Raw genomic sequence first — 57671 nt, forward strand, 5'->3', positions numbered from 1 at the left:
GTATAAAATAGATCAAAGAATGAAATGAGTTAATTAATATAATTATCTTTAAACCTATAACGGTATAAATAATAATGATTATCGATACGCATAAATTGTTGGGTTCGCTATTTTATCAAGCGACAAGTAAAGAACAGTTAATCACCATTGTCGAAGCTTTGGTTGAGAGCGAAGTACTCTCTGAAGAATGCTTGCAGGCATTAAGAAGCGAAGACGAAGATGCGCTCGCAGCAGAGTTCAGCCGCCTGTTTGAAGGCGTTGGAGACATGCCAGCTCCGCCTTGGGGTTCTGTGTACCTAGATAAAGACCGCGTTGTGTTTGGTGCTTCTACGGTTGAGTATCGCCAGTTTTTAGAATTGAATCAGATTGAATTAGACACTGGGTTAAGAGAGCCGGAAGATCAATTTGGTTTAATGTTATTCGCTCATGCGTATTTGTTAGAAAATAATAATATTAATTCAGCTGGTGAATTGCTTGAGGGTCACTTATTAACTTGGTCTTCTGTTTATTTAGAAAAACTAAATAAAGCATCAGAGTTATCTTTTTATAAAAAGCTATCGGTTGATGTAATTGATTGGTTTAAGTACTTAATATCTGAATATAATTTAAACGTTGCTACTAAAAAGTTATATATCGACTAATGTCTGAACAAATAAATTCAAATAGACGCGGTTTCTTAACTCGACTTTCTAAACCGGTTAAAGCAGCCGCGAATTATGAAGAGATATCACAGCGCTTGCATGCAAGACCGCCAAGAGCGGTCGATGAGGTGCTGTTTGAGCGTCTTTGCGACGGTTGTGGATTGTGTGAACAATCGTGTCCAAATAGCGTTATTGAGATGCTAGAGGGCAGTGCGCTGCTGAATTTGGATTACAACAGTTGTTCTATGTGTAACAAATGCACTGAAGTGTGTCCGACCGGCGCACTTCATCCAACGGTCACGCCTTATATCGACCTCAAGCCGAGCTTTGCGGATAGCTGCAATAATTACATGCAAATGGACTGTTCAGCATGCCAAACGGCGTGTTCAGCTGGTGCAATACACATCGAAGTAGGAGAGTTGCCTACAGTGGACAAAGATAAGTGTAACGGCTGTGGAGAGTGCCGAAGCGCTTGTTATATTGGCTCTGTGACTCTTAACCTGACTCAGCAATAAACGTTTGGCTTTGTATGACACAAGCCAACAGGAAGATTTGGTTGAGTGATAGACGAGTCGCTTTAGATACCTAAAGACATAAATAGAAAAGGGTCCGCATTCCTAAAGGAAGCGGACCCTTTTTTGATTCTTATTGACGATATTCGAACAAAGTGACCTAAAGCCAGCTGGCTTATGCGCGTTTTTGCTTGTTTCTATGAATAACGTTACTCAGCGATAGCTCGTTCTTTGCTTTACAGATACAAGGCAATATCTCATTACCTTGCGTGTAAGCCATAGCAAAACCAACGTACTCGACCTCACCAGAATCCAACGTGCAGCGGCAAGCGCCACAGTGACCATCTCGGCAGTTGTATTCTGGCTCTAACCCAGCTTGTTCCATTGTTTCCAACAGAGTGTTTGAAGGGTTAGATTCAATTGAAGTCAGTTTGTTGATTTTGATTGTTGGCATTACAGCTCAAATCCTTCAAAGTCGTCAGCTTTTACTTCGTTGTCGATTTGGCCAACTAGGTAAGAACTGATTTCTGCTTCTTGTGGAGCAACTTGAACGTTATCTGAAGACAACCAAGCGTTGATCCATGGAATTGGGTTCGACGTTGCTGCTGGGTAAGCCGTACCTAGGCCAACAGCCTGCATACGGATGTTGGTAATGTACTCAACGTATTGGCAAAGAATGTCTTTGTTCAGACCAATCATAGAGCCATCTTTGAATAGGTATTCTGCCCACTCTTTCTCTTGCTCAGCCGCTTCTTTGAATAGGTCGAAACACTCTTGCTTACACTCTTCAGCGATCTGCATGAATTCAAAATCATCTTGACCATTGCGTAGCAAGTTGATCATGTGCTGTGTACCAGTAAGGTGAAGGGCTTCATCACGAGCGATTAGCTTGATGATCTTCGCGTTACCTTCCATTAGCTCACGCTCAGCGAATGCAAATGAACATGCGAAACTTACGTAGAAACGAATCGCTTCTAGTGCGTTTACAGACATTAGACATAGGTAAAGTTTCTTCTTCAGGTCGTGAAGTGAAATCTTGACGTCTTCGCCGTTGATGCTGTGGTTGCCTTCACCGTAGCGGTGGTAGTCAGCCGTTAGCTTGATTAGGTCGTCGTAGTAGAAAGCGATGTCTTTAGCACGCTTCAGAATCTCTTCATTTTCAACGATGTCGTCGAATACTACGCCTGGATCATTCACGATGTTACGGATGATGTGCGTGTAAGAACGAGAGTGAATCGTTTCAGAGAAAGACCAAGTTTCAATCCAAGTTTCAACTTCTGGTAGAGATACCAATGGAAGTAGGGCAACGTTAGGGCTGCGGCCTTGGATTGAATCTAGAAGCGTTTGGTACTTCAAGTTAGAGATGAAGATGTGCTTTTCATGCTCAGGAAGCTTGTTGTAGTCGATACGGTCGCTAGACACGTCTACTTCTTCTGGACGCCAGAAGAAAGAAAGCTGCTTCTCGATAAGCTTTTCGAAGATTTCGAATTTTTGTTGGTCGTAACGTGCAACGTTTACCGACTGACCCAAGAACATTGGTTCTTTTAGTTGGTCATTTTTTTGCTGAGAAAAAGTACTGTAAGCCATAAATGCCTCAAATCCTTTAAAGACCCGTAATAAAACGGACCCTGTTAATGCTTTAAACCCAGAGAAGATAACTCTTCTCTGGGGTCTTAATGTTTATTGCGGTTTAGATCTTACAACCGCCGCCTTCACAATCTTCTTCCGGCACTTGAACTGCATCGCCTTGGTCGTCTTTAGCACCATCACGAGTGTTATGGTAGTAAAGCGTCTTAACACCGTACTTGTACGCTGTTAGTAGGTCTTGAAGCAGCTTCTTCATTGGTACTTTACCGCTGTCGTAAACACTTGGATCATAGTTAGTGTTTGCAGAGATAGCTTGGTCAACGAATTTTTGCATGATACCCACTAGGTGTAGGTAACCGTCGTTAGAACCAATGTTCCAAAGTAGCTCGTAGTTCTCTTTAAGATTTAGGAAATCTGGAACCACTTGCTTAAGGATGCCGTCTTTCGATGCTTTCACTGATACGTAACCACGTGGTGGCTCGATACCGTTAGTCGCGTTCGAGATTTGAGACGATGTCTCAGAAGGCATAAGCGCTGTTAGCGTAGAGTTACGCAGACCGTGCTCCATGATCTCTTCACGTAGAGAATCCCAATCGTAGTGCAGTGGCTCTTCACATACTAAGTCGATATCTTTTTTGTAAGTATCGATTGGCAGTAGGCCTTTCGCGTAGTTGGTCTCGTGGAAAGATGGGCAACGGCCTTGCTCTTTCGCTAGTTCAACAGATGCTTTTAGCAAGTGGTATTGAATTGCTTCAAAAGTACGGTGAGTCAGGCCATTCGCGCTGCCATCAGAGTACTTAACACCATTCTTCGCTAGGTAGTATGCGTAGTTGATTACACCTACACCTAAAGTACGACGGTTCATTGTCGACTTGTATGCAGCTGGAAGCGGGTAGTCTTGGTAATCAAGCAGTGCATCTAGAGCACGAACAACCAGCTCAGAAAGCTCTGCTAGGTCGTCCAGTTCATTGATTGCGCCAAGGTTGAATGCTGAAAGCGTACATAGTGCAATTTCGCCTTCGTCATCTTCTACGTTAGAAAGTGGCTTAGTAGGAAGCGCGATTTCTAGACATAGGTTCGATTGACGAACAGGTGCTACTTCAGAATCAAACGGGCTGTGTGTATTACAGTGGTCAACGTTCTGAATGTAGATACGACCAGTAGAAGCACGCTCTTGCATTAGCAGAGAGAAAAGCTCAACGGCTTTAACCGTTTCACGCTTCACTGAAGGATCGTTTTCGTACTTAACGTATAGCTCTTCAAAACGGTCTTGGTTTTCGAAGAACGCATCGTAAAGGCCAGGTACGTCTGAAGGTGAGAACAGGCTGATGTTGCCACCCTGAACTAGGCGAGAGTACATAAGCTTGTTCAGCTGTACGCCGTAATCCATGTGACGAACTCGGTTCTCTTCAACGCCGCGGTTGTTTTTCAGTACTAATAGAGACTGAACTTCACCGTGCCATAGTGGGTAGAATACCGTTGCTGCACCGCCACGAACACCACCTTGAGAACAACATTTTACTGCTGTTTGGAAGTATTTGTAGAAAGGGATACAGCCTGTGTGGAACGCTTCACCATTACGGATTTCAGAACCAAGCGCACGGATACGACCTGCGTTGATACCAATACCAGCACGTTGAGATACGTAACGAACAATTGAGCTTGCTGTCGCGTTGATTGAATCAAGGCTGTCACCACACTCGATCAGTACACAAGAACTGAATTGACGAGTAGGCGTACGTACACCAGACATGATCGGTGTAGGTAGAGAAATCTTAAACGTAGACGATGCGTCGTAAAAACGTTTGATGTAGTCAAGACGAGTCGATTTCGGGTATTTAGCGAATAGACACGCAGCAACTAAAATGTAAAGGAACTGAGCACTCTCGTAGATTTCTTTCGTTACACGGTTTTGCACGAAGTATTTACCTTCGAGCTGCTTAACCGCTGCGTAAGAGAAGTCTAAGTCACGTTTGTGGTCGATGTACTCGTCAAGCTCTTCGAATTCAGCTTTCGTGTAGTCTTCCATAAGGTGGCTATCGTATTTACCCATATCAACCAGTTTTGCAACGTGGTCATACAGTGCAGGCGGCTCGTATTCGCCGTACGCTTTTTTACGTAGGTGGAATACAGACAGACGTGCTGCTAGATATTGGTAATCAGGAGTATCTTCAGAGATTAAATCCGCTGCTGACTTGATGATAGTTTCATGAATGTCAGTAGTGGTGATGCCATCGTAAAACTGAATGTGAGCTTTCAATTCTACTTGTGATACAGAAACATTGTGCAAGCCTTCAGCTGCCCATGTAATCACGCGATGGATCTTCTCTAGATCGATCGTTTCTTTGCGCCCGTTACGCTTGGTAACAGTAAGTTGTTGGTTCATTCTGCTTAATTTCCCTAACAAAACTGAACAAGGCCGTGTTTTTGTGTATTTCTGTGTAATTTTTGTAAATTACGTTTCGGCTTTGTGATCTTGGTCTACCCATACATTGTAGTTCAAACACAACATATAGGGGTCATTTGTTTGTTGGGTTACAAGATAGTGCTACAACTGATATTTTTCAAGGTAAAGAAATGGGGTTGCTTGTGGATAAGTGGTGGATTGAAAAAAAACTGTAAGTGACCACTAACTGATGAGGTTATATGTGACTTGATTGTATAAAAGTCGGCTTTTAATGATGCTTTATTTTTGCACGCCCATAAAAAAAAATTCCTTGATCTTTGGCCAAAATGGGCGATTGATTTTAGGCGATTAAATTTAAATCGAGGTGGTCAAAATGGAAGCTAGCGCACGAAATTTAGACTGAAAAAAGTCGCAAAGTTATGGTAATTGCAACTCTTTTCATTCGTCTTTTTTACAAAAGGTTTTACGGTAGGGCTACCGATATTTTTTAGCCAAAGTTTTGCGTGTGGACGATGTAGTTTACGTCTACATTTGTGCCTAAACGATAAGTGTCCGTAAGAGGATTGTAGTGCAGCCCTGTAATCCCTAGTTCTTGCAGCGGAGTGTTATCGACCATCTTGATAAGTTCAGCAGGGCGAATGAACTTCTCGTGTTCATGAGTGCCCTCAGGAACAATCTTAAGTAGCTTTTCTGCACCAACAATAGCGAACAGGTAAGATTTGAAGTTACGGTTCAAGGTAGAGAAGAACACGTGACCACCCGGTTTCACTAATTTTGAACATGCACTAATCACAGATTGTGGATCAGGAACGTGCTCTAGCATTTCCATACATGTCACCACATCGTAAGTTTGTGGATTCTGTTCTGCATGGTCTTCGATGGTGCTCTGGATGTAATCGAGCTTGGTGCCAGTTTCCAATGCGTGAAGACGTGCCACTTCTAGCGGTTCTTTACCCATATCTAGGCCAGTGACTACTGCGCCCTCAACAGCCATGCTTTCAGCCAAAATGCCGCCACCGCAGCCAACATCGAGGACTTTCTTACCAAATAAACCTTCGGTCTTTTCTAGCACGTAATTTAGGCGCAGTGGGTTGATTTGATGTAGAGGCTTAAACTCGCCTTCCAGATCCCACCAGCGCGACGCCATGTCTTCGAATTTTTTGATTTCTGCTGGGTCTACGTTCTGTGATTTAGTCATAATCGGCATTTCCAAGTTAAATAATGCATCCATGAAATTGCAGGCATTATAACTTGCCTTTTCGCTCTGACCAGAAGATCTACAATTTTGCTAGTTTATTGGATGTAAAGTGACCATGTTTCAGCAAGATATGATGCGGAGGTGCAATTTCTCATCAATTGATTGGCTACAAGGGTCACAAGATGGTAAAAGGAGAGGGAAAGTGATGCCTCCGTAGGTAAATTTGTGTTATATTTTTCGGTCTTATACGTATTCAAAAATACGATCTGACTATAGAGGGAAAATGGCTCTATGAGCGATCTAGCGAAAGAGATCACGCCCGTAAATATTGAAGATGAGCTTAGAGGTTCATACCTAGACTACGCGATGTCCGTCATCGTTGGTCGTGCCCTTCCAGATGTGCGTGATGGCCTAAAACCTGTACACCGCCGCGTTTTGTTCGCGATGAATGTACTAGGTAATGATTGGAACAAACCATATAAAAAGTCTGCTCGTGTAGTAGGTGATGTAATCGGTAAATACCACCCACATGGTGATAGTGCTGTATACGATACTATTGTTCGTATGGCGCAACCGTTCTCACTGCGTTACATGCTAGTTGATGGCCAAGGTAACTTTGGTTCTATCGATGGCGACTCCGCGGCTGCAATGCGTTATACCGAAGTTCGTATGGCGAAAATTGCTCACGAGCTCCTGGCTGACCTTGATAAGGAAACTGTGGATTACGTACCGAACTACGATGGTACAGAACAAATTCCAGCAGTACTTCCTACAAAAATTCCTAACCTATTGGTAAACGGTGCTTCTGGTATCGCAGTAGGTATGGCTACCAACATCCCACCACATAACCTTGGTGAAGTTGTTGATGGCTGTTTAGCATTTATCAATAATGAAGATATCACTATTGATGAGCTAATGGACTATATCCCTGGTCCTGACTTCCCAACAGCAGCACTTATCAGTGGTCGTAAAGGCATCGTAGATGCTTACAAGACTGGCCGCGGTAAGGTTTACATGCGTTCAAAAGCGGATATCGAAGTAGAGAAGAATGGTAAAGAAACCATTATCGTTACTGAGATCCCTTACCAAGTAAACAAAGCTCGTTTGATCGAGAAGATTGCTGAACTGGTTAAAGATAAGAAAGTAGAAGGCATCAGTGCACTGCGTGACGAGTCTGATAAAGACGGTATGCGTATTGTTATTGAATGTAAGCGTGATGCAGTAGGCGAAGTGGTTCTTAACAACCTATACGCTCAAACTCAACTGCAAACGACTTTCGGTATCAACATGGTTGCGTTGAATAACGGTCAACCACAGTTGTTCAACATCAAAGACATGCTTAAGTGCTTCGTAGACCACCGTCGCGAAGTTGTGACTCGTCGTACTATCTTCGAATTGAAGAAAGCACGCGACCGTGCACACATCCTTGAAGCATTGTCTCTAGCACTTGCTAACATTGATGAAATCATTGAACTGATCAAGAGCGCGCCAACACCAGCAGAAGCTAAAGTTGGTTTAGTGTCTCGTGGTTGGGATCTTGGTAACGTTGCTTCAATGCTTGAGCGTGCAGGTACTGATGCGGCTCGTCCTGATTGGTTGGAAGACCAATACGGCATCCGCGATGGTCAATACTTCCTAACGGAAACACAAGCACAAGCTATTCTAGAACTTCGTCTTCACCGCCTAACTGGCCTAGAGCACGAGAAGATTCTAGACGAGTACAAAGCCCTTCTAGAAGAAATCGCTGAGCTAATGCACATTCTTGCAAGCACTGAGCGTTTGATGGAAGTTATCCGTGAAGAACTTGAAGCAGTACGTGAAATCTATGGCGACGAGCGTCGTACAGAAATCACAGCGGCAGTTCATGACATCGACATGGAAGAGCTGATTGCTCAAGAAGACGTTGTAGTAACGCTTTCTAACGCAGGTTACGTTAAGTACCAAATCCTAAGCGACTACGAAGCTCAGCGTCGTGGTGGTAAAGGTAAGAGTGCAACTAAGATGAAAGATGAGGATTACATTGAGCGTCTGCTTGTAGCTAATACTCACGATAACATCCTATGTTTCTCTACTCGTGGTAAGACATACCGTCTGAAAGTTTACCAACTGCCATTAGCAAGTCGTACTGCTCGTGGTAAGCCTATCGTTAACATTCTTCCTCTAGAAGAAGGTGAGCGTATCACGGCTATCCTGCCTGTTTCTGAGTTCTCTAACGAGAAATTCATCTTCATGGCAACCGGCGACGGTACTGTTAAGAAGACATCACTGGATCAGTTCGCAAACGTACGTGCTAACGGCCTAATTGCCGTTAACCTACGTGACGATGATTCACTGATTGGCGTTGACATCACTAACGGTGATAGCGACATCATGCTGTTCTCTAAATCGGGCAAAGTTGTTCGCTTTAACGAGGACAAAGTACGTGCAATGGGCCGTACTGCCTCTGGTGTTCGTGGTATGAAGCTTCCAGAAGACGATCAAGTAGTATCGTTGATTGTTCCTTCTAACGAAGGCGATATCCTAACTGTGACTCAAAACGGTTACGGTAAGCGTACTGAACTAGCTGAATACCCAACGAAAGGCCGTGCAACGCAAGGTGTGGTATCTATCAAAGTCTCTGAACGTAATGGCCCAGTTGTTGGCGCTGTTCAAGTTGAAGAAGGCGACGAAATGATGATGATCACCGACGCAGGTACGCTAGTACGTACTCGCGTTGCGGAAGTAAGCCAAGTTGGTCGTAACACTCAAGGTGTAACACTGATTCGTACTTCTGACGACGAGAATGTTGTAGGTCTACAACGTATCGACGAAGTAGAAGAAGCTGAGGTTGTTGAAGGCGAAGCTGAAGTAGCAAACGCTGAAGCAGCAGTCGTTTCTGAATCAAGTGAAGAGCAAGCATCAGACGCTTCTGATAGCGAGCAAGACACTGAGTAATCTTTCACTTCTATAAATAGAAGTTGAGACAAAAAGCCGAGCCATTGTGCTCGGTTTTTTATTACCTAAAATTTGGCTGTGACTTGTGTAAAAGCCAATAGCTAAACCTCGATCAATATTGTTTTAGTGAGAAAAAGGTACAGTAAAGCGTCAATGAAAGGAGAGTGGAATGGATATCTGGTTACTGATTGCTTGGCTGCTAATGAGCCTATTTCTAGTGGCAATCGTGATCGCATCAAACAGAAAGACCAGTCATCTGAAAAGCAACCTCCTTATTTCATGTGTGGCGATATTAGTCAGCATTCTGGTTTGGTCTCAGATGAAACAAGAAGCCCCTCAACTTACTTCAAGTGACGACAGCAGCTATACAACAACAGATTTCCAAAATGAACTTCAGCAGAGCTTGGAGCAAGACCCTAATCAATCAGATCTTTGGTTTAAGCTTGGTGGTGTTTATATGCAGAAAGGGGAGTTTGATGCGGCGTTTACCTGTTACGACTACGCGATTCGCTTAGACCCTCAAGCGCCTTCAGGCTTGTATGCCGCTAAAGCTACCGCACTTTATTATCTCAGTTCACAAGCGATGAGTGATGACGTCAACAAACTGCTAGAGCAATCTATGGATCTTGATCCGAACGATCGAACGGCCTTGATGTTAATCGCGACCGATCACTTCATCAGTATGCGCTATCAACAAGCGATCGATGCTTGGACTCAAATTCTCGATTCTAACCAGAAAGGCATTGATCGTGTCTCTATCATCCATTCGATCAACCAAGCTAAGCAAATGATCCGTTAAACGGGCACTATCTGTAATTTCGAGATTATTTGCTTTCTTGCATCTCAATTAAACCGCCAGCGTTGTGGATCTGTGTAAACCCTTGAGCTTTCAAATACTGGTAAGCTTGTCCTGAGCGGTTACCACTGCGGCAATACAAAACGATAGGTTGAGCTTTGTCTATGCTGGCAAAGTGCGTAGCGACTTCAGAAAGAGGGTAGTTAATCGCATTGTCCAGATGACCTTGCTTGAACTCTCCTGGTGTCCTGACATCAACGACCAGCGCACCTTCCTCAATCATTTCCCACCCTGTTTCTGCTCGTTCTGAGGCGTGAAGTCCTGAACTTGTTAATGCGATGCATAATGCCGAAAGCGAAAGTAAGTGCTTCATTCTTTGTTCCTTGAATTAGCTAAAAGGTAATGTGAAATTGGGACGGTTGAGTGCGCCCAAATCTAAAAAACCAGCCACACCTTTACAGTGTGACTGGTTTTATCTTATTGGTCTATTTGAAGGAACTAGTATTCGTAGTTAGCTTCACGCTTTTCAGCTTGCTCTTCCCACTTAGGAACCACGGTGTCTAAGAAGTGTTGCTTCTCAGCATTCATCTTATCCATGTCCATTCCTAGCGCTTTCTGAGCGGCTTCTTTGGTTGAGATATCTGGAATCTCGATTGGATCGGTAATGCCTTTCTTCGCAAGTAGACGAACAATCTTAGTTCGCGCGTCTGCTGCGCGGTCAACCGCCGTTCCAAGAACCTCTAGGGCTACTTCAGGCGCGTGCATGTGAACACCATGAGATGCGATAGCGTAGTCCCAACGCCATTGCGCATGACGAATATCTTGTAAGATAGGTGCCATCTCTTGTTCTGTTGCGCCTGCTTCCCATGCTGCGCCTGCTTCAAAGTGAGCGGCTACGATTTGTTTCTCAGCGGTCAGCTTCATGTTTAGTACTTGAGCTTTGCGGCTTGAAACGATGTTACGCATGGTCTCTTTAGATTGAGTATGGCAGTTAGCACAAGTGTCTTCGAAGCGGTCAAATGGGTTACCTACTTTATGGTCGGTGTAAACGGTACCGTCTTCTTTCGTCACTTTAGGCATGTGGCAGTCAACACAAGCGACGTTGTTCTTACCGTGAATACCTTCACGCCAAGTTTCGTAACCTGGGTGCTGAGCCTTTAGCATTGGTGCTTTAGAGACTTTATGTGCCCAATCTTTAAAACCAATCTGATCGTAGTACTCTTCCATCTGTTCAACACGCGTCCCTTTATCCCAAGGGAATTTCACACCTTTTGTTGGACCCGTGAAGTAGTATTCCACGTGACACTGAGCACACACAGAGGCTTGCTGATCAAAGCGACCTTGCTCTTCGAAGTTCTTCCCAATCGCATCGAACGCACGTTCAACATAAGGACGTGTCACCTTCAGTGCTGGCTCACCATTTTTAAAGCCTTCGCTTTGGGTATCGTGACAATCTGCACAGCCAATAGGATTCACAATCTCGTTGCCAAGACGTGCCCATTTACCTTCAAAATAACCGTCTTCACCACGCTCTTCGATAACACGTGCTACGTCTGGGCTTTTACAACTCCAACACGCCATTGGCATAGGGCCTGAGCTTTCGTCCGTTGGGCCGCCAGTACGAAGCGTTTGTCGTACATCGTCAATCGCATAAAAGTGACCACGTGCCTTGTTGTAATCTTTTGCGAAGCCGTAGCCAGCCCACATGATAACCATGTTTGGATCTTCTTTTAGTGCGTCTTCAATGGCTTCGCTTTCTGAAGTTTGTCTCCATGAATGATATTGATCTGGGTGGTTTTGCTCGAACTGGTCGTTACGAGGATCACCAATTTCTTTTTGTTCAGACGCAGCAAAACTGGTCGCGCTTACTAGTGATGCGCTAACCATTAATAATGCTGTGACGGAATTACGTATCCAATGCTTTTTCACAGTGATATCTCCAATATACTGATTTTTATACCAAGCGTTGTGAGTTTGCTATTCAAATTAAGAACTGGAGAATTGCTGTTTATATTAATTCATAAATAAACACATTTTGTTACGTGTCGGATGTTTGCTTGTTTTAGATCAATTAATGACAGTGACTTCAATCACGTTGAAGTTTATATAGCCCTAAAGGAGTATGTGGACATCAAGTTAGACTGGTCTTATTGAGAATTATTATCATATATAACAAATAATTACCCGACATGCCCTTACTATAAATAGGGTGATTGTGTTCACATATTACCCTTTGTATATTTCGCTTTACCTAATTAGGGGTATATTCTAAATATAGAAAGCGTTGTGGCTTATCCAAAATAAGAATTGATATCATTTAAGCGGTAATAATATCGTTTAAGGGTACTTTTGTTTAACCGGAATATTATTTAGTTGAGAGTTAAATAATGCCGGTATAAGGAAAGGATAAAATGGGCAATATTAAATTGGCCATAGTCATAATGCTTAAATCCCTTCTAGCATTCTGCCTCTATGGTTATTCCATTCATGCTGTTGCAGAGCCTGCTGTTACGCCAGTAGGAGAGTCAACAAGACATGAAGTCGAATTAATACGTGACAAAGATTACAAGTGTGTCCAATGCCATAAAGATTCTAAAGAAACGGTATTGGGTTCACATGGTGAGAGTGCGCACGCTTTGCTTGGCCGTGAAGTGAATTGCACAGATTGTCATAGTTCTATTGGCCCCGATCACCGTGATGGTGCACCTGAGGTGGTGAAGTATCGCGCGGCTCAATCACAACCCGGAACCGAAAAGGTTTTCCTCGATCCTAGCTTAATCCTAGATGCCAACAGCCAATGTATAGATTGTCATAAGCCTGATGATCTGCGCGAAGCGAGTTGGACTCATGACGTACACGCACAAAACTTAACGTGTTCAAACTGTCACGATGTGCATGCGAGTGAAGCGAAGGTGCTTGGCTTAGATAAAAAGCAAACCATCAAGCTGTGTGTGGATTGCCATTCAGACTTCAACCAGAAGAAAGAAGGGGAGTAATCTATGAGCTGCTCAAGAAGAAACTTTTTAGCTGGCGCGGGTGCCGTTATTTTCACAACTGGTGTTGCAGGTACTGCAGCGGTTACAAGCCGCAAAACGCTGGCTAATGTTCAGGAAGATGGCACCAAGCGTTACGGAATGGTTCATGACGAAACCGCTTGTATTGGCTGTACTGCTTGTACTGAGGCGTGTCGTGAAGTAAACAAAGTGCCTGAAGGCGTATCGCGCTTAGAAATCATAAAGAGCGAACCTCAAGGTGAATATCCAAATGTTGATTACCGTTTCACTCGTAACTCTTGTCAACATTGTGATAATGCACCTTGTGTGATGGTTTGCCCAACAGGCGCCGCCTATAAAGATGAGAAGACAGGAATTGTTGATGTACATAAAGAGAAGTGTGTCGGCTGTGGTTATTGCCTGCTAGCTTGTCCATATCAAGTGCGCTTCTTCCATCCTAAGAATAAGTCGGCCGACAAATGTAACTTCTGCCGCGATACCAATCTTGCGCAAGGTAAATTACCTGCTTGTGTTGAATCTTGCCCTACCAATGCGCTGATATTTGGCGACTTAAATGACCCTAAGAGCGAGATAAACCAGGTACTTAAATCTGAAGTGGTTTACAGAGATAAGGCTTATCTAGGTACTCAGCCAAAACTCTATAAAGTGCCACACCAAAAAGGGGAGATTTGATTATGAGTGCATGGGATACAGCGTTTCAATCAGGTACCGTGGTTTGGGACTGGATCATTGCTATCTATCTGTTTTTGGCGGGTATGTCAGCGGGTGCAGTGATGATCTCGATTTACCTTAAGAGAAAGGTGATTGAGGACGATCCAGCGAATAATGGTGTATTAAAGGCAACGGCTTTTCTAGCACCATTCGGGATCATCTCAGGTTTATTGATCTTGGTTTTCCACCTGACGAAACCACTATCATTTTGGAAGATCATGATCTTTTATAATCCGACGTCAGTGATGTCGATGGGTGTGATCTTATTCCAAGTGTATATGGTGATCCTATTTGTTTGGATCGGCATTATATTCCGAAATCAGATTGCCGTATTCTTGAGTGATCAAGCATGGTTAAAAGGGCGACTCGATTTTGTCAGTAACTGGATTGGCAAATTAGAATCTTTTGAGAATGTTTTTGAAATATTCTTAGCTGTGCTTGCGCTATTACTTGCGGCTTACACTGGCTTCTTACTCTCTGCGCTAAATACCTTCCCAATGCTGAATAACCCAGTGTTGCCGATATTGTTCTTATTCTCGAGTTTATCCTCGGGAGCGGCGGCATGTATTTTATTTGGTGTGTTGGTCTTTAAGGAGTCTCCGCATAGTGCGAGTATTTCTTGGATCCACGGCTTCGAACGTCCTGTTGTTATGTTTGAACTGTTTGTCCTTGTTACTTTCTTCACTGGGTTGATATTTGCTGGTGGTCAAAGTGAGCAGGCAGTATGGAACGCGATTGGCGGTGGTTTCTGGGCAAGTTGGTTCTGGTATGGCGTAATTGGTGTGGGTATGGTTTTACCCTTGTTGCTTAACGCCGTGACACCAGCATCGGTTCGCCATAGTACTGTGTATATTTTCTCTGTTACTTCATTGAGTCTGATGGGCGTATTAATGCTAAGAACGTTTGTCCTTTATGCAGGACAATTAACGTTAGCTTAATTTCGCTCAAGGTTATAAGTGAGTGGATGTTGGATACTAAACATCTGCTCACTAAATTTCTTTTCGCTGAGTAGCAATAGCTAGTTGAGTTACATCAGCTAGTTGAGCAATCAATGCCAATAATGGTTTAACTTGGTTCTGCTTAGGTAGAGCCTGATTGAGGTGATATGGTCGGTTCTTTGGGGCTGTTTAGTTTAATTTTGGTCGCTGTTCTCAGCAGCATTATCGCTGTGTATTCGATGTATCAAATGCTAACTAAACAAGCACAAAATGTGGCTTTAATTCGCAGTTTCTCCCTCTCTAGCGCTTTGTTTTCCATTGGCGCTATCGTTTTACTTGGCTATGCCTTTGTAGGTGACGACTTTTCCATCCTCTATGTTGCAGAACACTCCAATACTCAATTACCCACCTTCTTCAAAATGGCCGCTGTGTGGGCAGGTCATGAAGGTTCCTTGTTATTTTGGGTACTGACGATCAGCGTCTGGTCTGGCGTTATCGCCTTACAAAAACACTATTCAAATGAATACCAAAGCCGTGTGTTGTGGGTAATGAATCTACTGCTCGCGATATTTGCTTGGTTCACCTTATTCGCATCAAACCCATTTGAAATGAACGCGACATTACAGCTAGAAGGGCGCGACCTTAACCCAATGCTGCAAGATGTCGGTCTGATTTTTCACCCCCCACTGCTTTACCTTGGCTATGTCGGCTTTTCTGTGGTGTTGGCATTTGCAGTTGCCGCTTTGCTGGTTGATCCTATTGAGTTTGATTGGGTTGCCCATTGTCGCAGTTGGTGTTTAGTCGCTTGGATCTTTTTAACCGCAGGGATCATTCTTGGTTCTTGGTGGGCATACTACGAGTTAGGGTGGGGTGGTTGGTGGTTCTGGGACCCGGTAGAAAATGCCAGCCTATTACCTTGGCTAACATCAACCGCTTTATTGCACAGTTTGGGTGTTGCTAAAGGCAAGCAACAGTTGCTGAAGTGGTCACTTAGCCTTGCTTTCATTACGTTTTGTTTAAGTATCCTCGGTACTTTTATTGTTCGATCTGGCGTCCTCACTTCCGTTCATGCTTTTGCTGTTGACCCAACCCAAGGTATCGCGCTGTTGCTGATACTGGTTTTGGTGTTAGTGAGTTCGTTTTCTCTTCTTATTGTTCGTGGTGAATCTTTCGAGTCGAATCCAATCACTAGCTTTGCGAGTAAAAGTTTTTTGAGTTTAGTGGCGGTACTTATATTTGTACTGGGTACGGCGGTGGTGGTGTTTGGTACCTTCTACCCAATGGTTTTTGAATTACTTGGCCTTGGAAATATCTCTGTGGGCGCACCTTACTTTAATCTTCTTATTGCGCCATTGGCTCTGCTTGCGATGGGAGTGATAGGGTTCGCGCCATTGCTCAGTATCAAACCTCAAGCGTCGAAAGGTGTGATTGGAATTATTGCCTTATTGTCTCTCTGTCTTGGCTTTGTAACTTATGTTTTGCAAGTTGAAGCGATCCAAGTGATGGTGCTAATGACATGGTCACTTGCGTTTTGGGTAGCCCTGACTCATGTTTACGGCTTAGCGGTAACGCGCAACTCTAAGTTTCAACGCAAAGTATGGGTGATGACGTTGGCGCATGTGGGTGTCGCAGTATTAGCGATAGGTGCCGCGATGAACAGTTACCATTCATTTGAGCGAAGTTACAAATTGAGCCCAGGTGAAGAGGTTGAGTTTATGGGCTGGACGCTCTCTCATCGTGATACCGAGCTCTATGTCGCCTCCAACTTTACTGCAGAAAAAGCGATACTCGAATTAGATGCTAGCGAGCAAAGCTTTTCCATCGCGCCAGAAAGAAGACACTACCAAGTTCGTGTTATGAACATGAGTGAGCCTGCAATGAAGTGGTTCTGGCATGGCGATGTTTATATCACCATGGGCGAGAAAGTCGATTCCACCGCTTACGCATTTCGTGTTCAGTATAAGGCGTATGCGCGCTGGATCTGGTTTGGTGGGCTGTTCTCCATTATCGGCGCTTTGCTCTCATTGACTCATCGTAAAAAGAAAACCGTTAAGGCGTCACAGTATGCATACCAGCGTTCGTAACAAGCTAATTAGTCTAATTGCCTTAGCATTGATTGTGGTGCTGGGGTTTGTCTTTGCGCTTGATAATAAGCAGCAGTCGACCATTGTGTCTGAACAACAAAGGGCATTTCCAGAATTTACATCGAGTGCGTTAGTGAATAGTGAAGGCGTCAGTGGTCAGCAGGACATTACGCTCACTGATGTCACGCAGCACCCTTATCAACTGGTTAATGTATGGGCATCTTGGTGCGGGATATGTAAAACCGAACATTCATTTTTGCTTCAACTTCACGATAAAGGCATTCCCATCGTTGGGCTCAATTATCGAGATAACTCTGGGGCTGCGATTAACGTGTTATCGAACGATGGCAACCCGTACTTAACCGTGATCAGTGACCCTCAAGGCAAGTTAGCGTTAGAGTTGGGCGTAATCGGCACACCTGAAACGTATTTGGTTGATGCCAATGGCCAGATCATTAAAAAGCTATTGGGCGTGATTAATGAAATGGTATGGAAAGATGAGCTTGCGATGTATTTTGATGGTGTGAATGGATGATGAAGTCTCTAATACAAACCTTGTTTATGCTGTCAGCTCTTTTAGTGATTAGCCTTTCAACCATGGCTGAAGATCTGTTTACTGCCAGTAATAAAGAGACGAGTATTCAAGTTGAACTGTTTGAGTTTGAAAACCCAGAACAACAGCAACGTGCTATTAGCTTGGCGAAAACGTTACGCTGCCCACAATGTCAAAACCAAAATCTGATTGAATCCAACTCGCCAATAGCAAAAGACTTACGCCTTGTTGTGTTCAATATGGTGAAAGCAGGGAAGAGTAATAATGAGATTACTCGATATATGACGGAAAGATTTGGTGAATTTGTACTTTATAAGCCGGCGATGAAGGTTTCAAATCTATTACTTTGGTTGCTACCGAGCCTATTATTTCTCTTATTTATATATTTATCAGTAAAAAGTGTTAGGAAGAGCTCATAAAAATTGTGTATTACTGTTTACCAATTGACCTGTATTTTGTAACATTGACCGATTATAAAGGCTAAGCACTGCTATATAAGGATGTATCTGTGGATAACGTAATCTCAAATTTAAAGAAAGAGTTCCATACTCATGTCCGATCTGATAAATGGGCAGAAAAATACAGTGCAAAGTCGAGCATTTCTACGCTTACTCAAGAAGAGTTAACCGAATTAGAGAACGCTTGGGTTCAGCTTGTCATCTGGAAGCAAACTCAAGTAAGTTGATCGTTCTGTAAAAAATCGTAGTCTTAGCCGCAACTGATTAATTTATAACCCCATGTTGGTCATCCCAATGTGGGGTTTTTTCTTATGTGAAAAATAATTGTTATATTATAACAATTTGTACGAGGTCGACCTTGAAAAAAATTGTTAACAGCCTCATAGTGTCTATCATTAGATAGTTAGCTACAAAATATTGCCTAGACATATAATGTAGTGTTGTTAAATACATCGAATTTTCAAGTGAGTATAGCTATGGCGGAAGTGCGTGCCAGAATAGATTTCAAAGTAGGGGTAACAAGCAATATAGATGCTGAACTTCTGTCTTTTCATGGATTGAAAACAGATAAAGAGCATGTTGCTGTGATATTTAAATCAGCAGACAAGACACAAGACATACCTCTTGTTCGTATGCACTCTGAGTGCCTGACTGGTGATGTTTTCCATTCTTCTCGCTGTGACTGTGGCGAGCAGTTAGACGAAACCATTAGAATTATGGGTGAGACGGGTGGGGTGATCCTTTATCTTCGCCAAGAAGGTCGTGGTATTGGCTTGTACAACAAAATCGATGCGTACCGTCTGCAAAGCGAAGGCATGAACACCTATGAAGCCAACAACCACCTAGGTTTTGGCGATGATCTACGCGATTTTACTGAAGCTGCTGAAATGCTACGCGCCTTAGGTACTACAAAAATCCGCTTAGTCACCAACAACCCTAAGAAGATCAATGAGCTAAAATCTTTTGGTATTGAGATTGAAGAAGTGGTGAATACCTCTGCTCATATCAAATCGGGTAATGAAAGCTACCTGAAGGCAAAAGTCTCACACGGTAAGCATAATCTGGATATCTGATTAGCCTCTTTGTTACGCTTAACATAAAAATGTTTAAAGACCTCACATATGTGAGGTTTTTTTGTATTTATCTTGCAATAAAATTGTAAGTTTGTATTATTTCAATCCGTAGTGCAAATGATAATGGTTTGCACTATTACTACGAATAATAATTTAAAGCTCAACAAGGATGCTTCATGACCATTAAATCTTTAGTGACAAAAGCCGTAACTTCGTCACTCATTTTTGCCTCTGCTTCTTCTTTCGCAGCAGTAACTCAAGATCAAGTTGTAGAACATTACGCAGATATTGCGCATGCAGTGTTTGCAGATTCAGTAATTACAGCAAAAGCGTTGAACTCTTCTATTGATACCTTCTTAGCTTCTCCTTCTGCTGGCAACTTCGAACAAGTAAAACAAGCTTGGCTTGAGTCTCGCGTACCATACCAACAGTCAGAAGTTTTCCGCTTCGGCAACGCTGTTGTTGATGATTGGGAAGGCCAACTGAACGCATGGCCACTGGATGAAGGCCTGATTGATTATGTTTCGACTGATTACCAATATGAACTTGGTAACGAAGGCGCTAGCGCAAACATCGTGGCTAACAAGACTTTCCAAATTGGTCAGACTACCGTTGATGCAACCAACATCACCCCTGAGCTAATCGCAGACTTGAACGAGATCGGTGGTTCTGAAGCGAACGTAGCGTCTGGCTACCACGCAATTGAATTCCTACTTTGGGGCCAAGATTTAAACGGTACAAACAGCGGTGCAGGTGAGCGTGCTTACACTGATTTCGTTGTTGGCGCTGAGTGTACTAACGGCAACTGTGACCGTCGTGGCGCATACCTAAAAGCATCTGCTGAGCTACTTATCCAAGACCTAGAATGGATGGAAAAGCAGTGGGCTGAAGGCGAGAAAGGCAACTACCGTCAAGAGCTTCTTTCAGAATCTAGCGAGAATGGTCTTCGTAAAATGCTGTTTGGCATGGGTTCACTGTCTCTAGGTGAGCTAGCGGGTGAGCGTATGAAGGTTGCACTAGAAGCAAACTCTACTGAAGACGAGCACGATTGTTTCTCTGATAACACGCACAACTCTCACTACTACAACGAGCAAGGCATCTACAACGTTTACACGGGTCTATACAAGCGTGAAGACGGTACTCTGCTTTCCGGCCCAAGCCTGTTCGACCTAGTAGAGCAAAAAGATGAGCAAGCTGCGAAAGAGATTCAAAAGCAGTTTGACCTAGCACGTGCACAAGTAGGCGAATTAGTAACGTCTGCAGAGAAAAACAACCAGCACTTCGATCAGCTAATCGCTGCTGACAACGCTGCGGGTAATGCACTAGTTAACAAAACAATTGTTGCGCTAGTGTCTCAAACAGCGGCTATTGAGCGTGCTGCAGGTGTGATTGGCATTGATAGCCTAAACCCAGACACAGCGGATCACGAGTTCTAAGAGCCCGAGCCAAACACCAATATAAGGGCTCTCATTGGGCCCTTAATTGTTTGCTACTCAAAAAAGTCACTCCCAAATAAAAACTAAAATCAAAAACACAGCAAGGCAATGTATGAAGTCGTATCTCTCAGCCTCACTATTAACCGCACTGTTTTTAGTATCTCCATTACACGCCCATGAAACCTACTCTGGTGGCAAAACGACCGTGAAGAAAGAGGGAGCGAACGCTTTTTCTCTTCCTGCGGCCAACCTACCCATGAGCAAACGCTTAGATTTCAGCGTAGGTAACAGCTTCTTTAGAAACCCTTGGGTACCTGCACCCTCATCAACCGATGCTCGTGACGGTCTTGGCCCACTGTTTAACACCAACGGCTGCCAAAACTGCCATATCAAAGATGGTCGTGGTCACGCACCAGAAAAAGGCGATGAGAATGCGGTTTCAATGTTGGTTCGCTTAAGCATTCCAGCGGAAACACCAGAACAGCGACAAGCCTTCATTCGAGATGGTGGTATTCCAGAGCCGACGTACGGCGGTCAGCTACAAGATTTTGCGCTTCAAGGTGTAAAACCAGAGGGCAAAGTGAATATTAGCTATACGGATGTTCCTGTTGAATTCAAAGACGGCACTGTCGTTACTCTGCGTAAGCCCATTTTGAAGATTACCGATCTTGCCTTTGGCGAGATGCATCCTAAGACTGAGTTTTCAGCTCGAGTGGCGCCGCCAATGATTGGTCTTGGTCTGCTTGAAAGTATCCCACAAGAAACGATTCTAGGATTTGCAGAGCAGCAATTTGCTGACAAGCAAGGTGTGTCGGGTAAAGCTAACTATGTTCTTGATGTTCAAACCAATGAAATGGCGCTAGGTCGTTTTGGTTGGAAAGCCGGACAGCCAAACCTAATGCAACAAAATGCTGCAGCATTTAACGGCGATTTGGGCTTAACAAGCAGTTTGTTCCCGAACGAAAACTGCACATCAGCTCAATCAACCTGTGATGATTTTCCAAATGGTGGTGAACCTGAAGTCAGCGATAATATCCTAGATTTTGTTGAGTTCTATTCGCAGCATTTGGCGGTTCCAATTCGTCGCAACGTTGATAAGCCTGCGGTTGTTCAAGGTAAAAAACTGTTTAAAGCTATTGGTTGCCAAAGTTGCCACCAAGCTGAAATTCGCACAGCAGAACGTGAAGGCTTGCCTGCATTGTCTAATCAGTTAATTAGCCCATATACCGACATGTTGCTACACGACATGGGTGAAGGTTTAGCAGATCACCGTCCTGAGTATCTTGCGAATGGCCAAGAATGGCGTACAACACCTTTATGGGGATTAGGCTATACCAAAGAAGTGAATGGTCACACCTTCTTACTTCATGATGGTCGTGCGAGAAATGTTATGGAAGCTGTGCTTTGGCATGGTGGTGAAGCAGAAATGGCGAAACAAAACGTTTTAGCTCTTAGTAGCAGCGAGCGTGAAGCGCTATTGGCGTTCTTAAACTCGTTATAAGCTGAGTTGAATTCAGTTTAGTTAACGGCTAATGGCTTAAGAAAGCCGCTATCAAAAGACTGACTGCCGCTGAACTTGTAGCAATACGAGGTCAGCGGTCGTTTCATATTTATTGAACTCATATAATTAAAAGAAAAACTAGGAAGTAAGGTAACAGCATGGCACATAAATTCTTGTTAATGCCTTTATCGGTATTAGTCATAGCAGGCTGTCAATCATCGGGTGAGCAAACGGCTTCATCTGAGGTTAACGGTGTCTCTTATCAAGCAGATACAACCAATCATATTAGTCGCAGTGTTTATCAGCAGGAGTTTGATTCTGCAGTCCTATTCGCCAAGCAAGCCAACGAGCTGGAAGTCTTGATGCAAGGGTACTGCCAAACTAATGATGTTGAGTTAGATGCTTTGAAAAATCAGTGGCAGCTCACCATGAACAGTTGGATGGCACTGCAAGGACAAGAAAGAGGCCCAACGGCGGCACTTGAAGAGAGCTGGAATGTTCAATTCTGGCCAGACAAAAAAAACACCACCGGCCTAAAAATGCGCCAGCTGACTCAGCAAGATAAAGCTTGGTCTCAAGATGAAATTGCTCAACAGAGTGTGACGGTTCAAGGACTAGGTGCGCTCGAGTGGTCTCTTTACGACGAGCAATCTCCACTACTGCAAGATAAAGCGTCTGGCTGTCTATCTTCACAAGCTATCGCACAAAACTTGGCGATGAAATCGGCTTCTATTGCTGAGGCTTGGCAGGTTAACCCTTGGTTAGCGTTAGACGAGATGCGTTGGGAGTCTGAATACATCGCTTTACTGACTAACCAACTTGATTACAGCATGAAAAAGCTGAGTCGCCCAATGGCTAAAATTGGTCATCCACGCCCATATTTCTCGGAATCTTGGCGCGCTCAAACCTCAATGACTCAGCTGAAAGCGAACGTAGCGGCGCTAGAGAAATTGTACTTAGCAGATGGTAGTGGTCTTGATGGTTTATTGAGAGAGAAGGGCTTAAATGACCTTGCCGATCGTGTTGCAGCCCAGTTCACGTTAACGTTAGATACTTGGCCGACAGATTCTAGCTTGTTTACTCTCCTACAGAGCAAAGAAGGCTACCGAGATGTGCTGACTCAATACAACAAACTAGAACGTTTGAAGTACCTGATTCATGAAGAAGTAGCGATAGAGCTTGGCGTGGTAATAGGATTCAATGCTACCGATGGTGACTGATATTACGCGAAGAACGTTACTCAAGGCTGCACTGGGTTGTGCAACTGTTCCATTACTTCCATTTGGCTGTGCGAGTCGAAAGGATGAGGCGAGTGCGTCGAACGATCCCCAACTGATTGGTTGTGCGCTGAATGGGCGAGGTCAATATTCAGCGGTTGTGGCTGACGAATATGGAATGCCATTGAGTCAACTTCCGATCCCCGATCGTGGTCATGGCGTTGCTATCTGTCCAACCTCATCGCATGCGGTGGTTTTTGCTCGTCGCCCTGGTGACTATTTTATGGTGTTTGACTATAAAAATGGTCAGCAGATCAAAATGGTGGTGAAAGGTAACAACCGCCACTTCTATGGTCATGGCGTTTATTCATTGGATGGTAAGTTTCTGTATACCACCGAAGGGAAAACGGACACCAGCCAAGGCGTGATTGGCGTGTACGATGTCGAACAAGGCTATCGTAAGGTCGAGGAGTTCACTGGTTTCGGTATTGGTCCACATGAAGTGATCATCATGCCTGATGGTAATCTCGCGATTGGCGTTGGTGGCGTTCACACTGATGGCAGAACACCGAAAAACCTCGATTCAATGCAACCGAGTTTGAGTTATGTTTCTCCTGAAGGTGTGTTGCTTGATCAGGTTGAATTGCTAGACAAGAAGCTGAGTATTCGACACTTAGCCCATGATGGTGCTGAAACCGTACTTTGTGGTCAGCAATATCGTGGTGAGCCAGACGAGTATCCTTCGCTTTTGGCGATGCATACCAAAGGCGGGCAGTTTGAATCACTGAACGCAGAGCCTGAGCAATGGGCAATATTTAATCACTACATCGCAAGTATTGCGGCGTCAGATGATTGGATTATTGCGACCTCGCCAAGAGGAAACTGCTACGGTATTTGGTCTAAAGACACTAAAGAACTCGTAGAACTATCTGCTTTATCAGATGCTTCTGGTGCTGTGCTGTTTGATGGTGAGTTTCGATTAAGCTCTGGGGCGGGCAGTGTGGTTAGCCAGCGCAAGCCTTATGAGAAATCAACTCAGCAATCATCGGTCCAGTGGGATAATCACTGGAGTGCAATTTGATTCATAAATCCCTTAAAAAATAACATGCTTACTCCCGTTTCTTTGCCATACTTATGGAATTGTTGGTGACGGAGTTAAGCATGTTAGCAAAATACTTCTGTGGATTATTGGTGTTAGTTTCCGTGCATGCATGGAGCTATGCGAGTTCTGACGAGAGCCGTTTCATTCCGGCGGAATCAGAACTCTCTTTCATGCTTATATATCCAGAGCTCACACAGAGTATCTATCAAGACACTTCTCTGCCTATCCTTTGGGATTCTCCTGAGCTGGTTAAAGCGTTTGAGTTCCAATTGTCGCTTCTTGAACAAGCGCAAATGGCACCACTCTTCGAGCGACAACTCAAGCAAATCCGTCACTATCAATCCCATGCTCAATGGCAAGAGTTGGACATATTACTTACCGATACTTTTATCTACTACCTGAGCTACGTTGAAAATGCGCCGCTTGCCGGTAAAGATTGGTACTTCTCGGGCAAGTTGCATTCCAAATTACCAGCGCCTTCTCCGCATATCCTGATGAGATTAAAAAGCAGCGTCGCCAATGATTACTTATTGGAGATGGTGTTGTCTTACGCGCCGCCTGTTGGGGATTTTGACCAATTCAAAGCAACCTATTCGGTGTTAGAAACCGCCTCTGAACTCAATATTGAACGATATAGACAGAAAGGTTTGAAGCGCTTGGGTGACGAGCTTTCAGACAAGACGGTTCTTGTTGAGCGCATTGCTTTGGTTGGTGTTGATACCTCGATGATCGCGGTCGATTTTCCCAAGTTCGATCGAGATCTGCAAAAGGCGATTAAATCTTTCCAACGCATGCACGGTCTTACGGATGATGGGATCATCGGGCCAGACACGATCAAATGGATCAATATGGGCTTTGATGATCGACTTACTTCCCTAGCATTGAACGCCGAGCGTGCACGCTTATGGCCAAGAAATAGAGACTCACTGATTGTGGTGAATGTACCTAGTTTTGATATGAAGTATTGGGAAGATGGGGAAGAGGTTTTTGAATCTAAAGTTGTGGTTGGGAGAAAATCGAGAAAAACACCACTCTTAGAGATAAAGCTTGATTCGGTTATCTTAAATCCGACTTGGAATGTGCCATGGAAAATCATGGTTAAAGATATCTTGCCTAAAGTAAAAGCCGACGAGAGTTATCTTGAAACACACAATTTTCAAGTGATCGATGGTTGGCGTTCGATGGAAACTGTCGATACTACCGAGATAGATTGGCAAACGATTAACTTTAACTCTTTTCCTTATCGAATGCGCCAGCAAGCAGGCTCTAGTAACGCATTGGGTTTGTATAAGTTCAATACGCCCAACAAGCGAGCCATCTATCTCCATGACACCCCAAGTAAAAGCTTGTTTAACGATGACTTCCGCGCCTATAGCTCTGGTTGTATTCGTGTTGAGCATGCCGAGGAACTCGCGGAGTTGTTATTTGCGACTAAGGTAAAGAAAGTGCCGAATCAGGATGATGAACTTGCGCCCAATACTAAGGTTCGTCTCAAGAAGCGAATTCCAGTGCATATCATTTATCAAACCGTGTTGTTTGAAGAAGGAGGCATACAATACCGCGGTGATATCTACCAATATGATAAAGAGGGCGGTTGATTGAAATATGGTCAAGAAAGGTGATCTTGACTGAAAAATGACAACCAAGCTTCTATTGATAAAATTATAATGAGTATCAATAACTAACCGTGCAAAGGTTACAAATACTAACGTTTTGCACGGTTTTTGTACGTTGACGCAGCAAATTCCATTATGTATCGTGCATTTTTCGTTCGATCTAATTGGTTTTTTTGCTGTATGTCTCAAAGTTTATTTTCACGCCGTCAGTTTCTGACTTACGCTGGTGGTACTGCTGTAGTCGCCTCTCTTACTCCTTCTATCGCTTTCGCTTCATACCCGGATCAACCAAGAACGATTAGAATGAACAATCTTCACACTGGTGAACGATTAGAGACTTGTTATTTCGATGGCACTAACTATGTTGGTGACGAGATGGCACGCCTTAGCAAACTGTGCCGTGACTTCCGCCGCAATGAGATTCATCCAATGGATAAGAACCTGTTTGATCAGATCACTCAGATTCAAAATGTACTGGGTATTCAAAAAGAAGTTCAAATCATCTCTGGCTACCGCTCTCCAGCAACCAACGAAGCGTTGCGCTCTAAGTCGAGTGGTGTCGCTAAAAAGAGCTATCACATGCTTGGTAAAGCGATCGATTTTCGTATCGATGGTGTTGATTTAAAGGAACTGAGAGACGTAGCTAAAAGTCTGCAAGCAGGTGGTGTTGGTTATTACGCTCGTAGTAACTTCATCCACATTGATACTGGTCCAGTTCGCAGCTGGTAGAGCTAAGCTGAGTTATTGAGTGATACGGTAGGCACTTGTCAAAGTAGACATCCAATGTCATAGTTTGCCCAAATTTCAGTTTGTTCTAATAATTCGGTTTATTGCTGCTCAGTTTGTTGCTGTTTAGTTTGTTATTGTTGGGTTTGTTGCCAATAACATAGCGATATTCGAGTTGTTCACCAGATTCGCTCTTTAAGGTTTGTATATGTCTCTTAAGTATCAAGTTGTACCTGTTACCTCTTTTTCTCAGAACTGCTCGATTGTGTGGTGTGATGAAACCATGGAAGGCATCGTTGTCGATCCGGGCGGTGATGTTCAACAACTCGCGGCTATCATTGAAGAACTCGGTGTTAAGGTTGTGAACTTGGTACTGACGCACGGTCACTTAGATCATGTTGGCGGTACGGTACCACTTGCTGAGATCTTGAAGGTTGAAATTGTGGGCCCGCATAAGGCAGACAACTTCTGGCTACAAGGTCTAGAGAATCAAAGTCAGATGTTTGGTTTCCCACTGTGTAAAGCTTTTGAACCAAACACTTGGTTAGAAGAGGGCGACAAAGTCACTTTTGGTAATCAAGTGATTGATGTGATTCACACGCCGGGCCACACGCCAGGTCACGTTGTACTGTTCAGTGAGCAAGCTCGTTTAGCGTTTGTGGGTGATGTGTTGTTTAACGGCGCAATTGGCCGTACTGACTTCCCACAAGGTGACTTCAATACGCTTATCGCTTCAATCAAGACTAAGCTTTGGCCACTAGGCAGTGACGTAACATTCGTTCCGGGCCATGGTCCTGAATCGACATTCGGTCGCGAGCGTGCATCAAACCCGTTCGTCGCAGATGAAATGCCTCTGTACTAATTAAATCTTTGATTTTACAACCGATTATTTGTGTCGATTGATTGAAAATGAAGCTTAGCTTTTGTCCTGAAAGCTAAGCTTTTTTATTGTGTGTGAACTTACTGGTAAACCTTAATCAGAAAGACGTTCAGCGGCAGCCAAGTAGCGTCGAGCCAGCCCCACAAACTCTTCTCCACTCATATTCAAATCATGGGTTGATATGAAAATGTCATAACCGTGGAAGCCCCTTTGATATTTCATTCTGTTGGCAAGCATCGCCTGCAATCCAGAATAGTTTTTAATCACCGCGTTTGGACTGTTTGTCTCATTCGGTGAATCAAGGTTGTCCTGTGATTGGTTATCGTTGAAATTTACGTTGTCGGTATTCTGCGACTCTTTGTATTGGCTTAGTTCGACACAGCCACTTTCAGTACAACGCGCATGGTAATGCGATGAGTCGAGAACCATATCCTCAAAGTTGGACTCTTTGCCTGCTTGTTTGGCTCCTAAGTACAAAAGTGCTCGTTGGCTGAGCAATAATTCACAAGTTATTTTAGGGCAAATCGAATCGAGGTAGGGCGAGTAATCTTTTACTTTAATTCCGACCCAGGGCAGAGGTTGATGCCAACCATCTTGTTCATAAGTGCAAAGACCAATTTTTTGGATGTTACTCCATTTTAAAACCCAACCCCCTTTGTAAAAGTGCTGCTGAAAATGAGTCGGGGTAAGTGTGAACATCACTCGGCTGCGCAGCATCAAATAGTAGCCAGTTCCCAGAAGCGCAATACTGCAAAAAGCACCCACGATCAGTAACTTTGGATTGTCACTGTAGAGCGAAACGATCAAGCAAATGAAGCCTAAAATAATGGCGAGGATACGGTACGAGCGAGTGAATGAAGGCAAAGAGAAATTACTAAGGTGACGAGTGTCCATAGGTAACACCAAGTTTTCATATTTTTGTCTGGATGGATAACCAGTGTATATGACCCTGAATTGATAAGTCGATGTTTAAATAATAGACGCTAGTAGACAATATCGGTATTTTTCGTCGACTTTCGACGCTTCACTCTACAAATAGCTCCTGTTTTTTGGTATAAATCGCGCTTCAAATTTTCACCACTGCGAAAAGAGCAGTGAACTGGAGAAATATTCAATGAGACTTGCTCATAAGCGTAAGGTGCAGGCTAAACTGCAGAAACGCACTAAAGCGGCTGTAGTTAAAGCAGTGGCAACGCCGAAAAAAGCGAAGCCTGTCGCAGAGAAAGTTGTAGCAGAAAAAACTGTAGCAGCAAAACCAGCGGTAGAGAAAGCAGTAGCAGCAACTAAAGAAGTTGCAGTAGCACTGACTCCTAAGCAACAACAAGTTCTAGACATCGTTGTTAGCAATGCTGAAGGCATTAACCCTAAAGGTATCGGCCTAGAAGCTGGTCAAGAAGACGCGAAAGCAGCTTCATGGGCAACAGGCGCATTGAAAAAACTTCTTGAAGAAAACCTAGTAGCGAAAGAGCAGCTAGCAGGTAACAAGGTTATCTACAAAGCTATCTAATCCTGTGGGATTACATTCGCTTCGTTAAGTTTTTAAGCCTCGATTTTCGAGGCTTTTTTGTATCTGGCACATTATGCCAAGTCCGAGCCCAAATCCAAGCCTAAACCTAGGCTCTATAATCTCAATTCCAATTCGATATACGGCTTAACTGATTAGTGTTGTCTCGTGTCAGAGCTTCGAATCAGCAAGCACTAAATTAGGGCGTTAGCTAGGTAGATCAAGAGAGCAAAGCCTTGATTTTTTTCCCTAAAATACAGCAATGAATAGAGCTTCATCACGAAATGGCAATCAATTGTTAAGAGTATTTAATTATTAATACTTAGGTATTTATCAATACGCATTGCCTTGGTGAATATCCAAACTCCTTTGAAATCGACACTATTCAATCATCTCCTACGTAGTTCTACTTAATCCTTTGGTCTAATACGTAACTTTGTTAACGCCATGCGTGCGTGCTCTCCCTGATATCTTGTTGCCTCATCACGGTGCACTCTTATGTTGAATCATAAAAAATGCTCATAGAAAGAGTGTTAACCCAACAAAGGACGTGAACATGAGTCTCATTTCTAACTCCCTCACACGAGTTTTTAAAAACGTTGCAGTAACTGCTGCGGCTTGTTTAGCTTTGGTCGCTACTGGTGCTACAGCCGCTGATAAGGTTTACCGTTTAAAACTTGCGGAAACTTGGGGACCAAACTTCCCAGTTTTCGGTGATGCAACCAAAAACATGGCGGCGATGGCTGAGAAGATGTCGAATGGTCGACTGCAAATCAGAATCGATTCAGCAAACAAACACAAAGCACCTCTTGGCGTTTTTGACATGGTTAAGTCTGGTCAATACGACATGGGTCACTCAGGCTCTTACTACTGGAAAGGTAAAGTTCCAAACACTCTTTACTTCACTTCTATGCCTTTCGGTATGACGCCAGCAGAACAATACGCGTGGTTCTATCACGGTGGTGGTATGGAGTTAATGGAGCAGGTTTACTCTCCACATAACTTGATGTCTTTCCCTGGTGGTAACACGGATATCCAGATGGGGGGGTGGTTTCAAAAAGAGATCAACAGCGTTGAAGATCTACAAGGTCTGAAAATGCGAATCCCGGGCTTTGCAGGCGAGATTCTTGCTGAGCTAGGTGCTAAACCGACGAACATTGCCCCAGGTGAACTTTACACGTCTCTAGAGCGTCGCACGATTGATGCACTAGAGTGGGTAGGTCCATCGCTGGATTTACGAATGGGCTTCCACAAAATCGCGCCTTACTACTACACAGGTTGGCACGAGCCGGGTTCAGAGCTTCAATTCCTAGTGAACAAGCGTACATGGAACAAGCTGCCTGAAGACCTACAAGAAATCTTACGTGTTGCAATGCGTACTGCGGCTTACGACATGTACACACAAGCAACGCACGAAAGTGGTAAGAACTGGGTTTCAATGAAGACAGAATACCCAGATGTACAAGTGAAAGATTTCCCACCAGAGGTTATGTCTGCTCTGAAAGAAGCGAACGATCGCCTACTGGCTGCACATGCTGAGAAAGATGAGCTAGCAAAAGAGATTCAAGCTTCACAAGCAAGCTACCTAGAGCAAGTACGTTCATGGACGGATATTTCACATAGAGCTTATCTAAATAGCCAAGCGAAATAATCGACAGTTGTTGAACTGAATCTAAATGAACCCGAAGCTTTTCTTATTGAGTATTTAAGAGTGAATAAGCCGAGGGTTCATTTAAAACATAATAACTAAGCAGGATAAATCCTGTATTACGCTCAAGAACCTTTTCTACGTCCTACAGCTCGTTACCTCAGCTGCGCGATGTCTTTTCAAATTCCATGGAGTCGGGAATGCGAAGTCTAATTTATATTGAACGCCTGTTTAATCGTATCGGTGACGCACTGGGATGGCTTTCCAGTATGTTGTTTATTTTACTTATCGCCAACGTCGTGTATGACGTTGTCATGAGATATGCCTTCAACGATGTCTCTATCGCCTTCCAAGAGATGGAGTGGCACCTCTTCTCAGCCGTTTTCCTATTAGGTGTTCCTTATGCCATCAAGGCTGGTGGTCATGTGCGAGTGGATGTGTTCTACGAGCAACTGAGCTTTAAAGCACAAGCGATTATTGACCTGCTTGGCACGCTTATCTTTCTACTTCCGTTTTGCCTGCTGGTGGCTTGGTTTGGTATCGATGTTGCCAAAGAGAGTTATGAACTGGGTGAAACCTCAGGCGATCCCGGTGGCCTGCCGTATCGCTGGATCATCAAAGCTATGATCCCGCTGTCATTCTTTTTGATGGCACTCAGTGGCGTAGGTTTGATCCTGCATTCACTGAATAAGATTTTTAATCCGCATCTTATCCATGCAAACAATATTCATACAAAAAACAAGTAGAGGCTGAACATGATTGGAATAGTAATGTTTTTCGTAGCCTTGTTTGCGCTTTTACTTGGCTTCCCAGTGGCGTTTACCTTTGGTGGTATCGCGTTAATCTTTGGTGTTTGGGCTGAGGGCATTGAAATGTTTGCCTTCATGCCATATCGAATTCAATCCATTATGGAAAACACGGTTCTGATGGCCGTTCCATTGTTTGTTTTTATGGGGCTCGTTCTACAAAAGACCAAGCTTGCTGAGCAGTTGCTTGAGTCTATGGGGCGACTGTTTGGCGGCGTTCGTGGTGGTATCGCGATTTCAACCGTATTAGTAGGTTCACTACTTGCGGCTTCTACTGGCGTGGTTGGTGCTTCTGTTGTTGCTATGGGACTTATCTCCCTACCTGTAATGCTCAAGTACAATTACGACAAAGGCTTAGCCTGCGGCACTATTTGTGCGTCTGGTACGCTAGGGCAGATCATTCCACCCTCCATCGTATTGATTCTATTGGGTGATGTTCTAGGTGTTCCTGTAGGCGACTTGTTCCAAGCGGCGATTTGGCCGGGCGTGATGCTGGTCGGCGCGTACATCGTTTATATCTTGATATACGCAAAGCTACACCCTGAAGCGGCTCAACCTATTGAACGTGATGACTCCATCAGCCGTAAGCAGGAAGTGTTTAATGCACTGAAAGCGATTCTTCCGCCTCTAGCGTTAATCATTGTTGTACTGGGCTCTATCTTCGCAGGTGTTGCTACGCCAACAGAGTCAGCCGCATTAGGTGGCGCGGGTGCGATGATACTTGCACTGCTTTACGGTCAATTTAGTTGGTCGATGGTGTACGAGGCGTCGAAAGAGACGGTGAAAGTAACGGCGATGGTATTTGCTATCTTGTTGGGTGCAACGGCATTCTCAATGGCGTTTACCTACACTGGTGGCGACTATCTGGTTGAAGAGTGGATGCTACAACTGCCAGGTGAAAAATGGGGCTTCCTGATAATTACCATGCTGGTGATTTTGATTCTTGGTTTCTTCATCGACTTCGTAGAGATCTGTTTCATCATCGTGCCGATCATTGCGCCAGTTGCTGAACTGATGGGCATCAACATGACATGGTTCGCTATCCTTATTGCGATGAACCTACAAACTTCCTTCTTAACGCCGCCATTTGGTTTTAGTTTGTTCTATTTAAAAGGCGTAGCACCTAAAGGCGTGACGACTAAGGACATCTACCGAGGTGTGATGCCGTTCATTCTGATTCAAATCCTCGTACTTGGATCACTTCTCGCTTTCCCATCTTTCTATGGAATGTGAGTGAAGCCAAGAATGTGAATGATATGTTTCGACGGCTATCTATAAATTGCTAAAGTAAAACGGCTTATTGATGTTCAGTAAGCCGTTTTTTGTGAGGGAAAGGAATGCCTCTAAAAGCCAAGCTGATTTTGCTGACGTTGCTCCCGTTGCTGCTGGTAACGGCGAGTATTAGTTGGATCTCGCTGCACCAGACTAAGACGTTAGGCGCTAAAGAAGTCGAGATCTTTAGAGACAGCCTAATCAAGTCGCGTGAAAACGCCCTCAAAGACACGGTTGATCTCGCGTTCGACGCCATAGAACACGTCTATAACGATCCAAATATCCAAGAAGCCCAAGCCAAAAAAAAAGTTCGAACCATATTGTCTAAACTTAGATATGGCTCTGATGGGTACTTCTTCGCATACGATCGCCTCGGGACCAACTTGGTTCATCCAATTCAGCCAGAATTGATAGGCCAAAACCTACTCCAACTGCAAGATGAAGATGGCGATTTTCTGATAGAGGCTCTGTTAAGAGAAGCGCAAACCGGAGGCGGGTTTCACCAGTATTTGTGGCAAAAACCGTCGACGGGTGAGGTGGTGTCTAAGCTGAGCTACGCCGCTTGGTTAGAGCGTTGGGACTGGATGATTGGCACCGGCTTGTATATTGAAGACGTACACCAAGAAGTGGCTTCGATGCAGGCTGCGATAAATAAGAATATTGAAACCACGTTCTTTTCGATTGTGGTGATTTTGAGCGTAACGGTCGCGGTCATCATCGTGCTGACCTTGGCTATTAACATGCATGAACATCGGATTGCTGATAACAACTTAAAGGAGCTGGCGCATAAGACGGTGATGTTCCAAGAAGACGAGAAGAAGCATCTAGCGCGTGAGTTGCATGATGGTATTAACCAATTATTAGTGTCGAGTCGTTGCCATTTGGAACTGCTCGGTAATAAGCTACAAAATGAAGACCTTAAAGCACATTTGAATAAGTCGCAGCATTCACTGATGCGAGCGATCGAAGAAGTGAGGCACATCTCGCATCAACTTCGTCCAAGTTCATTGGATGACATAGGCTTAGAAGCGGCATTGTCTTCATTACTGTTAGATTTTCAGGCGCACTCGGGCATAGAAGTCGAGACCATGTTTGCTACTCAACCTGGTAAGTTAAAATCAGAGGCGGCGACGACCCTATATCGAGTCGTGCAAGAGTCGCTGAATAATATAGAAAAACATGCACAAGCGACCAAAGTAACGGTTATCGCTCAGCAAATTGGTAATGTGTTGCAACTACTGATTCAAGATAACGGTGTCGGTTTCAACACCTATAAAGCGATGGAAAAACGAGGGATCGGGCTGCGTAACATGAGAGAGCGAGTGGAGTTCATCGGTGGTGACTTTGAATTGATGAGTGAGATTGGCCTCGGAACGGAAATTACAGTGTTACTGACACTAGAGGGATTAATGAATGAGTGAAGTTATTCGAGTTGTGATTGCTGACGATCACCAAGTGGTACTGGATGGCTTTATGGCGAGATTGGAACTCGAGCCAGATATTAGCGTGATAGGTACCGCCAGCAATGGACTAGAAGCGGTAGAGGTCGTTAAGTCTCTGCGCCCTGATGTGGTGTTGATGGATATCAGCATGCCTATCATGAATGGCATTGATGCCACCCATCTGATTAAAGAAGAAGACCCAGAAGCCAAGGTCCTGATGCTGACCATGCATAACAACCGTGAATACATCATGAAGGTGATGCAGTCGGGTGCTGTCGGTTACATGTTGAAAGAGATTTCGGCTGAAAAAATGGTACAGGCAATCAAAACGGTCAATCAAGGATCGACCTATTTCTGTGAAAAAGTCACGCAGAATTTGTTTACTCAGCCGATTACTCCCACGCCATCTGTCAAGAATCCATTGAGCAGACGTGAAGAGGCTGTGCTGAAATTAGTCGCAAAAGGGGAGAGCAGTAAAGAGGTCGCAAAGGCGCTGAATATCAGCTATCGAACGGTAGAAACCCATAGGCAAAATATTAAGCATAAGCTCGATATTCACTCTACGGCAGAGCTTGCTAAATATGCGGTCAGCTCCGGGCTTGTGGACTGATCTTACGCTAAATAACGTTAAATGTGTAATTTAATTACTAAATGTGTAATTTACGCCTCCTTTATGGAGGTTTTTTTAGTATTTTTGCGACAGGTTGATATTCTTCTTTTCGAAATTTAAGCGCCGAATGCAATGTTGCAAACTGTGCGCTGCAAATTAGAGAGGAAGCATGGAGCCTGTAAAAGATAGGTATAGTATTGAAAATACCGATTATACAGTAGGACAAGATAACGTTCAGAAATGGGGTTTTGATGTTCATAACCCAGTATTTGGAATCAGTGCAGGGGCGATCATTATCTTCCTGTTGGCACTTCTAGTCGCAGACCCTGAAACCGCAAAAGTGGCGCTTGATGGAATCAAATGGAAAGTCATTGGTAACTTCGATGGTTTCTTCATGTGGGCAGCAAACATCTTCGTAATTTTCTGTTTTGCCCTCATTGTCTCCCCGTATGGCAAGATACGTATTGGTGGCAATGATGCCAAAGCAGAGCACTCAAACCTATCTTGGATGTCGATGTTATTCGCCGCAGGAATGGGTATTGGCTTAATGTTCTGGGGGTTGCTGAGCCAGTAGCTTATTTCACTGGCTGGTATGAAACACCACTAGGTGTTGAAGCTTACTCTCCTGAAGCGGCGAAGTTGGCTCTTGGTGCAACCATCTACAACTGGGGTCTGCACGGTTGGGCGATTTACGCGGTTGTTGCTCTAGCGCTTGCCTTCTTCACCTTCAATAAAGGTTTACCTCTATCAATCCGCTCTATTTTCTACCCTATCTTGGGTGATAGAACTTGGGGTTGGTTTGGTCATATTGTTGATATCGTCGCTGTGCTTGCAACGCTATTTGGCCTTGCAACTTCATTGGGCTTAGGTGCTCAACAAGCAACAAGTGGTATTAACCATGTATTTGGTACCGATGGCGGTATTGGCATGCAGCTGATTGTTATCGCAGTGGTTACTTTCTTAGCGACAATGTCCGTGGTTCGTGGCATCAACGGTGGTGTAAAGCTTCTGAGTAATGTGAACATGCTGGTTGCTTTGGGCTTACTTATCTTCGTTACCATCGCTGGTGGCATGGCGGGTATTAAAGCAATCCCAACCGCGCTAATGGGCTACATTGAAAACTTCATTCCCTTAAGCAATCCTCACGGTCGTGATGACGAAACGTGGATGCAAGGTTGGACGGTATTCTACTGGGCGTGGTGGATGTCTTGGTCACCATTCGTAGGCATGTTCATCGCTCGTATCTCTAAAGGTCGAACGATTCGTGAATTCATCGTTGCTGTATTGTTCATCCCAACGACAGTACTCATCATCTGGATGGCTATTTTCGGTGGCATCGCGATTGATCAAGTGGCGAACAAGGTGGGCGAGATTGGTGTGAATGGTCTGCAAGATATTACACTTTCTCTTTTCCATACTTACGATGCTCTGCCAATGAGCTCTGTGCTTTCAGTGGTATCGATTGGTTTGATTATGGTGTTCTTTATCACCTCTTCTGATTCAGGCTCATTGGTTATCGATAGCATTACCTCTGGCGGTAAAGTGGATGCACCGGTTCCACAACGTGTATTTTGGGCGTTGATGGGCGGCGCGATTGCAGCGGTTCTACTATGGGTTGGTGGTACGGAATCTATTCAAGCACTGCAAGCTGGAACGGTATCGATGGCGCTACCATTTGCCTTCATATTATTGCTTATGTGCCTAAGCTTATTGCTAGGTTTACGAACTGAAAATCAATTGGTTAAGCACCAAAATGCTTTGAGTTAAAAGTATTTTTGATAAAAAGGTCGACAGGGTCGACCTTTTTTTCGTCATAAACTTGAGTAATTACGTGAATATTGTTTGAAATTCCATCGAGCCGATTCTAGTTTACTGAAAACAACAAGTTAACCTGCTAAACTTCAGACATCCAAGTATTTGAATTATTGTGACAACAGCTTGTACTACTTGGATCGTAGGTTCGAGTTTGTAATTAAGTCGCAGGTAAGTAAGGAATACGAGGTCAATAGACCCTAATAGAATTCCGTAGAGAGGGATAATGACTAAAGGTATAGATAAATACAGTATCGACAGTACGGATTACACTGTCGGTCAAGATAACGTCCAAAAATGGGGTTTTGATGTTCATAACCCAGTATTTGGTATTAGTGCGGGACTTATCGCTTTGTTCCTGATCGGTGTTCTTATTACAGATACCGCTTCAGCAAAGGCTGCGCTAGATGGCGTTAAAGGCCAGATTATCAATTCGTTTGATTGGCTTTTCATCTGGTCGGGTAATATTTTCGTAATTTTCTGCTTAGGTTTGATTGTTTCTCCGTACGGCAAAATCCGCCTTGGTGGTGTTGATGCGACGGCAGATTACTCATTCTTCTCTTGGCTATCGATGCTGTTTGCCGCAGGTATGGGTATCGGCTTGATGTTCTGGAGTGTGGCAGAGCCAGCGGCTTACTTCACGGGTTGGTTTGAAACTCCGTTAGGTGTTGAACCAAACACACCAGAAGCTGCAAAACTGGCATTGGGCGCAACCATGTATCACTGGGGTCTACACCCTTGGGCGATTTATGGCGTAGTAGCACTGTCACTTGCGTTTTTCTCTTACAACAAGGGATTGCCTCTTTCTATCCGTTCTATCTTTTACCCAATTTTAGGTGATAGAGCTTGGGGCTGGGCAGGTCACATTGTTGATATTCTTGCTGTACTTGCAACGCTATTTGGTCTGGCGACATCGTTAGGTCTTGGTGCACAACAAGCGGCAAGTGGTATTCAGCATGTATTCGGCATTGAAGCGGGCCTAGGTCTGCAAGTTATTGTGATTACAGCGGTGACTTTATTGGCGGTAGTATCAGTACTTCGTGGTATTGATGGTGGCGTTAAAGTTATCAGTAACATCAACATGTTGGTGGCTTTCCTACTGCTTATCTTAGTGGCTCTAATCGGCTACGCGGTGACTTTAGGTTCTATCCCAACGACATTGATGGCATACATTGAAAACATCATTCCGTTGAGTAACCCTCACGGTCGTGAAGATGAAACGTGGATGCACGGTTGGACTGTATTCTACTGGGCTTGGTGGATCTCATGGTCTCCATTCGTAGGTATGTTTATCGCACGTGTTTCTAAAGGTCGTACCGTTCGTGAGTTCATCACAGCAGTACTGATTGTACCGACGACAGTGACTATCATTTGGATGTCAGTATTCGGTGGCATGGCGATTGACCAAATCGTGAATAACGTTGGTATTCTTGGTCAAGACGGCCTAACAGATGTATCACTAGCAATGTTCCAAATGTTTGATGCACTGCCGTTCGGGACTCTGCTTTCAATCATTGCGGTTGTATTGGTTCTAGTATTCTTCATTACATCGTCTGACTCAGGCTCTCTAGTAATCGACAGCATCACCGCGGGTGGTAAAGTTGATACGCCTGTGCCTCAACGTGTGTTCTGGGCGTTCCTTGAAGGTGCGATTGCTGTGGCTCTATTGTGGGTTGGTGGTACTGAAGCAGTACAAGCTCTACAAGCGGGTGCAATCTCGACGGCATTACCATTTACCATCATTCTATTACTGATGTGTGTGAGCTTGCTAATGGGTATGCGTACAGAAAAACGCTAGGCTTTTTAAGCTGAAATCTACTGCAATTTATACGCAGTAGAACGGTAAATAATATGAAGGCAGAAGAGGAAACTCTTCTGCCTTTTTTGTTTCCTCTTTACCGTGTTTTCTTGTCTCTTTTAAGCATGTGAAGTGCGATAAAAATGTTAATAACCGTAGAGACAACACCGCCTTAAATTTGGCGATAAGCCAAGGATTTGACATTACTTAAGCTTATGGTTTGCTTAAAATTATATTACGTTATTAAATTATAAAATCGCTCGAATTTAATACTGATATTGGGTAGTATGCGCGAGATTTCCCACTACTCGTGAAACTTTGACATGAAACTAACACTTAAGCAGAAGTTAATAGGTGCTAGCCTATCTGCTGTTGTCGTTATGGCAACAGCGTTAACTTGGTTATCAGCAAACCAATTATTTGAACAGACTCGTAATGGCGTATACCTACGAGCTGAAAGCGTATCTGAAGCAGCATCTGAAGGTATTAAAAACTGGATTGATATCCGTACTGATATCGCATCAGCATTTAATGACTTTTCACGAGAGGATGATGTTGTTCCTTTCCTTAGACAAGCTCGTGTAGCGGGTGGCTTTGACGATATCTTTTTAGGTACTCCAGAAGGTGGAATGTACCGTTCACATCCTGAACGTAATCGTGCAGATTACGATCCTCGTCAACGTCCTTGGTATCAAGAAGCAAACGCTGCAGGTAAGCAAATCATTACTACGGCTTACCAAGATGCAATCACCAAAGCACTTCTAGTAACGATCGCAGAACCTGTTCGCCACAATGGCCAACTTGTTGGTGTTGTTGGTGCAGACGTACTGATCGACCAGTTGGTTAACGATGTAATCAGCCTTGATGTTGGTGACAACGCTTACGCAATGCTAATTGATGCCTCTGACGGCACATTCCTAGCACACCCAGATTCAGCACTAAGCTTGAAGCCGGTAAGCCAGCTTTCAAACGATATCTCTATGCCTATCATCGAAAACGCAGTGCGTACGGGTAGCATCGAGATCATCAAAGAGCGCGGCGCAGACAAGCTGCTTTACTTCACGAAGGTGCCTAACACTAACTGGATCTTCGCGGTTCAGATGGACAAAGCAACAGAAGAAGCGAACCACTCAACGCTACTTACTCAGCTGATCATCACTGCTGTCATTATTACGCTCATCGTAATCGTACTTGTGTCTTGGTTAGTAAGCTTCCTATTCCGCGACCTAAACCGCGTTTCAGCAGCACTTGAAGAAATTGCTTCAGGTGAGGGCGATCTTACTCAACGCCTTGAGCCTAAGAGCGACGACGAAATTGGTCAGCTTGCAGCAAACTTCAACCGTTTTGTGGGCAACATGCACACCATGGTGATCAAGCTAAGCGAAGTATCTGCTGCGCTGGGCAACCAAGCGCGTCAAACGGCTTCTCAAGCTGAAGAACGTAGTGCTCGTATCCAAATGCAACAAGACGAGATCAACATGGTAGCAACAGCCGTTAACGAAATGGCTGCAGCAACACAAGAGATCGCAGGTAACGCAGACCACACTGCACAGAACTCATCTGAAGCGGTTGGCGCGTGTGAGCACGGTACTGGTCAAGTAACACAGACTCAAAGCTCTATCCAAAACCTTGCTCAAGAAGTTCAAATCGCAACTAACGTGATTCTCGAGCTTGAAGAGCACGGCAACAGCATCAACGCTATCTTGTCTAACATTCAAGGTATTGCAGAACAAACGAACCTACTTGCACTTAACGCCGCTATTGAAGCAGCACGTGCCGGTGAGCAAGGTCGTGGTTTCGCAGTAGTAGCGGATGAAGTTCGAGTTCTGAGCCAACGTACACACGGTTCAACGCAAGAAATTCAACAAACGATTGAGTTGCTGCAAGGTACAACAGGCAAAGCGGTTAACATCATGAACGATAGCCGTACACTTGCTGAAACCAGTGTTGATGACGCGAACTCAGCGGCTGCAAGCCTAACGCAAATCCATGCTGCTGTTGAACGCATCAGTGACATGGCAACACAGATTGCTTCTGCTGCAGAAGAGCAAGCGTCAGTAACGTCTGAGATTACTCGTAACACTGAAGGAATCCGTGACGTATCTAACGAGCTAGCAGACGAAGCACACCAAGCTGCAGAGCAAGCTGCTCAGTTATCTGAACTGTCTCACGAGCTAGAAAGCGAAATCAGCCGCTTCAAGCTTTAAGCACTAAGTTCTGAGCGAATAGCGATAACTTGATAGCTAAAACGACTAGCGAATAATTCGCGATAACGTTATCAAAAAGCCGAATGTGATTATCACATTCGGCTTTTTTGTGCGTTCTAGTTAGAGTTATGAACCCTAACTAGTTGTTTGGATAAACTGGGAACTTAGTTTTGAGGGCCGCGCTAGTAGGAAAGCAGTGCTCCATAAATTTCACCATCGCAGGGGTTCTAGCTTGTCGTTGTTAAGCTATTTTCTTTTTTACATCAAGGTCAGCCACCTATTGGAAGTGGAAGTGACGGGTTAAACTTGATTGAAGAAGGGTGTAGCTCAGAATAATTAAAGACACAAAAAAGCCCGAGCATAAACTCGGGCTTTGAACGGTTATCTTTATAACTGATGAAGGCGCTAGATTGCCTGACGCAGTTGGAAATAACGTCCTGCTTCGTTTAACAGTTTCTCATGAGAGCCGTTTTCAACAATCTCGCCTTGTTCAATCAGAACGATAGAATCCATCGACTCTAGACCAATCAAACGGTGAGTGATGAAGATAACCGTCTTGCCTTCAAAGTGCTTCTCGAACAGCGTCATGATGCTGTGTTCTGTTTGCTTATCTAAGCCTTCTGTTGGCTCATCGAGAAGCAGGATAGGGGCATCATGAAGAATCGCACGTGCGATGCCAATACGGCGCTTCTCACCACCAGACAGTTGACGACCACCGTCACCTAACCAGCTATCAAGTGCATTATTCTCAAGCAGTTTTTCTAGGCCAACATCTTTAAGGATATTCGCTAAGTGATCATCGGTTGCTTTTGGTCTTGCAATTAACAAGTTGTCACGCAAAGTACCATTTAGAATGTCGACACGTTGGCTTACTACACTGATTGATTCACGAAGCTGTGATTCATTCCACTGAGTCAGTTCAATGCCCGCGATTGAGATGTAACCCTTCTTAGGATCCCAGTAGCGAGTCAAAAGCTGAATCAGTGTTGATTTACCAGAACCCGTTTGACCCACAATCGCAACCTTGTTCGTTGCAGGGATCGTTAGGTCGACAGCGTTCAGAACATTGCGCTCAGAGTCAGGGTAGTTGAACGTCACGTTTGAGAACGTAATATCAAGCGGCTTGTTGATATCGAGCTTCTCTTCAGCAAACTGAACTTCAGGCTCCGACAGAATCACTTCGTTCAAGCGACGAGCAGAAGACAGAGTTTGACCTAAATGCTGGAACGCGCCTGCGATTGGCATTAATAGCTCGAAGCTTGCCATAGTTGCGAATGCCATTAGCGCGATGAACGGGTCTGGTGCATTACCACCCACACCGTCAGCCGCAAGCCAAAGCATAAGAACCAGCGTCAAACCGTTGAACAGCATTAGCGCTGCTGACGCCATACCTGTTAGGTTAGCATTCACAAACTGATTCGCCATCAGCTTGCGTTGCGTCTCTAGAATCGCATTACGGTAACGCTCTTCAGCACCGAATAGAGTCAGTTCGCTGTAGCCTTCAATCCAATCTAGCGTAGTCACACGAAGATCCGCTTTGTTTTGTGTTAGCTCACCACCGTTACGTTTCCCCAGCTTGTAGAACAAGATTGGCCAAACCAGTAGCATGATCAGAAGGATAGAACCCAAGATTAAACCTAGTGAGCTATCGAACCACATCAAGAACAGAGTCAGGAAGAAAATCCCGAACACACCCACCGTCACTGGGCTTACTAAGCGCAAGTACACGTGGTCCATGGCATCGACATCAGCAACCAAACGGTTGAGAAGATCAGCATCACGAAGGTTTGAAATACGACCTGGGATCAGCGGAGCCAGCTTCTTGAAGAAGAAGATACGCAGATCAGTTAACAGTTTGAATGTCGCATTGTGGCTAACAACACGTTCACCCCAACGACCCGCAGTACGGCTCATTGCCAAACCACGTACACCACCGCCTGGTAGCATGTAGTTGAAGGTTTCACGTGCAATCGTAAGGCCAGCAACCGCGGAAGCTGAAATAAACCAGCCTGATAGCGTTAACAAGCCGATAGAAGCCGACAGTGTAGCAAAAGCCAATAGCATGCCTAACGATAGGCCAAACCAATGCTTTTTATAGAGTTTCAGGTAAGGCAGTAAATCACGCATCTAAATTACCCTTATTATCTTGTTGAGCTAAGTTCGCGTTAAGCATCTCTTCGAATAAACCACCCGCAGTCGAAAGCTGAGAGTAATGACCTTGTTCAACCAGACCACCATCGCGCATAACCAGAATGTTATCGACTGATTGAAGCGGGGCGAGTTGGTGCGTCACAAGCAGGGCAGTGCGGCTTTCGATGTTGCTATTGATGCCTTTCATTACCAACTGTTCGCTACGAGTATCTAGGCTGGCTGTTGGTTCATCGAGCAACCAGAATTGGCCGTCTTGAATCATTGCGCGAGCCAGAGCCAAACGCTGAGATTGACCCACAGACAGACCGCCAGAGCGATCAGAAATCATGTAATCCAAGCCGTGCTCATTTACGAATTCGTTAGCAAAAGACTGCTCAAGTGCATTCTCGACAACTTGGTCAGTGATATCGTGCTTACCTAGAGTGACGTTGTCACGAATTGTGCCGTGCAGTAGCAACGGATTTTGACCAACCCAGCTAATGGTTTTACGCCAAGAGGCCAAGTCTAGGTCACGCAGTTCAACGCCATTGATTTTCAAGCTTCCTTCATAAGGCATGAAACCAAGAATAGCGTTGATCAAACTCGTTTTGCCCGCACCACTTGGGCCAACTAACGCAGTCGATTGGCGAGTGTTCAATGCGAACGAGATAGGACCGACTAATTGAACACCTTCAGGGCTTAACACTTTGAGATCTTGAGCTTCAATATTGATGCCTTGAGCCGGATCGAGCTGAGTGTCGCCTGATTTAACCTTAGTGATGTCTGTTTCTAGGAACTCGACAATACTTTCGGCTGCACCAACCGCTTGTTGTTTCGCGTGGTAAAAAGTACCTAAGTCGCGTAGAGGTTGGTAAAACTCTGGCGCCAAGATAAGGATAAACAAACCTGCGAATAGCGTAATGCCTGCGCCGTAGTGACCGAAGTTAAGCTCACCAATGTAGGTGAAACCAAAGTAAACCGCCGTCATTGCAATAGAGATAGACGTGAAGAATTCAAGCACAGCAGAAGATAAGAAAGCGATCTTCAATACATCCATAGTACGCGTTCTGAACACTTCAGATGCACCTTTAAGTACCTCTGTTTCAGCGTTGGTGCGATCAAATAGACGGATGGTTGTCATTGACTGCAAACGGTCGTAAAAGTGACCAGAAAGACGTTGCAGTGCTTTGAAGTTTTTACGGTTTGCATCGGCTGCTTTCATACCAACAAGTGCCATGAACATCGGTACCAGTGGAGCAGTAATCAAGAAGATCAGTCCTGCTGCCCAGTTTACTGGGAACACCACAACCAAAATAATGAATGGAATCATTACCGATAAAGACATTTGAGGTAAGTAACGAGAGAAGAAGTCTTGCATGTCTTCTACTTGTTCTAACAACAGGGTTGCCCACGTACCCGCAGGTTTGCCTTTGATATAAGCAGGGCCCAACTCACGTAACTTATCAAGGATGAGTTGCCTGATGTAAACACGGATCTGTTCACCACAGCGATAACCTGCGATCTCACGTCCCCATGTACAGCCAGCACGGCCAACGACCGATAATGCCAAGCCTGCGAAATGACCAACCAGTTCAGATTTATCGACATTCTCGATGATCAGCTGGTGAAGAATAGAGGCGAGAAGAGCTGCTTGAGCAATTAAAAACACGCTTGAAAGTACGCCAAGGCTAATCGCAATCATAAGCCAGCGTTTCGCTAACTTACTCTGTTGCTTAAGCCACTTGTTCAAGCTGCGTTGTTTTTTCTTATCCATTATGAAGGCTTAATGATAATTATTATTTGTTGAGGGCGGGTAGTATACAAAAGAAAGCCCAGTGGATATACCGCTGGGCTCTAGGGATTTACAACAAATTGTGATGATGCCCTGCATCTACTGAGGCGAGAGCTCCGATAATCAAATCTGCAATCTCAGATTTACTTATCGTTAAGGCCATCTAGGAAGCGTTCAGCATCCAGTGCAGCCATACAACCTGTACCAGCAGAAGTGATTGCTTGGCGGTAGTTGTGGTCCATTACATCACCTGCAGCGAACACGCCTGGGATGCTAGTTTGTGTCGCGTTACCTTCAAGACCTGACTGAACGATGATGTAGTCATCTTTCATATCCACTTGGCCCTTGAAGATTTCAGTGTTTGGTTGATGACCGATAGCAATGAATGCGCCCATTACTTCGATGTCTTCTGTCTTATCAGACTGAGTATCTTTAATACGAACGCCAGTTACGCCCATGTCGTCGCCCAGAACCTCGTCTAGCGTGCGATCAGTGTGAAGAACAATGTTGCCGTTCTCTACTTTGTCCATTAAACGCTTCACTAGAATCTTTTCAGCGCGGAACGTGTCACGGCGGTGAACTAGGTGAACTTCAGACGCGATATTAGACAGGTAAAGTGCTTCTTCAACAGCCGTGTTACCACCACCCACAACCGCGACTTTCTGGTTGCGATAGAAGAAACCATCACATGTAGCACAAGCAGAAACGCCACGGCCTTTGAATGCTTCTTCAGACTCTAAACCTAAGTACTTAGCCGATGCGCCCGTTGAGATGATCAACGCATCACACGTGTACTCGCCAGAATCGCCTTTAAGACGGAAAGGGCGGTTTGAAAGGTCTACTTCGTTAATGTGGTCGAACAGGATCTCTGTTTCAAAGCGCTCTGCGTGCTCTTTCATGCGATCCATTAGAGCTGGGCCCGTTAAACCTTCAGGATCACCCGGCCAGTTTTCCACTTCTGTCGTGGTTGTAAGCTGACCACCTTGCTGCATACCGGTAACAAGTACTGGGTTTAGGTTTGCACGAGCAGCGTAAACTGCAGCTGTATAGCCAGCAGGGCCAGAACCAAGAATCAATAAATTACAGTGCTTTACGTCGCTCATGAGGACTCCGAAATTGAATTTGTTTTAATTTATAATCGCTTAGGATTGTATGGAAAATATGGAGGCAATAAAAGGTTAAACAAGGGCAGAAGTGTAATTAATCGTTATACGTTAGAACATAACCGAACTAAATGATGGTCTTGTAATCCTGTGTCTTAGATCAATAGCGATAAGTCAAGGAAAGTGCTCTTGCAAACAGCTATGCATATTGCTCACTTTTAGGGCCTTCTTGATCATGGTGTTTCTATAGCAGTATTTACTTTTTTGCGTATACATTGATGAGTAGAAAAACAAGAGAACCTGAATCCTATGTTTTATTTTAAAAAGTTTGCGTTAAAAGACGCTGCAAGAATTCATCAAAATTAGCGTGCAGATAAGCGACCACAAGACGCACTTTTAGTATGAACGGCATGATTACAAACAGGTGTAATGTTGGTTAATACTTGAACTGTTGAGTGTTTCTCAGTTGTTATTTTTTTGTATGTGTTATTATTGATATTTATATATTGCGCGGAATCATTTGAACTCTATGCAGATTCTAATCCTTTTTATCAATGTGTTTATTGTGTGCCTGAATTCGGTTTTTGCTTCTCCGCTGCAGGTCAGCGGGGAACAATCTGTGTTAGCTAATGAAGCTGTAAGATGGTATGAAATGCCTTTGTTATCTGATCCAGTCGATTTTCCCATATTAAAAAAACACATTGAATCCTCTCCAAGGATTGAAACGATATTTGGTGGTGAAGGGGCGTTTGGGTTGAGAGTTGATTTGGCCAACTCCGATATCAAGTCGTCACAACAAATAGTTACACTCCGTGCAAACTATTTGGATCAAGGTTGGGGGTACTGGCAATCAACAAATGGTCAAGTAAGGCGAATACTTGATTTTGGCCAATTAAGTAACAAGAGTATCTTGCATCTGCATAGGCAAAGCTTCCCGTTAATATTGAATGCGGAGGAATCTGGAACACTTTGGCTCTACTTGGAAGCAAAGAAATTTCCAAAGGCAGTTAACTTCACTCTTCAACCTGAATATCCATTTTATATTCACGTTTTCCGCAACAATACGCTCACATTAGCTTCTATTACTGTCATGCTAACGTTGGGAGTTTTCGCTCTTTTTTGTTACTTTCAAACTAAACATCCAGTCACACTGGCTTGTGCTGGTTATGTTGGGCTACATGGCCTGGGATGGTTCGCCGCTTCAGGCGCTTGGGGGTACTTATTATCAAGCCAAAGCTGGAACCCAGTTTATTTTGGAATGGTATTGTTTCCGTTTGCGGTTGCTTTTTCTTGCTATTACACAAGATTATTGTTTGGATTTCCGCAGCATTTTATTCGTATTAATCTTACCTTTCAGGCCTTTAGTTGGCTGTGTGTCATTATCGGGTTTATTAATGTCTTTGCCCCGTTTTCGTTGACTTTTGTTATGTCCCATTTAATTGCGGCAATCTGGGTGCCGACAATGATAGTGACTGGCGTATTGATGGTTTATCAACGAAACTTTGTCGCTAAATATTATTTGATCGGTGGTCTTTGTTATGGCACGGCTTTGGTATATTACATTTTTGCGCATTTTGCACCATTGCCGACTCAGAGATCGACAGAAGTCATCGTTGTTGTTGCATTAGCAATAGATTGTACCTGCATTTTATTGTCACTGACTGAATGGTTGCGGATTCAACAACATCAACATCAGAAAACCTATATCCAGTCGAGGGTGGATAGTTTAACGGGGCTTGGAAACCGGCTGGATTTTAATGATGCGAGTAAACAATTAGTACATCATTCCTATTGTATCGTCTTCATCGATTGTGATGGCCTTAAATCGATTAATGATACTTATGGTCATGATGAAGGGGATCGCTTTTTAGAATACACCAGCCGCATGATGCGAGAAAAATTTACAGACCTTGGAATGGTTTATCGAGCTGGTGGCGACGAATTTATCTGGTTGTTGAAAGTGGATAAAGAGAAACAAGTTGAGGCTCTCTATTCTCAGATTGAGCTTAGAGTGACTCAGGTGGAAGAGCAAATTCGCAGTGCTGATTGGCCTCAGTCTGGCCTCAGTTTTGGAAGCGCATCTAGTTTTGAATGTGTCAATTTTTCTGAGTGTTTGAGCTTAGCTGACCAGCGAATGTACCAGCAGAAGCGCTCGAAGAACGGTTTTAAAAATCAGTCCAGTGAAATTGAGTGTTAGCTAAATTCCCTATTTTCTAAGTGAATCGTTTTAAGTCTAGTTAACTTATTTTCGTTTTGACTTTTGGTGTAAATGTCACCAAAGGTGGCTCTTTTAGCAACCAACCTTTCAAGCTTGCTTACCCTCTCATCTGTTTTGTGTAGAACATTCCCAATCTTTATAGTCGCCTATTTTTAACGAATTCTAAGTTAGGACATAAAGGCAGACCATCATATTCCAAATAAACGCATCATTTATAATTGTAGGTTTTATTAGAAAGCACTCTATTTGGGGCGGCCGAGTTCCCCCCGAACTCGACCTGTTCCAGACGCGCAAGCAAAGGCGTTTGGTTTCTGGCGTACTCATAAATTAACCAATTTCAGTTTGTTGTGTAAATAATCAATAGTTTGGCAATTGATAGGTAGGTCGTATTTCGCGGTGCAAAAGCATAGAAATGAATGATGGCGAGTGTGATGCCTGAACTCAGGCAAGGAGGCTGGCGTATTAAAGGGAAAGGGCTGACACAATATGAAACATAGCTTGCTAGTTTATAATATCGTTAAATTTAAATTTGCAGGGATTTATAACTAGCTAGTGGAGTGTGCTAGTTTTAAGAGTTGGTCATCTTTTATTCTGGTGTTATGCACTGCTTTTTAATTTAAAGTTAGTTTTACTATCTGAATTATTATTTCTGACGGGATAAATGATTGTTTAATGTTGATTTGACAAGATCTTCAAGTATCCTTTATGTAAACAAAACGTTAAATATCGAAAGTAAATTAACAATCATTAAGGAGTCGATGATGTTACATGCTCACGAAAATACCCTACATATTACCCACCTCAGTAACCACGCAGTTGAGGAGTTGTCACCTTCATTCTCTAAGCTACCAAGTACAGAGCATGCGGATGGCCAGTTTCGATTGAGAAGGTACTCGGTGGTTCAATTCAGTAATGGACAAGTCGTTGAGCTAGACAAACATAACTTTGTTCAGTCTGAAAACATTAATCACTTTCAAGGTGACGTTGTTCGCCAATTCGAGCCGATTGAAGCACCAATTCTAAGCAGCCAAGGCATGCAAGAGATGTGTGAACTGTTTATTGAAACCAACGGGCTTGAAGACGGACAAGAAATCGAAATCCACCAAATTCGTATCGCTGCCATTTATGAAGAGACGCAGGTTGCGCCAGAAGGCGTGCACCAAGATGGCTTCGACCACATCGCGTTAATTGGTGTGAACCGTCATAACATTGTGGGTGGCGAAATCATGCTATACCAAGATTCTCATGAAGCGCCATTCTTTAGAAAAGTGCTTGAAAACGGCGATGTTACGATGCTTGCAGACAGCAAGTTGTGGCACAACGCACAACCAATTCGCACTATAGACCACGATGAGATGGGTTACATGGATTTGTTTGTGCTAACGGCTAAGGATGCGCGTAATGTCCTTCACTCTTAATGATGTACGCCAACAGTTTAGCGCGTTAGGCCAATACCATAACGGTAAGCCTGTGACCTTTTTTGATGGGCCAGGCGGATCTCAGGTGCCTGAGAATGTTTTAGCTTCAATGACCGAATACCTAGGGCATTTCAATTCAAACCTAGGTGGCCACTATTTTTCTAGCCAAAAGACCACGAGCTTAATGCAGCAAGCAAGAGAAGCAGCACAAGCGCTACTCAATGCTGAGTCTTCTGGCAACGTTGTGTTCGGTGCGAACATGACTTCGCTGACCTTCCAACTGAGCCGAGCGATCAGCCGCGATTGGAAAGAGGGCGATGAAGTTATCGTCACTGCGTTAGACCATTACTCAAATGTATCAAGCTGGCAGCAAGCGGCCGACGACAAAGGCGCGATTGTTCGCCAAGTACGTGTCGACGAATCGGATTGCAGCCTAGACATGGCGCATTTTGAATCGCTGCTTAACGAGAAAACCAAACTTGTCGCAGTCACGTTTGCTTCGAACACGACAGGCTCCATTGTTGATATGGCGAAAGTGATCGAACTAGCACATCAACATGGTGCTCAGGTTTATGTCGATGCGGTTCACTACGCTCCTCATCATTTGATTGATGTTCAGCAACTGAATTGTGATTTCTTAGCGTGTTCAGCGTATAAGTTCTTCGGCCCGCATGTGGGCATTGCTTATGTTGCGCCTCAATGGCTACACACGTTAAAGCCTTACAAGGTTGAGCCTGCAACCAATATCGGCCCAGGTCGTTTTGAGACAGGCACGCAAAGCTTCGAAGGCCTTGCCGGTGTGATTGCGGCGGTGGATTACTTGGCGCAGTTAGGTGATCCCGCCGATTCGTTGCGTTCTCGTTTAGAGCAAAGCTACGCACTTTATAATAAGCATGAAAGCCAACTCAGTGAGTACTTCCTTAAACGCTTGTCTGATCTTGAAGGGGCAAAGCTTTACGGAAAAACCGAGTTTGATTCGAATCTAAGAACGCCAACCTTTGCGGTTACCTTTGAAAACCATTCTCCAGAGTTCATCGCTAAGAAGTTGGGTGAGCATAATATCTGTGTGTGGAATGGTCACTTCTACGCATTAGGGTTGGTGAAGCAGTTGGGTATTGAAGAGCAGGGCGTGGTGCGTATTGGCTGTATGCATTACAACTCGATTGAAGAGATCGACTTGTTGTTCAATGTGCTTGAAGGGATCTTGCGAAGCCATTAGTAGAAGTAATTAGCACGAAGTCACGAGCACTTAATAGCGACAGAATTAGAAAAGAGCATACTTCTCTCATGAATAGTGAGTAGGAAATATGCTCTTTTTCGTTTCAGCGCGCTTATTTAGTTATCGCCTGTGACCTAATCAATACAGCGATTCGACTAAGAAAGCTGCTCAACAATTGCTACACCTACAGCGTGTGCGCTAGTCGGGTTCTGGCCTGTAATTACTCGCTCATCAACAATCACAAGCTCTTGCCAAGGTTGAACCTTGTTGAAACGCGCTGCGCTGCGAGCAAGAGACTCTTCCAGTAGGAACGGAATGTCGTTGATGGTGCCAAAGTCGATCTCTTCTTCACGTGTAAAGCCAGTCACCGATTTAGAGCTTAGTAGCTTCTCGCCGTTGCTTAAAACAATCGGAAGCAGCGCCGCAGGGCCGTGACATACTGACGCAATCACACCACCATCTTCGTAATGCTTAGCCGCAATAGCAGCGAATTGCTCGTTGGTTGCTAGGTCTGAAAGCAAACCGAAACCACCTGGGTAGAAGATAGCATCGTAGCTTTCTGCATTAATTTGGTTTACAGGAATCGTATTGTTGATGCGGTTTTGGAAGTCATCATCAGCCAAGATCTCAGCGTTTACTGAATCCCCTTCAATATCGGTTCCGTACAATGGGCCTTTACCACCCTTGATAGAAGCGATGTCGTACTCAAAACCCGCAGCAATGATCTCTTTGAGAGCATGAGTCAGTTCAGGCGCATAAGTACCATTCGCTTGATCTGTATCGCCTAGTGTTGCGTGGTTAGTTACAGGTATTAGTATTTTTTTCATGATTCGTCCCTTTGAGCACGTTTGTTTGGTTTCAGCGTTGTGGTTTTTCTTTAGGCATCGTGGTTTTTATTTAGAAAACCAAAATTTTCAATTTAGATGCCGCTGTTTCGTTACCTGTAATACTAGTAGCAAACCATTTGAGTGATAATATGCCGAATAGGCAAAACATTATTGCTATATAGCAATAGTGGATGTGAATTAGTCAGATGTGAATTCGTTAGACGTTAACAGGTGAAGTATGGATAGCTTTGAAGGTATTAATGAGTTTGTTGCGGTAGCCGAATGTCACGGCTTTTCAGCAGCCGCTAAACAGCTAGGTTGCAGTACCAGCCATGTGAGTCGGCAGGTTTCAAGGTTGGAAGAGAGAGTGGGAGTGGCCCTGCTTGCGCGTTCAACACGGATGGTGAGCCTGACTGAATCGGGCCACACTTATTACCAACAGTGCAAAGACTTGGTGATTGGGCTACAACAGGCCAATGAACAAGTCACGTCTCAACAAACTCAGCTTAGCGGTACTCTGCGTGTGAGTGCGGCAGGCGCGTTTGCAGAAAATCATGTCGCGGCGGCGCTGATGGAGTTTGCTAAAGAGCATCCTGAGCTCACCATAGAAATGAATTTCAATACCAAGATGGTTAACTTCATCGAAGATGGCATCGATTTCGCGATTCGTTATGGCCGATTGGACGATTCAGGATTGGTGGCAAGAAAGCTCGTCGATCGCCCGATGGCAGCGGCAGCCAGTAAAGACTACATAGAGCAATTTGGTACGCCGACTCATCCAGAGCAGTTAAAAATGCACAGCTGTATTATCGCCAACAGTGATCAGTGGCTATTTGAGAAAGAGGGCAAACCGTTAAATGCAGTGCGAGTACATGGACGCTGGCGCAGTAACAATTCGAGCGCAGTACTGAAAGCATGTGAAGAGGGGCTTGGCATCGTTTATCTTCCTAAAAGCAGTTTCAATGGCAGTCTTAGCAATGGAAAACTCGTCCCTGTGTTAGAAGAGTATTGGGGAGCGGGCACAAGCAGTTGGATTGTTTATCAGAACCGTCGTTTTCTTCCACAGAGAGCACGGTTAGCTATCGACTTCTTAGTCTCATATTTCTCTGATTGGAATGAATAGTTCGTAGGTTTAAAGAATAGTGCGCAGGTTTAAAAGAATAGCGAACAGGATTTGAAGTGGTTGGGAGCGGATTCTTTCATCAGTTCAAGGCCAAAAGTAGAAAAAGATAATGGTTACATTGGTATAGGTTATCTATTTCTGTTTTTTGACGCGAATAATGGGATTGAGATGCTTGTCTACTTTTACTAACTCGTGTTAGCAATTGAGTTGTAGAGAAGGCCGCAACAGTACGATATACTAGATGGCATATTAATGTCCCTAGCGCGTGATAGATTGTGTGGAAGCGTTGGCAGGATGTGTTGTTATGCTCCAGTTTATGAAGTGTAGCTAGAGTGCGGAGTTGGCAATGTCTTCAATAAATTTCGAATCCACGTACGGTGTAATAACTATTCAAGATATGAATGTAGTGAGTGTTGACGCTAACTATGCTCGCATCTATGGATACCAATCGCCCGAAGAACTACTTTCTAATATCGATAGCTTTCTAGATCTAATCTCAGAAGATTATCATGTTCTCGCCTATCAAAATTACCTTGAAACGGTCAGTGGTCAACGCGACCCTCAGGTTCACACCTATACCAATGTTGATCGCAATGGCAGAGAGTTCACCGTGTTTTCTATCGACCATGTGACGGAGTGGCAGGGAAGACCTGCACTGCAAGTCACAGTGATCGATCTTTCCCCTGCGATTCAGCTGCAAAATGCGGTGCGTGAGCAAGATAAGATGTATCACGACATGATCATGCAATCTGGGCAGGGCATCTTGGTTCACCGAGATTTCAAGCCGTTGATGGTTAATCAATCTTGGGTCAACATGCAAGGCGCGGCTTCCATCGAGCAAGTATTAGAGCTGGACTCTATCCTTGAACTGGTACCAAAACAGAATGCCGATGGCATCAGCAAGCACTATCACGCGATCGTATCAGGGGAGTTGTCAGGTACTAGTACCGTGGTTGAAAACATTGGCTTTGACGGCGTTCATCGGTTCTTCAATATTTACGACAATGCGATTACTTGGAAAGGTCAGCCAGCCGTTCAGGTTGTGCTCGAAGATGTGACTCAAAAGGTGATGCTGGAAAAGCAGTTGGTACACCAAGCGAATTACGATGAAATGACGGATTTGCTTAACCGTAGGGCGATTTATGAGTGGCTGAGAGAGCACCTTGTCTCTGAGACTCACTTAGTGTGTATGCTGCTTGATATCGATGACTTCAAATCGATCAATGATACCTACGGGCACATGGTGGGTGACGAGGTCATTTGTGCTTTGGCTGATATTACTAAGCGTAATGTTGAGGCTGTGGGCGGTGTCGCAGGTCGATGGGGCGGTGAAGAGTTCATTGTATTTATCCCTAATGCGTCGCCTCAGATTTCGCGTCAAGTGTCTGATCAGATCCGAGAGCAGTTTAATCAAACCGAATTTAAGATTGATGAACAGTTACGATTTAATTCGAGTGTCAGTATCGGAATCAGTGATAGCCAAGCCTGTGAAGACGGTGTCACGATTGATGCACTCGTGAATTTAACCGATCAATCTCTCTATCGCGCGAAAGCCAACGGCAAGAATTGTGTAGACGGAGATGTGGTTGCGCTCTAACGCCTAAAATCGTCATCGAAAGCGAATAGGATCGACAACGAAAAATGCCCTCAAGTCATCACTTGAGGGCATTTTATTTTTTGGCTATTCACTAAGCGCTTCTAACTATAAGAAACGTTTAAGTTCTACAAGTTATGCAGACACTTCCACTTCGTAAGAACCAAATTTACGGATGTTAATCACACCTGTATCTAGGATAAGGTATTGGCCTTTAATGCCTTGAAGTACGCCTGTCACTTCAGGATTCTTATCAAAGTTGTGCGATACAATCTTCACTGGGTGCTGCTCAACCGGGTAGCTCAGTGAAGTGATGTTTTCGCTCAGAATCTCGATTGCATCGTCACCAAACTTCGCTCTGATCTCTTGGATCTTATCTTCAACCAATGGCAATAGTTCTTTGGCTTTTTCTACCAACTCCATATCGTCGCCATCGCCTTTTAGCAGCGTGCGCCAGTTGGTTTTGTCAGCAATGTGCTTCGCTAACTCAACTTCGATCAGGCCAGAGATCTGACGTGTTTTTACCTTCAAGATAGGCAAACCTTGAGTCGCGCCTTGGTCAATCCAACGGGTAGGGATTTGAGTATGACGAGTGATACCCACCTTTAGGCTTGATGTGTTTGATAGGTAAACGAAGTGATCAACCATGCAGTTCTCTTCACCCCATTGAGGCTCACGACATGTGCCTTCATCGTAGTGACAAGTCTCTGGTTTCATGATGCACATGTCGCAGCTTGCTAGCTTTTTCATGCACACAAAGCAGTGGCCTTGAGAGTAGCTTTTCTTGGTTTTCTTACCACACGAACAACAAAAAATATTGCCGGTATGGGTAAGGTTGATGGTTTTACCAATCAGAGGGTTTAGCTCTACAAACTCTTCACCTACAGGTAAACGGTAAGTAACCGCACCATCAAGGGAAGCACTCATCTTCTTGAGTGTTCCTTTTGCTAATAAAGACATGACATTACTCGTTGTATTTTGATTATTATTTCGTCCACTCGCTCGCCTTGTGAACAGGCGATACGGTCAACGATGATTTGCGATGAGTATAACAAATAGAGTCTGCTTTTATACGCAATATTGCTCGATTATTGCGATGGATAATTGATGGTAAACACTCAGTTTAAATTATGGTATGACATTTTGTTCAGGCGTGATATAACGCTTTTTAGTGGATTATTGGCATCAATATCATTAATCCACTCAGGTTATTTTTTATCATGAAATCCCATTTATAGGGACCTTAAGCCGGAAGCTTAGACGTGAAGTGGATCCATAAGATTGTTATCTTTTTAGTTATCGCAACACTTGCCATTGTGCAGTATTACCGTGTGAGCGGAAATCGTGTGATAACGGCAATTACCCCTGATAAATATGAATTTATCGCGACCAGTGATCAAGTTGATAGGGGAGTCAGTACGTCCCAGTTATCCTACGAAAATGGGCAGTATATTCTCGACTGTGAACTTAAAGAGTCGGAGTATCCGTGGCCTTACTGTGGGCTGTCGATTCGTATCAACCCTGACATCACCTCGGGCCTTGACCTTTCTCAGTACCACACCTTTAGAGTGAACATTGATTACCATGCGGAGGCTGACTCTAGTGGCCGTTTGAGAACCTATCTACGTAACTACAACCCTACTTATTCAGTTCCTGATGACGAGTACACGCACAAGTACAATGGGATGGAGTTTTCTCCAGGAATCGATGGTGGTGTGATTGAAATCCCGATCAAAAATCTGCAAGTGATGACATGGTGGCTGGCTGACAACGACATTGCGTTAGAGCATTCGGCCCCTGAATTTTCGAATGTGAATATGGTTGAGTTTGCTACTGCGTCTGGAGCGAAACTCGGTCACCACAGAATCGTCATCCGCAGTATTGAGTTCGAAGGTTCGTATATCACCGCAGAAAGCTTGTTCATGATCCTACTGTTTGTGTGGGTGGGGACGGGCACCGTATTCTTGCTGTCAGAGTTAAGCCGTTCAAGAAAACGCATGGTGATCGCAGAGAAAAGACATCACCACTTAAAGAACGTCAATCGCGCACTGAGAGAACAGAATTTTGAATTTTCAGAGATGGCCCATCGTGATGAGTTAACCGGAATACTAAACCGCCACGCGATTCGTGATTGGTTGAAAATGCAGTCACAACATGTGAAGCAAGGACATGGCAAGCTGGGTATGTTGTATCTCGATATCGACTACTTCAAGAGTGTAAATGACAAGTACGGACATCAAATGGGTGACCATATTTTACGCGAGTTCAGCATGGTGGTGGGCAGTTCGATCAGCGCTACCGACAAGTTGGTGAGATGGGGTGGTGAAGAGTTCATTGTTTTTTGCCCTGAGACCGAAGCCGGAGAGGCGCAGATAAAAGCTGAACGCATTCGATTATTGGTTAGCCAGCACCTTTGGGTTCATGGCGATCCGCTGACATGCAGTATCGGTGTTGCCGAGATGAAGCAAGAGCGAGTGACAGAGACCATTGCTCGCGCTGATGAAGCTTTATATCAAGCAAAGCATTCAGGTCGAAACCAGGTGATCTTGAGTCACTAATCTGAAAATTGTTTTGATGAGTTTATAAGCCACACGTGCATATGTAACGTGTGGCGTTTTTATGGTTCTTCTCCCAAAAGCCAAAACAAAAAAGGTGGCGCGGGGCCACCAAAAGGGAAAGCGTTTCTTGTTTTTATATGCCCGTTCAGTGCTTGCTTACGCTGAACGGGCATTTTTGTCTTGGTTGAACCGGGGGAAGTTCAACCAGTTTAGGGGAGCATTCCTGTAAGCATGCGCTTATAGAACGTTAGTGTTTACCAGAAGATCCAAGCGAACAGAGTCAGAACTAGGATACAAACTAGGTTCAACACCATACCGATTCGCATCATCTCTTTCTGCTTGATGTGACCCGAGCCAAACACGATTGCGTTAGGAGGTGTCGCTACTGGTAGCATGAAGGCACAAGATGCAGCGACAGCGATCAGAGCAGACAAGATAACTGGCGACATACCAAGTGCTTCAGCGATGGTTGCGAATACTGGCACCAGAAGTGCTGCACTCGCTGTGTTACTCGCAAATTCCGTTAGGAATACCACGAACGCTACCACGGCTAGAATCGTAAGCAGTACGCCAGCTGTTTCTAAAAATCCGCTTAGTGAGTGTGCTAGGAATACGCTGGTTCCTGTCGCTTTCAGAATGTTACTTAAACAGATACCGCCACCGAACAGGATAAGAACACCCCAGTCCGTTGTCTTCTCAACATCTTTCCATTCCACCGCTCTAGAAGCGCCAAGCAGTACAATTGCGCCAATCGCTACCAAGCTATCAAATTTAGAGAATCCGCCAATCATTGCGTTGATTGGTTTACCGAATATCCAAAGCGTTACGGTTAGAAGGAAGATAGACAGTGTGATTTTCTTGCTGTTTGTCCATTCAACTGGGGCATGGTCTAGCTCGAATTTGTGGTCAAGCTTCGGCTTAGTCATCACGTAAAGAATAATCATCGCGATTGGCAGTAAGATCATTGAGATTGGTAGGCCAAGTGCCATCCACTCTGTGAAGCTCAAGCCAACTTCTGCCGCCGCAATTGCGTTTGGTGGGCTACCAACCAAGGTTGCGATACCACCGATTGAAGCACAGTAAGCAATACCCAGTAGTACGAACACGTAGGTGTTGCGGTCTTCACTTTGGTCAACCTTGTTCATGATGCCAAGAACAAGAGGAAGCATCATTGCTGTGGTGGCTGTGTTTGAGATCCACATTGAT

At 44.3% G+C, this 57671-nt stretch carries 46 protein-coding genes and 1 pseudogene (1 of these 47 running past the window's edge); 34 read left to right on the forward strand and 13 right to left on the reverse strand.

The window, feature by feature from the left end; translation table 11 throughout:
- Positions 1–74 precede the first annotated feature (74 nt).
- Positions 75–641, forward strand: coding sequence for a molecular chaperone (locus AB4558_RS07225; RefSeq protein WP_017060995.1), 567 nt, complete (start codon positions 75–77; stop codon positions 639–641).
- Positions 641–1156, forward strand: coding sequence for a ferredoxin-type protein NapF (gene napF / locus AB4558_RS07230; RefSeq protein ID WP_017060994.1), 516 nt, complete (start codon positions 641–643; stop codon positions 1154–1156). The genes AB4558_RS07225 and napF overlap by 1 nt, the downstream gene beginning before the upstream one ends.
- A 172-nt stretch (positions 1157–1328) precedes the next feature.
- Here napF and yfaE read toward each other — a convergent pair whose 3' ends face one another.
- The 4 genes from yfaE to ubiG form a co-directional block, all read right to left on the reverse strand.
- Positions 1329–1607 carry a class I ribonucleotide reductase maintenance protein YfaE gene (gene yfaE / locus AB4558_RS07235; protein WP_372073712.1) on the reverse strand — a complete coding sequence of 93 codons (279 nt, stop codon included), beginning with the start codon at positions 1605–1607 and terminating at the stop codon, positions 1329–1331.
- On the reverse strand, positions 1607–2740 hold the full coding sequence (gene nrdB, locus AB4558_RS07240; protein WP_017063554.1) for a class Ia ribonucleoside-diphosphate reductase subunit beta: 1134 nt from the start codon (positions 2738–2740) through the stop codon (positions 1607–1609). Before nrdB ends, yfaE begins: the two co-directional genes overlap by 1 nt.
- Positions 2741–2843: 103 nt before the next feature.
- A complete protein-coding gene (gene nrdA / locus AB4558_RS07245; RefSeq protein WP_372073714.1) occupies positions 2844–5126 on the reverse strand; it encodes a class 1a ribonucleoside-diphosphate reductase subunit alpha in 2283 nt (760 codons plus the stop codon).
- Positions 5127–5634: 508 nt separating this feature from the next.
- On the reverse strand, positions 5635–6378 hold the full coding sequence (gene ubiG / locus AB4558_RS07250) for a bifunctional 2-polyprenyl-6-hydroxyphenol methylase/3-demethylubiquinol 3-O-methyltransferase UbiG (RefSeq protein WP_017063556.1): 744 nt from the start codon (positions 6376–6378) through the stop codon (positions 5635–5637).
- Positions 6379–6636: 258 nt separating this feature from the next.
- Between ubiG and gyrA the strand changes: the two genes are divergently transcribed.
- Positions 6637–9279 carry a DNA topoisomerase (ATP-hydrolyzing) subunit A gene (gene gyrA, locus AB4558_RS07255; protein ID WP_017072500.1) on the forward strand — a complete coding sequence of 881 codons (2643 nt, stop codon included), beginning with the start codon at positions 6637–6639 and terminating at the stop codon, positions 9277–9279.
- A gap of 169 nt (positions 9280–9448) precedes the next feature.
- The gene (locus AB4558_RS07260; protein WP_372073716.1) at positions 9449–10078 is read left to right on the forward strand and encodes a tetratricopeptide repeat protein; all 630 of its coding nucleotides are present in this window, start codon (positions 9449–9451) and stop codon (positions 10076–10078) included.
- Positions 10079–10103: 25 nt separating this feature from the next.
- Here AB4558_RS07260 and AB4558_RS07265 read toward each other — a convergent pair whose 3' ends face one another.
- Both AB4558_RS07265 and nrfA read right to left on the reverse strand, forming a co-directional pair.
- The gene (locus AB4558_RS07265; protein WP_017063559.1) at positions 10104–10448 is read right to left on the reverse strand and encodes a rhodanese-like domain-containing protein; all 345 of its coding nucleotides are present in this window, start codon (positions 10446–10448) and stop codon (positions 10104–10106) included.
- Positions 10449–10573: 125 nt separating this feature from the next.
- Positions 10574–12004, reverse strand: a complete 1431-nt coding sequence (gene nrfA / locus AB4558_RS07270) for an ammonia-forming nitrite reductase cytochrome c552 subunit (protein WP_372073718.1) — start codon at positions 12002–12004, stop codon at positions 10574–10576.
- A 482-nt stretch (positions 12005–12486) separates the two neighbouring features.
- On the opposite strand from nrfA, the gene nrfB reads away from it, so the two are divergent.
- From nrfB to AB4558_RS07345, 15 genes are all read left to right on the forward strand, one after another.
- Positions 12487–13071: a cytochrome c nitrite reductase pentaheme subunit gene (nrfB, locus tag AB4558_RS07275; RefSeq protein WP_372073720.1), complete on the forward strand. Its 585-nt coding sequence runs from the start codon at positions 12487–12489 to the stop codon at positions 13069–13071.
- A gap of 3 nt (positions 13072–13074) precedes the next feature.
- Positions 13075–13761, forward strand: a complete 687-nt coding sequence (gene nrfC / locus AB4558_RS07280) for a cytochrome c nitrite reductase Fe-S protein (protein ID WP_017060985.1) — start codon at positions 13075–13077, stop codon at positions 13759–13761.
- A gap of 2 nt (positions 13762–13763) precedes the next feature.
- Positions 13764–14738 carry a cytochrome c nitrite reductase subunit NrfD gene (nrfD, locus tag AB4558_RS07285; RefSeq protein ID WP_017063561.1) on the forward strand — a complete coding sequence of 325 codons (975 nt, stop codon included), beginning with the start codon at positions 13764–13766 and terminating at the stop codon, positions 14736–14738.
- A gap of 167 nt (positions 14739–14905) precedes the next feature.
- Positions 14906–16822 carry a heme lyase CcmF/NrfE family subunit gene (locus AB4558_RS07290; protein WP_372073721.1) on the forward strand — a complete coding sequence of 639 codons (1917 nt, stop codon included), beginning with the start codon at positions 14906–14908 and terminating at the stop codon, positions 16820–16822.
- Entirely contained in the window at positions 16803–17357 is a 555-nt protein-coding gene (locus AB4558_RS07295; protein WP_372073723.1) for a DsbE family thiol:disulfide interchange protein, read from the forward strand. The genes AB4558_RS07290 and AB4558_RS07295 overlap by 20 nt, the downstream gene beginning before the upstream one ends.
- Positions 17354–17794 (forward strand): heme lyase NrfEFG subunit NrfF, encoded by a 441-nt coding sequence (nrfF, locus tag AB4558_RS07300; RefSeq protein WP_372073724.1) that lies wholly within the window; start codon positions 17354–17356, stop codon positions 17792–17794. The genes AB4558_RS07295 and nrfF overlap by 4 nt, the downstream gene beginning before the upstream one ends.
- Before the next feature lie 89 nt (positions 17795–17883).
- On the forward strand, positions 17884–18060 hold the full coding sequence (locus AB4558_RS07305; protein WP_017063565.1) for a hypothetical protein: 177 nt from the start codon (positions 17884–17886) through the stop codon (positions 18058–18060).
- A 249-nt stretch (positions 18061–18309) separates the two neighbouring features.
- Positions 18310–18906, forward strand: coding sequence for a GTP cyclohydrolase II (ribA, locus tag AB4558_RS07310; protein ID WP_372073726.1), 597 nt, complete (start codon positions 18310–18312; stop codon positions 18904–18906).
- Between the two features lie 176 nt (positions 18907–19082).
- Positions 19083–20342: an imelysin family protein gene (locus AB4558_RS07315; RefSeq protein ID WP_017063566.1), complete on the forward strand. Its 1260-nt coding sequence runs from the start codon at positions 19083–19085 to the stop codon at positions 20340–20342.
- Between the two features lie 112 nt (positions 20343–20454).
- The gene (locus AB4558_RS07320; protein WP_372073727.1) at positions 20455–21843 is read left to right on the forward strand and encodes a di-heme oxidoredictase family protein; all 1389 of its coding nucleotides are present in this window, start codon (positions 20455–20457) and stop codon (positions 21841–21843) included.
- Between the two features lie 158 nt (positions 21844–22001).
- Complete coding sequence (locus AB4558_RS07325) at positions 22002–23063, forward strand: imelysin family protein (RefSeq protein ID WP_372073728.1); 1062 nt, start codon at positions 22002–22004, stop codon at positions 23061–23063.
- Positions 23053–24141 (forward strand): DUF1513 domain-containing protein, encoded by a 1089-nt coding sequence (locus AB4558_RS07330; protein WP_372073791.1) that lies wholly within the window; start codon positions 23053–23055, stop codon positions 24139–24141. The genes AB4558_RS07325 and AB4558_RS07330 overlap by 11 nt, the downstream gene beginning before the upstream one ends.
- An 80-nt stretch (positions 24142–24221) precedes the next feature.
- Positions 24222–25760, forward strand: coding sequence for a murein L,D-transpeptidase (locus AB4558_RS07335; protein ID WP_372073730.1), 1539 nt, complete (start codon positions 24222–24224; stop codon positions 25758–25760).
- Positions 25761–25958: 198 nt separating this feature from the next.
- On the forward strand, positions 25959–26507 hold the full coding sequence (locus tag AB4558_RS07340) for a YcbK family protein (protein ID WP_017066830.1): 549 nt from the start codon (positions 25959–25961) through the stop codon (positions 26505–26507).
- Positions 26508–26712: 205 nt separating this feature from the next.
- A complete protein-coding gene (locus AB4558_RS07345) occupies positions 26713–27366 on the forward strand; it encodes an MBL fold metallo-hydrolase (protein ID WP_017060954.1) in 654 nt (217 codons plus the stop codon).
- 111 nt (positions 27367–27477) lie between these two features.
- Here AB4558_RS07345 and AB4558_RS07350 read toward each other — a convergent pair whose 3' ends face one another.
- Positions 27478–28278 carry a DUF2982 domain-containing protein gene (locus AB4558_RS07350; RefSeq protein WP_017060955.1) on the reverse strand — a complete coding sequence of 267 codons (801 nt, stop codon included), beginning with the start codon at positions 28276–28278 and terminating at the stop codon, positions 27478–27480.
- A 220-nt stretch (positions 28279–28498) separates the two neighbouring features.
- Here AB4558_RS07350 and AB4558_RS07355 point away from each other — a divergent pair, with 220 nt between their 5' ends.
- From AB4558_RS07355 to AB4558_RS07395, 9 genes and pseudogenes are all read left to right on the forward strand, one after another.
- Entirely contained in the window at positions 28499–28891 is a 393-nt protein-coding gene (locus AB4558_RS07355; RefSeq protein ID WP_017060956.1) for a hypothetical protein, read from the forward strand.
- 553 nt (positions 28892–29444) lie between these two features.
- Complete coding sequence (locus AB4558_RS07360) at positions 29445–30539, forward strand: TRAP transporter substrate-binding protein (RefSeq protein ID WP_017060957.1); 1095 nt, start codon at positions 29445–29447, stop codon at positions 30537–30539.
- Positions 30540–30736: 197 nt separating this feature from the next.
- Entirely contained in the window at positions 30737–31282 is a 546-nt protein-coding gene (locus tag AB4558_RS07365) for a TRAP transporter small permease subunit (protein WP_017060958.1), read from the forward strand.
- A 9-nt stretch (positions 31283–31291) separates the two neighbouring features.
- Positions 31292–32575 (forward strand): TRAP transporter large permease subunit, encoded by a 1284-nt coding sequence (locus AB4558_RS07370; protein WP_029235146.1) that lies wholly within the window; start codon positions 31292–31294, stop codon positions 32573–32575.
- A 104-nt stretch (positions 32576–32679) separates the two neighbouring features.
- Positions 32680–34035 carry a cache domain-containing protein gene (locus AB4558_RS07375; protein ID WP_017063573.1) on the forward strand — a complete coding sequence of 452 codons (1356 nt, stop codon included), beginning with the start codon at positions 32680–32682 and terminating at the stop codon, positions 34033–34035.
- On the forward strand, positions 34028–34666 hold the full coding sequence (locus AB4558_RS07380) for a response regulator transcription factor (RefSeq protein ID WP_017060961.1): 639 nt from the start codon (positions 34028–34030) through the stop codon (positions 34664–34666). The genes AB4558_RS07375 and AB4558_RS07380 overlap by 8 nt, the downstream gene beginning before the upstream one ends.
- 169 nt (positions 34667–34835) lie before the next feature.
- A pseudogene (locus tag AB4558_RS07385) lies at positions 34836–36433 on the forward strand (BCCT family transporter).
- 271 nt (positions 36434–36704) lie between these two features.
- Positions 36705–38276 carry a BCCT family transporter gene (locus tag AB4558_RS07390; protein WP_017060963.1) on the forward strand — a complete coding sequence of 524 codons (1572 nt, stop codon included), beginning with the start codon at positions 36705–36707 and terminating at the stop codon, positions 38274–38276.
- A 323-nt stretch (positions 38277–38599) separates the two neighbouring features.
- A complete protein-coding gene (locus AB4558_RS07395) occupies positions 38600–40483 on the forward strand; it encodes a methyl-accepting chemotaxis protein (RefSeq protein WP_017066828.1) in 1884 nt (627 codons plus the stop codon).
- 405 nt (positions 40484–40888) lie between these two features.
- Here AB4558_RS07395 and cydC read toward each other — a convergent pair whose 3' ends face one another.
- From cydC to trxB, 3 genes are all read right to left on the reverse strand, one after another.
- Positions 40889–42610: a heme ABC transporter ATP-binding protein/permease CydC gene (cydC, locus tag AB4558_RS07400; RefSeq protein WP_372073731.1), complete on the reverse strand. Its 1722-nt coding sequence runs from the start codon at positions 42608–42610 to the stop codon at positions 40889–40891.
- Positions 42603–44387 (reverse strand): heme ABC transporter permease/ATP-binding protein CydD, encoded by a 1785-nt coding sequence (cydD, locus tag AB4558_RS07405; RefSeq protein WP_050652178.1) that lies wholly within the window; start codon positions 44385–44387, stop codon positions 42603–42605. The genes cydC and cydD overlap by 8 nt, the downstream gene beginning before the upstream one ends.
- A 161-nt stretch (positions 44388–44548) precedes the next feature.
- Positions 44549–45508 carry a thioredoxin-disulfide reductase gene (gene trxB / locus AB4558_RS07410; protein WP_061021606.1) on the reverse strand — a complete coding sequence of 320 codons (960 nt, stop codon included), beginning with the start codon at positions 45506–45508 and terminating at the stop codon, positions 44549–44551.
- A 529-nt stretch (positions 45509–46037) separates the two neighbouring features.
- On the opposite strand from trxB, the gene AB4558_RS07415 reads away from it, so the two are divergent.
- From AB4558_RS07415 to AB4558_RS07425, 3 genes are all read left to right on the forward strand, one after another.
- Positions 46038–47705 (forward strand): diguanylate cyclase, encoded by a 1668-nt coding sequence (locus AB4558_RS07415; RefSeq protein ID WP_017059753.1) that lies wholly within the window; start codon positions 46038–46040, stop codon positions 47703–47705.
- A 782-nt stretch (positions 47706–48487) separates the two neighbouring features.
- Positions 48488–49144, forward strand: a complete 657-nt coding sequence (locus AB4558_RS07420; protein ID WP_372073733.1) for a 2OG-Fe dioxygenase family protein — start codon at positions 48488–48490, stop codon at positions 49142–49144.
- Positions 49128–50363, forward strand: a complete 1236-nt coding sequence (locus AB4558_RS07425; protein ID WP_017078680.1) for a cysteine desulfurase-like protein — start codon at positions 49128–49130, stop codon at positions 50361–50363. Before AB4558_RS07420 ends, AB4558_RS07425 begins: the two co-directional genes overlap by 17 nt.
- A gap of 155 nt (positions 50364–50518) precedes the next feature.
- Here AB4558_RS07425 and AB4558_RS07430 read toward each other — a convergent pair whose 3' ends face one another.
- Positions 50519–51190, reverse strand: a complete 672-nt coding sequence (locus tag AB4558_RS07430) for a type 1 glutamine amidotransferase domain-containing protein (RefSeq protein ID WP_102398220.1) — start codon at positions 51188–51190, stop codon at positions 50519–50521.
- Between the two features lie 238 nt (positions 51191–51428).
- On the opposite strand from AB4558_RS07430, the gene AB4558_RS07435 reads away from it, so the two are divergent.
- Both AB4558_RS07435 and AB4558_RS07440 read left to right on the forward strand, forming a co-directional pair.
- On the forward strand, positions 51429–52313 hold the full coding sequence (locus tag AB4558_RS07435) for a LysR family transcriptional regulator (protein WP_029235692.1): 885 nt from the start codon (positions 51429–51431) through the stop codon (positions 52311–52313).
- Between the two features lie 346 nt (positions 52314–52659).
- The gene (locus AB4558_RS07440) at positions 52660–53910 is read left to right on the forward strand and encodes a sensor domain-containing diguanylate cyclase (RefSeq protein WP_017059759.1); all 1251 of its coding nucleotides are present in this window, start codon (positions 52660–52662) and stop codon (positions 53908–53910) included.
- Between the two features lie 132 nt (positions 53911–54042).
- On the opposite strand, the gene AB4558_RS07445 is transcribed toward AB4558_RS07440, so the two are convergent.
- On the reverse strand, positions 54043–54867 hold the full coding sequence (locus tag AB4558_RS07445) for a DUF2797 domain-containing protein (RefSeq protein ID WP_017063586.1): 825 nt from the start codon (positions 54865–54867) through the stop codon (positions 54043–54045).
- A 302-nt stretch (positions 54868–55169) separates the two neighbouring features.
- Here AB4558_RS07445 and AB4558_RS07450 point away from each other — a divergent pair, with 302 nt between their 5' ends.
- A complete protein-coding gene (locus AB4558_RS07450; protein ID WP_372073736.1) occupies positions 55170–56465 on the forward strand; it encodes a GGDEF domain-containing protein in 1296 nt (431 codons plus the stop codon).
- 254 nt (positions 56466–56719) lie between these two features.
- Here AB4558_RS07450 and AB4558_RS07455 read toward each other — a convergent pair whose 3' ends face one another.
- A protein-coding gene (locus AB4558_RS07455) for a DASS family sodium-coupled anion symporter (RefSeq protein ID WP_017059762.1) crosses the window boundary here: on the reverse strand, positions 56720–57671 show its 3' portion. 419 nt of this gene lie beyond the right edge of the window; only the last 952 of its 1371 coding nucleotides appear in the window; its start codon lies off the right edge, out of view; the stop codon is at positions 56720–56722.

Origin of the sequence: Vibrio sp. 10N.222.51.C5 (genome assembly GCF_041474575.1) — a bacterium.
GTDB classification, from domain to species: Bacteria; Pseudomonadota; Gammaproteobacteria; order Enterobacterales; family Vibrionaceae; genus Vibrio; species Vibrio crassostreae_C.

Bases quoted from the DNA above. Each gene is read 5' to 3' on its own strand.
- AB4558_RS07225 (WP_017060995.1), top strand. From the start codon at position 75: ATGATTATCGATACGCATAAATTGTTGGGTTCGCTATTTTATCAAGCG.
- napF (WP_017060994.1), top strand. From the start codon at position 641: ATGTCTGAACAAATAAATTCAAATAGACGCGGTTTCTTAACTCGACTT.
- yfaE (WP_372073712.1), bottom strand. From the start codon at position 1,607: ATGCCAACAATCAAAATCAACAAACTGACTTCAATTGAATCTAACCCT.
- nrdB (WP_017063554.1), bottom strand. From the start codon at position 2,740: ATGGCTTACAGTACTTTTTCTCAGCAAAAAAATGACCAACTAAAAGAA.
- nrdA (WP_372073714.1), bottom strand. From the start codon at position 5,126: ATGAACCAACAACTTACTGTTACCAAGCGTAACGGGCGCAAAGAAACG.
- ubiG (WP_017063556.1), bottom strand. From the start codon at position 6,378: ATGGATGCATTATTTAACTTGGAAATGCCGATTATGACTAAATCACAG.
- gyrA (WP_017072500.1), top strand. From the start codon at position 6,637: ATGAGCGATCTAGCGAAAGAGATCACGCCCGTAAATATTGAAGATGAG.
- AB4558_RS07260 (WP_372073716.1), top strand. From the start codon at position 9,449: ATGGATATCTGGTTACTGATTGCTTGGCTGCTAATGAGCCTATTTCTA.
- AB4558_RS07265 (WP_017063559.1), bottom strand. From the start codon at position 10,448: ATGAAGCACTTACTTTCGCTTTCGGCATTATGCATCGCATTAACAAGT.
- nrfB (WP_372073720.1), top strand. From the start codon at position 12,487: ATGGGCAATATTAAATTGGCCATAGTCATAATGCTTAAATCCCTTCTA.
- nrfC (WP_017060985.1), top strand. From the start codon at position 13,075: ATGAGCTGCTCAAGAAGAAACTTTTTAGCTGGCGCGGGTGCCGTTATT.
- nrfD (WP_017063561.1), top strand. From the start codon at position 13,764: ATGAGTGCATGGGATACAGCGTTTCAATCAGGTACCGTGGTTTGGGAC.
- AB4558_RS07290 (WP_372073721.1), top strand. From the start codon at position 14,906: ATGGTCGGTTCTTTGGGGCTGTTTAGTTTAATTTTGGTCGCTGTTCTC.
- AB4558_RS07295 (WP_372073723.1), top strand. From the start codon at position 16,803: ATGCATACCAGCGTTCGTAACAAGCTAATTAGTCTAATTGCCTTAGCA.
- nrfF (WP_372073724.1), top strand. From the start codon at position 17,354: ATGATGAAGTCTCTAATACAAACCTTGTTTATGCTGTCAGCTCTTTTA.
- ribA (WP_372073726.1), top strand. From the start codon at position 18,310: ATGGCGGAAGTGCGTGCCAGAATAGATTTCAAAGTAGGGGTAACAAGC.
- AB4558_RS07315 (WP_017063566.1), top strand. From the start codon at position 19,083: ATGACCATTAAATCTTTAGTGACAAAAGCCGTAACTTCGTCACTCATT.
- AB4558_RS07320 (WP_372073727.1), top strand. From the start codon at position 20,455: ATGAAGTCGTATCTCTCAGCCTCACTATTAACCGCACTGTTTTTAGTA.
- AB4558_RS07325 (WP_372073728.1), top strand. From the start codon at position 22,002: ATGGCACATAAATTCTTGTTAATGCCTTTATCGGTATTAGTCATAGCA.
- AB4558_RS07330 (WP_372073791.1), top strand. From the start codon at position 23,053: ATGGTGACTGATATTACGCGAAGAACGTTACTCAAGGCTGCACTGGGT.
- AB4558_RS07335 (WP_372073730.1), top strand. From the start codon at position 24,222: ATGTTAGCAAAATACTTCTGTGGATTATTGGTGTTAGTTTCCGTGCAT.
- AB4558_RS07340 (WP_017066830.1), top strand. From the start codon at position 25,959: ATGTCTCAAAGTTTATTTTCACGCCGTCAGTTTCTGACTTACGCTGGT.
- AB4558_RS07345 (WP_017060954.1), top strand. From the start codon at position 26,713: ATGTCTCTTAAGTATCAAGTTGTACCTGTTACCTCTTTTTCTCAGAAC.
- AB4558_RS07350 (WP_017060955.1), bottom strand. From the start codon at position 28,278: ATGGACACTCGTCACCTTAGTAATTTCTCTTTGCCTTCATTCACTCGC.
- AB4558_RS07355 (WP_017060956.1), top strand. From the start codon at position 28,499: ATGAGACTTGCTCATAAGCGTAAGGTGCAGGCTAAACTGCAGAAACGC.
- AB4558_RS07360 (WP_017060957.1), top strand. From the start codon at position 29,445: ATGAGTCTCATTTCTAACTCCCTCACACGAGTTTTTAAAAACGTTGCA.
- AB4558_RS07365 (WP_017060958.1), top strand. From the start codon at position 30,737: ATGCGAAGTCTAATTTATATTGAACGCCTGTTTAATCGTATCGGTGAC.
- AB4558_RS07370 (WP_029235146.1), top strand. From the start codon at position 31,292: ATGATTGGAATAGTAATGTTTTTCGTAGCCTTGTTTGCGCTTTTACTT.
- AB4558_RS07375 (WP_017063573.1), top strand. From the start codon at position 32,680: ATGCCTCTAAAAGCCAAGCTGATTTTGCTGACGTTGCTCCCGTTGCTG.
- AB4558_RS07380 (WP_017060961.1), top strand. From the start codon at position 34,028: ATGAGTGAAGTTATTCGAGTTGTGATTGCTGACGATCACCAAGTGGTA.
- AB4558_RS07390 (WP_017060963.1), top strand. From the start codon at position 36,705: ATGACTAAAGGTATAGATAAATACAGTATCGACAGTACGGATTACACT.
- AB4558_RS07395 (WP_017066828.1), top strand. From the start codon at position 38,600: ATGAAACTAACACTTAAGCAGAAGTTAATAGGTGCTAGCCTATCTGCT.
- cydC (WP_372073731.1), bottom strand. From the start codon at position 42,610: ATGCGTGATTTACTGCCTTACCTGAAACTCTATAAAAAGCATTGGTTT.
- cydD (WP_050652178.1), bottom strand. From the start codon at position 44,387: ATGGATAAGAAAAAACAACGCAGCTTGAACAAGTGGCTTAAGCAACAG.
- trxB (WP_061021606.1), bottom strand. From the start codon at position 45,508: ATGAGCGACGTAAAGCACTGTAATTTATTGATTCTTGGTTCTGGCCCT.
- AB4558_RS07415 (WP_017059753.1), top strand. From the start codon at position 46,038: ATGCAGATTCTAATCCTTTTTATCAATGTGTTTATTGTGTGCCTGAAT.
- AB4558_RS07420 (WP_372073733.1), top strand. From the start codon at position 48,488: ATGTTACATGCTCACGAAAATACCCTACATATTACCCACCTCAGTAAC.
- AB4558_RS07425 (WP_017078680.1), top strand. From the start codon at position 49,128: ATGTCCTTCACTCTTAATGATGTACGCCAACAGTTTAGCGCGTTAGGC.
- AB4558_RS07430 (WP_102398220.1), bottom strand. From the start codon at position 51,190: ATGAAAAAAATACTAATACCTGTAACTAACCACGCAACACTAGGCGAT.
- AB4558_RS07435 (WP_029235692.1), top strand. From the start codon at position 51,429: ATGGATAGCTTTGAAGGTATTAATGAGTTTGTTGCGGTAGCCGAATGT.
- AB4558_RS07440 (WP_017059759.1), top strand. From the start codon at position 52,660: ATGTCTTCAATAAATTTCGAATCCACGTACGGTGTAATAACTATTCAA.
- AB4558_RS07445 (WP_017063586.1), bottom strand. From the start codon at position 54,867: ATGTCTTTATTAGCAAAAGGAACACTCAAGAAGATGAGTGCTTCCCTT.